We start from the raw sequence: 57671 nt of genomic DNA on the forward strand, positions 1-57671 counted from the left end.
TCCTCTTGAATTTCTGTAATTAACTTTCCAATCTCATTTGAAGATGAGCTTGATTGTTCTGCTAATTTACGTACTTCATCTGCAACGATGGCAAAGCCTCTGCCATGTTCTCCTGCTCTTGCTGCTTCAATTGCAGCGTTCAACGCCAATAAGTTCGTTTGATCTGCAATATTTTGAATCACTTCTAATATATCACCAATTTGCTTTGACTTATTATCTAACAATTGGATGATTGCATCAGATTCTGCAACTGACTGATGAATCGATTGCATTTGATTTACCGTTTGCTCAACGAGTTTATCACCATCCTCTGCTTTTTGACGTGTATATGCAGATGATGATGCGATAGAAGATGAAGTATCTGTCACACGTTGAATTCCTTCTGTCACTTCTTGAAGCAAGATTGCCCCTTGTTCAACACCTTTTGTTTGTGTAACTGCACCGCTTGACACTTGATCGATTGCCATTGTTATTTGCTCAGTCGCTTCACTCGCTTGTCTCACGCTTGCTGTTAATTCTTCTGATGCAGCAGCTACATGCCCTGCTGAAGAGTTAATTCTTGAAATCAACTCACGCAATGAACCCGCCATTTCGTTGAACCCTTTTCCAAGTTGACCAATTTCATCATTTGAACGGATTTCAATGGTTTCTGTTAAATCACCTTCACTAATTTTATGAGAAGAAACAACCAACTGTTTTAAAGGTTTCGTAATGGAAAGCGTGATAAAGTAAATAATCACTCCCCCTAAAAGAAGGGCAATCACTGCAACGATTAACGTATTGTGAAAGATGGGCTCTGCCGCTGTAGTGACTTCATTCGTGTACATCGTACCGCCAATTTTCCAGCTCGTTTTCGCATTTGTCGCAAAGACCATTTTCTTATCTGAACCACCATTTGTATACGAGAATGTTCCATGGTTTTCTTGGTACATTGGTTTTGCCCAAACATCAGGCGCTTTTGTCCCCGGTTTCTCTTGTGGATGTGCTACAACATTTTGACTTTGATCTAAAATAAATGCATATCCCTTTTTCCCGATATTAATCATTTTTGTTGTTTTTAATAAGTTTTCAAGCTTTAAATCAATACCAATAACACCACTGCCATCATCTAATTTTTTTGAAACCGTAACAACAATATCCCCGGTAGTTTTGTCTTTATATGGGCTTGATATCACAACACCCCCATTTTCCTTCATCGCATCTATGTACCAAGGACGTTCTTTCGGATTATAACCTGCCGGCATTTGTACGTTGGGCTCTTGAATAAATGTTCCATTATCGGTTCCTACATACAATTGGATTACTTCAGGATGTAAACTTACATACTGTGAAACCATTTTCCTAACGCTTTCTCCGTTTTCAGTTTCATGCATATTGCGCTGAATGGCTTTAGAAAAATGTGTAGCATCATTATACTTTGCATCAATCATTTGATTAATTAAACTATCTAACACTTTAATATTTTCACTTGCACTACTTGTAATTTGACTATCAAAATTCTTCTTTGCATTTTGGTAAGACATAGTGCCAATTACAGACACAGCAGAAATTAAAATAACAAAAAATGAAAGAAACAGTTTTTTTCCTACATTCATATTGTGGAATGGTCTAAACAACTTTGACATATAGCTCCTCCTTTATGTGCCATCCAACATAATAATTTTTAAAAATATGAATCAGTTGAATATACAGCATTTTCTGACTCATTATTTGTAGATTCTATACAATTAATCGCTATTTGTCTATATATAAATATAATTATTATAAAATTTTCACATAAATACAGATTTAATTCTATATACAATCAATTGCTATACTTAAAATTCATCGGGCAAACGCTATTTGTTATCCCCTTTATTTCTTTCAAATCCTCAAAATCTTGAAGAACGACGCTCTTACTGATTACAAATAGCAGAAAACATTCATTAGTAATAGCTGGTATTTTACGCAATCTTCACATAATTCCAAGTATTATTCTCATTTCAATTGCTAAAAATAATTTTAAATGTAATTGAATCATACAGATCAGCATACGATCTTATAAAAATAGCAGCCTTTCTTCTTTCTTTTTAATATCTATCTTTTTAAAAATAATACACTAAATCGTTGTGACCGAAGTATTTTCAAGCCATAATGTAAAAGTGCGTGAATTTTAATCCACGCACTTTTACATTATACTTTAAATCTTTCAATTAATAATTGTAGCTCTTCAGCCATTTGTGATAATGTTCCTGTAGCTGAACTAATTTCTTCTATAGATGCCAGTTGTTCTTCAGCCGATGCAGCTACATTTTGTGTACTAGATGCATTGTTATTCGCTGTTATTGCGATTTCACCAACTGAAACTGATACTTCATCCGCCCCTTTAGACATTTGCTTTGCTGTCTGAACTAGGTTTTCAATTTGTTTTGCAATCTCACTTGTAGATTGAAGTATTTCAGTAAAGCTTTGCTTTGTTTCATCGGCAATAACAAGGCCTGATTGCACTTCTGTATTTACGTGATTCATAGAACTAACTGTTTTACTCATATCCTCTTGAATTTCTGTAATTAACTTTCCAATCTCATTTGAAGATGCGCTTGATTGTTCTGCTAATTTACGAACTTCTTCCGCAACGATGGCAAAGCCTCTGCCATGTTCTCCTGCTCTTGCTGCTTCAATTGCAGCATTTAATGCTAATAAATTCGTTTGATCTGCAATATTTTGAATTACCTCTAATATATCGCCAATTTTCTTCGATTTATTATCTAGCAATTGGATGATCGCATCAGATTCTGCAACTGACTGATGAATTGACTGCATTTGACTTACCGTTTGTGCAACAAGTTGATCGCCATCTTCCGCTTTTTGACGTGTATATGCAGATGAAGTTGCAATAACAGATGAAGTATCTGTCACACGTTGAATTCCTTCTGTTACTTCATGAAGTAACATTGCGCCTTGTTCAACACCTTTTGTTTGTGTTGCTGCACCGCTTGACACTTGATCAATTGCCATTGTAATTTGTTCAGTCGCTTCACTTGCTTGTCTCACACTTGCCGTTAGTTCTACTGATGCAGCGGCTACGTGACCTGCTGAAGAGTTAATTCTTGAAATCAACTCACGCAGTGACCCAGCCATTTCATTGTAGCTTTTTCCTAGCTGACCAATTTCATCGTTTGAACGAATTTCAATGGTTTCTGTTAAATCGCCTTCACTAATTTTATGAGAAGAGACTACTAACTGTTTTAAAGGTTTTGTAATGGAAAGCGTAATAAAGTATATAATCACTCCACCTAATAAAAGGGCAATCGCTGCAACGATTAACGTATTGTAAAAGATAGGCGCCGCCGCTGTAGTGACTTCATTCACGTACATCGTACCGCCAACTTTCCAGCCCGTTTTCGCATTCGTTGCAAAGACCATTTTCTTATCTGAATCTCCATATGAATATGTGAACGTTCCATGATTTTCTTGATACATTGGTTTCGCCCAAACATCAGGTGCTTTTGTACCTGACTTCTCTTGTGGATGAGCTACAATATTTTGATTTTGATCTAAAATAAATGCATATCCTTCTTTACCAATATTAATCATTTTTGTTGTTTTTAATAAGCTATCAAGCTTTAAATCAATAGCGATAACGCCACTGCCATCATCTAATTTTTTCGAGATTGTCACAACAACTTCTTCAGTAATTTCGTCTTTATATGGGGGTGTTATCACAATGCCACCGTTTTGCTTCATTGCATCTATGTACCAAGGACGCTCTTTTGGATTAAAATCTGCCGGTATTTGTTCGTTTGGTTCTTGAATATATGCCCCATTATCAAATCCTACATACGTGTATATGATCTCAGGATGTAAACTTGCATACTCTGTAAATATTCTCCTAATACTTTCTCCATTTTCAGTCTCATACATATTACGCTGAATCACTTTAGAAAAATGGGTAACATCATTATACTTTGCATTAATCATTTGATTAATTAAACTATCTAGTACTTTAATATTTTGACTTGCACTACTTGTAATTTGACTATCAAAATTCTTTTTTGCATTTTGATAAGACATAGTACCAATTACAGACACAGCAGAGATTAAAATGACAAAAAATGAAAGTAGAAGTTTTTTTCCTACATTCATTTGCAGAAATAATTTAGACAACTTTGACATACAGCCCACCCCTTTATGTTCTATCGAAGATGATATTTTAAAAGTGTATACAGTAAAGAAGAATACGAATTCGTTAAATGTACGACATTTTTAAATCACTATATTACAAATTCTATATAATCAAATTATCTTTGTCTATATACAAAATGTTACATTTTAATGTTCTAATATAAATTACAAATACATAAAAAAACTCCAAAAGCGTATATGCCTTGGAGTTTTCTTTTACTTTTTCTTCTTTATTTGTTTTGTTATGCTCTTCCACTTATTTCGCTCTGCACGGGCCAAAAGAGCATCCTGCTTTCTCATTGCATAAGCAATTTCTTTTTGTAATTTTTTATAATTGAACAATCGAGCTTTCTCCAATGTTCCCTCATCAATCGCAGCACGAATTGCACAACCAGGCTCATTTTCATGTTGACAATCTCGAAAGCGACATTTTTGAGCAATTTCTTCAATATCAGAAAAAGTTGCGTGCATTGCACCGCTCCCTTCCCAAAGCTGAAGCTCTCTCATTCCCGGTGTATCAATTACAAGTGCACCCGATGGTAATTGGAACAATTCTCGATGTGTTGTCGTATGCTTTCCTTTACTATCACTCTCACGAATTTCACCTGTTTTAGCCACTTCGTTTTCCATTAAAGCATTCAGTAACGTGGATTTCCCTGCTCCCGAAGAGCCAATAAGCGCAACCGTTTTTCCTAGGTGTAAAAATTGTTTCAATCGGTCTATCCCTGTTTGCTGCAAACTATCAACTGCAAAAATAGGTACTCCAATCGCAACTGCCTCTGTCTCCATTATTTTTTCCTCTACATTTGTACATAAATCACTCTTTGTTAAAATAACGACAGGCATCGCTCCGCTCTCATATGCTAACAATAAATAACGCTCAATGCGCCTTACATTAAAATCAGCATTTAACGCATTAACTAAAAAGAGATAATCCACATTTGCTGCTACAATTTGTTCCACTGTTTTCTCTCCAGCTACTTTTCTAGAGAAAGAACTTTTTCTTGGAAGCACTGTATGAATCATTGCTTTCTTTTCTTCTGGCAATTTCGTTATACTTACCCAATCACCTACTGCAGGATAATTCCCCTTCTCAATTGCTTCAAAACGAAATTTCCCTGTTAACTCAGCTACATATTCACCATCTTCGCATATAATCCGATACGTATGTTTATGCTCTAATAAAACCCGTCCTACTTCATATTGCTCCGATAATTGATCTTCAAAATGTGTATCCCATCCAAATTCCATTAAATAATTACGATTCACTCTCGAATCCTCCCTAGCATTTTCTGCGGAAGGATAAAACGATTCTTTAAAAAGCCTCGCCCGTTCCTTCCTTATTTGTATTAACCGCATACATTTTATAAACACTCGCCATAATACATCACTCCGTTCTTTTTAGATTTAATTATATTATATGAAATTTCAAATAAAATATCTACCCCTTATAACAGAATTATCTGACTAAATCTTATATAACAAAAACATTTTCCAAACAAACTTTCTCAATATGCACATCTAAAATTTTAAAAGGAGTAAGTACATCAAAAACAGAATGATATTTACTAAAAGGAGTGGGTTTGATGGATATGTATTCGTGGCTAACAGCTCTTCTCATTGGTGGAATTACCGGTTTTGTTGCCCATCTTATCAATCATCAAGGCAAATTATTGCTTCCACGCCGCTTAAAAACATTTTTCCATCTTGGTTTTTTAGCTGATATCATCACTGGTAGCCTCGCTGCGCTACTGGGCCTTGTTTTATTTGATGCGACAACTATAAAAGAAATCATTAAGGTTGCAATCGTTACTGCAATTTCTGGTCAAACATTTTTACTCCATCAAGCACTTGGAGGAGAACAAGCAAAGAATGCACAAATGAATAAGGCTAACGAAAAAATACAAGAAATTGACAAATTATTAAAGCGTTAATATGTACTACAACTTGTAATTTGTTGGTATAATGGAAAATAAAAACTCTGAATGAAAGCGTCTGTCAGAAGAGAGGGTGTTTCGTATGACAAACAAAAAGATAGAAGATTTCTTAACAGACTCTGAAAAAGAGGAGCTGATGGAAAACTACAAATGTTTACGAGCAGCCCGCACAAGGCGAGAAGCAAACTATTTTGGTGAAACAGTAAACGATTTGTTAGATAAAGCAAAGCAACGTATTATTAAAGAAGCCGGTATTAAAGATGAAAATGCTGCAACAATTCAACCAAAGCGAAAAGCACTGTTTTAGTACGTACATGAAACAGTGCTTTATTTTTTAACGTTTACATAATGTATTTATGTTTATATATATACATTATGTAACTATTTTTTGTTTTGTTTCAGGTTCTATATTTTGTATAATTTCCGCGCGTTTAAACATGAATAAAGAAAAAATATACATGCTAGCTGTAAACATCCCGATTGCAGAAAAATTGTGAAATATTACATATAAAAAACCCGCTAAAGCCGCTCCAATCATTTGTCCAATATACATTGATGAATTAGTAAGCGCAGCAATAGTACCTCTTGCTGACTGTGATAGTGTTTGTAATGCACTCATCATAATGGCAAATAAAATACCTGTTATAAAAAATATAATAAAGAAGAATACCTCTATAAGTAACACATATTTTAAGTGAGGCAATATCAAATACAAAGCAACAAGTACAATTATCCCCCCATATAACGAGCAGGTCTTACCAAATTTATTGACAACTTTAACCCCAAACAAATTACCTGTTAAATTCCCAAATCCTAATATAAGCATAGCGATTCCAATTTCATTTAATTCTAATTGAAATTGATCTGATAACCATTTGCCCAAAAATGAAAAGGCTGCAAAGTTTCCCGTTTGAAATAAGAAATAAGCAAAAAATGATGGTACTGTTTTTGATACATGTAATAACTGGTTATAACGACTAAAAACGGTTTGTTTTTGAAATTCTTGTTGTAACGGCCGTAGATGAGGCAGTGTAAAATATATGAGTATCCCCAATATAGCCGAACATATTCCAATTACAAAAAACGGAGTAGAATAATGAATAGATGCCAGATAAGCTCCGATAGGTAATCCAAACATTTGTGACAAAGATAACCCAGCTGTAACAATTCCTATACATTTCATAATATGCTGAGGTGATACAAGAAGCGGAATAGACGCCCATACTTGCGGTGATACAAAAGCTGCGCTAACACCAGCTAAAAAACGAAAGGTAATCATCCACCAAAAAGCAGGAGCTATACCACATAAAAACGTACTAATTGAAAAAAATATCATTCCACCTATTATAACCCGTTTTCTATCTAGACCATCAGAAATAGGACCAGCAATTAACGCAAATATAGCATATCCTAATGCGTATGCACTTACCATCCAACCTGATATTTCAGTAGAGACATTATATAACTCTTGCAGCGTAGGTAAGAGGGGGGAAATTAAAAATGTATCTGTTCCTATCATAAACATAATCAAAAAAAATAAAAATATCGTTTTCTTCACTATAACCACCCTTTCTATTTATTCATAAAAGCAAATCATGCGACTTTTAACTTATTCATCTTCTAAAATAGATTGAATCATTTGCAAATCACTCTTAAGTAAGGTAAAATCATTTATTTTTACATTTTCCCTTATTTGTTCTACCTGTTTTCCTCCTGGAATGACAACATCAACTCCGTCTTGTGCAAGCAACCAAGCTAACGCTAAATTCGGCATAGTCATCCTTCTTTCAATTGCAAATTTCTTTAGTTTTTCTACTTTCACAAAATTCTTCTTATATACATCCTCTTCAAATAAAGAAATACTCCTTCTCCAGTCCCCCTCACTTAATTGCAAATTCCTAGGATATTTACCACCTAAAATCCCAAAAGCAAGAGGTCCGTATGGGATAAATGAAATATTTTGTTCAATACAATACGGAATTAATTCTTTTTCCGCAGTCCAATCTAACATGTTATATGATGATTGCAAAACAGCAATATCCCCATACTGATTTGCTGCTTTTAACTGCTCAATATTGACATTTGAAATACCAATCGCTCGTATCTTTCCTTCTTCTTTTAAACGCACTAATTCCCCTACAGATTCTGTAAATGGAATTTCTGGATTTGAAAAGTGCAAATAATATAAATCTATATAGTCTGTCTGTAATCGTTTTAAACTACTTTCTACAGCTGTTCTTATGTAACTAGGTTCATTGTTTATACGGGTAGTAGCTCCTAATAACTTTTGTACCCCACCTTTCGTTGCAAGTACAATATCTTTTCGTTTGCTTCGTAACACCTCTCCTAACAACTCTTCTGAACGTCCAAATCCGTATACATCAGCTGTATCAAAAAAAGTAACTCCTTGATACAAAGCTTCTTCTATCATTTTCTTCCCTTCTGCTTCATCAATATTTGAGAATAAGTTGTAGCCTCCAACCGCATTTGTTCCAAAACCAATTTGTGAAACTTCCAATTCTGCCTTCTGTAAAGTTGCCAATTTCATTTTTCTATCCCCTTTATATTTCTATAATTCGAATATATTCGAAATATAGAAATATATCATGATATGTGTTATAGTGCAAATAGAATAAATCTTCTCAAACAATAAAACGCTCTCATCAATTGGGCTTATCGTATTTAATTTTTAATATTACGGTGTGAAATTTTCTATCCGCAAATAGAAAATAAAATACATTTTTTAAAAGCAGGTGAAAAAATGCGAACTCTATATCATCCAAATCGTGAGGAAATCCAATTTTCCTCTGTGTTGTATGCACTTAGTGATCAAATCCGATTACAAATTGTAAACAACTTACTGACATGTGGTGAACAGTCTTGCGGTGCTTTAAACATCCCAATCGCAAAATCTACACTCTCTCATCACTTTAAAGTTTTGCGAGAGTCCGGTGTTATGTATACGAGAATCGAAGGAACACAACGCTTCATCTCTATCAGGACAGAAGACATAAACAAGAGATTCCCAGGATTGTTAGACGCTATTTTACAAGCGACCGAACCATATTAATCACAAAAAAGAGCATCTTCATAAAGATGCTCTTTTTTGTGATTAATATGAAAATGTAATTGTTAACAATGAATATCCATTTTGAGCCTGGTAAGGAGCTACCTGATATGACACTCGCTTTGCTCCTTTTGGCCAAGCAACTTCATTCAATACTTTTTTAACATCATTCATCGTGTTATTAACTGGTTGATGATAACGCAACTCTACTTTTTCTTGTTTCGTTGTAAATTTTTGCTGTAATTTTTGTTTTAACTGGTTATAATTTTCAGCTCCAAATTCTGCCGCTAAATAAACAAGATTTGTATCTTTTAAGATTTGTTGATAAATAGGAGCTTTCTTATTTCCTGCTTTAATTTTATTTGTTAGTTCATTATAGTAACTTGTATTTGCAACTGGATATTTACTACGATCCCACTGATGATCTTTACTCATTTGTTCATCGGACATGTTAAAATAAGAATACGTAACACGTCCTTGTTTATCCGGAATTGGATCATCAAATGTCGTATCAAGGTGATACCATTTCCCATCAATATTCACAAGGTTCCATGCGTGAGACTGCCCATTTCCAGTTCCTGTTACAATATGGGATTGAATTCCCGCTTCTTTTAATAATTGATAAGTTAATAGTGCATATCCTTGACAAACTGCAGAATGTTTTGCTAACGCGTCGTATGCAGTATAGGAACGCAGTGATGTGTCATATGAAACATTTTTCACTACATAGTCATGAATAGCTTTTACTTTTTCATTTTGATCCATTCCGACTTTAATTATTGAATTTACAATTGATTTCGTTTGCTTCATCACGTACTGTGATTGCTCTTTCGTTTCTCGGTATGAAATATTCAATGTAAATGAATAATTCCCTGGTACACCACGAATCGAAAATTTCGCACCGCTCACATTATATTTTAAATATTCATCCTTTTCTAACGTTTGGTTATAAGCTTGCACCAGTGTATTCAAAACCTCTTTTATGTTTGAATTCTTTGTCTTATAAACAATTGTAATATTTGTTTCATGATTAGTTAAGTGCCGTTGTAATTCTTGTTGAAATGCTGCAATAAGTTTCGCATCGCTTACAGAACTATTATCTGTTACTTGTTTTGTAGCAGCATATGAGACTGAAGGCATATGAAGAGTTCCACTTATAATAGACGAACAAAGTACTATAGTTGATAAACATTTTACAGATTTCTTCATTTCATCACATCCTCTTAAATTGAAATAATTATACAACTTTTTTATTATATATATAAATATATCTCATTTCTATAAAAAAAGAAAATACATTTTAATTTAAATTAACGAATTTCGAAAGAAATCCACTTAAAAATGTATGTGCTTTATAATAATTCAAACAACATTAAACTATATATTCGTGTGTATACAGTAAATCTATATTAATTCATTACTCGCTAAAAATTAGAAAAGCAATTTCCGTTCACACGTGAAACTGCTTCTTCTTTAATTTATAAACTTTGTAAAATACAACAAGTATTTTCAAAACGACGTTGCTTTATATCTTCATTTGCAATACAGAAATATAACATTCCCATATCTCCCCACATCATGTTCAAATGTTGCTCATCAGAATCTACCTGAAATAATAATCTCATCTCGCTGTGATGTACATTCATATATACTTGTGCTTCTTCAAACACTTCTGTTTGAACGGAAAATGGTGTACCAAAAATTTGATGATTGTCATAGTGATCCGGTATTAATTCTTCTAACAGTTGTAAGAAACGATCTGAATCATCTTCGTTCTCAATAAACAACTCAGGAAGTTTTTGCACCTTTTCAAATGTAATTCTACACTGAGAATATTGCCCTTTCATTTGATTTGTTTTTTGTAAATCCTCTATTGCTCCTTCATAATATAAAACACGCCAGCCTTCTTTTACGTTCGAATTTCCGTACACTTCATAAAAATCCTCCTGCTCATCATCAGCAAAATAAAAGAAATATAACATGCCCTTTTCAGGCAAATCATTTTTTATACCTACAACTTGAATTTCAGCTAAATTAAACTGAGCAACAAAGTGAAGAAGGTTTCCTTTATAAGTAGGGTATGCTAACTCCCCTGGTAAGTCAGGTGATCCCCCCATTTTTGAACACCCTATCGGTAATATCGCTTCTTGTGATGGTACTACTTTTATACATTCAAATGCCGCCATTAACAATTCATCCTTTATATGATTTAAGTGATACTTTTCAATTAATTCTTCAATATGTTTCAACGTCCAAACTCCTTCTTCTACATGATTATCTACATCATATCATGAAATTTTATAAAGCTTCTTTCATTTTTATCTTTCCATCTATCTCCACTGCCCATTATGAAAAAGGGCTTGTTCATTATAATCGAAATGCCTTCCTAACACATAATATACAGTGTTCCTACAAACATGCAAACTTATCATCCTTTGTAAGACATCCTCATAATTCCCACTTTGTTTACCCAAAATTTTTATAGTTAGGAGGAAATAAATATGGGTTATGGATATGGCGGTTGTGGATATGGTTACGGCGGTGGAGGATATGGCGGTTGTGGATTTGGCGGTTTTGCTTTATTAATCGTTTTATTTATCCTTCTTATCATCATTGGAGCGAGCTGCACCGGCGGCTTTTTCTGCTAAGTAATCTTAAACAACTATTGTAAAAAAGCACGTGTTTGTCGTGCTTTTTTATTTTCTTTAACTGAATAAATAATAAATTGAAAGGAACCGCGATTATGAAAATAGATGGTGTCTTTGAAGGTGGCGGAGTTCGAGGAATTGCACATGTTGGAGCAATTTGCGCATTAGAAGAGCATGGTTATGAATGGGAGCGAGTAGCCGGCACATCAGCCGGTGCTATTATAGCTGCACTGCTCGCATGCGGTTATACAGGAAAAGAATTGAGAACAATTATAAAGGATGCTAATTATACAAACTTTCTCACAAAAACATGGTTGGATAAAATCCCCTTTATCGGAAAAGGAGTAAATGTATGGTTCAAAATGGGAATATATAAAAATGATTTTATAGAACAATGGTTGGAAGATTTACTATCCCAAAAAGGAGTTTATTGTTTTAGCGACTTATCTAATCCCAACGGTTTAAAAATTGTTGCGTCTGATATTAGCAATGGTAAAATGGTCATTTTTCCCGACGACTTACCGCAATATGGATTTTCAGATAAAAAATTTTCTATTGCAAAAGCAGCAAGAATGAGCAGTACGATTCCTTTCTTTTTTCAACCTGTAAAATGGAAAACTCCTAAGTGGAAGCAACCTTGCTATATGCTTGATGGGGGTATTCTCAGTAATTATCCGATATGGATTTTTGACTCATCAAACATCCCACGCTGGCCTACTTTTGGATTTCATTTCGTGAAAGCCGAAATTCAAGCTGAACCTGTGCATTATGAAGAACCTGTTTCCATGTTTAAAGGATTATTTAAAACAATGATGCAAGCCCACGATTTACGCTATCTCAATACAGAAGCAAGGGCACGCACAATTAAAATCCCTACTGGAAATATTACAAGTACAAACTTCAATTTAAGTGATGAAGAAAAAGAATGGCTTTTTCATTCTGGCTATCGAGCAGCTGAGAAGTTTCTAAGCGCTTGGAATTTTAAACAGTATATACGTCAATATCGTAGCGAACCATCTCGCGCTTTACACAGCCAAACTACTAATTATGATAAGCAATAATATAAAACTTCGAGCAGTAAAATTTTAATTTAGTTCTTCTTTCCTTCAAAACGTAAATTCAAAAGACTTACTTATATATTTTCAAAGGGTTTTCTTTACACAACAAGTAATTGCATTTGTTTTTAATAAAACTGGCTGTCCATCCCTTACAATCTGATATTCTAGCGGTTTTACTTCTACGTTTAGTTCTTCCCATCCTGTATATACCTTGCCTAGTAAACAAAGCATATCTTCTGTTGAAAGATTTACTTCAAATAAAGGATTCAATCTTACATTTGTGTTCATATCAAATTCTTCTACACTAGAATTTATTACAATATAATTAACTCCGTTATCTTTCGTCCCAATTTTCATATTATGCAATACTTTTTCCAAGGTATTTTTACAAGGGACATGCTCTAAACTAGATACAGCCACAATGTAATCGTATTCATTTGCGATAATTTGATACTCTTCAATATGACTCTCTACAGTTCGAATACGATCAGCAACGTTAAAATCATAACTATATTGCTGCAATCGATGCAGTGCGGAAAAAAGCAAGTCTACACATACAACTTTCCCTGCTTTCATTCTTTGCGCAATCGGAATACTGTTTCTGCCAACCCCGCATCCAAAATCCAATACAGTAACGCTTTGTTGATTTTGAAATAAATTCATCATCTCAATAACACCCGAAACTGGCTTATGTAACCATGATCCTTCTTCAAATAATTTATGATTAGCATAGCAATGTTCGTGATACTCTTTTTCTTTCTGTCTTATATGTTGAATTCGGCTCATTTTTCTCCTCCTTTAGCATATAGCATATATTCTTCTATGAATATTTAATATCTCCGTCAAAATTCAACTTCTCTTCGTACAAAAAAAATTTGTTCATGTTTTCTAATTCATTTTCACTGAAGAAAACAAATATCCAATCCTACTAAGTAATATCATGGGAGAGGATTTTTATAATACCTTTTATCATGGCATTGGGTTTAACATCCAAGCTAACATAAATGAGAAAAAGATAAATATAAGCATAAACGCATATAAACTAAACGCCCATATCGCACGTTTCCGACTCTTTTGTTTTGTAATCATTGCTATTACGGAACACACTAATCCAACTTGTATCATCACATAGGCATATTCTCCTATAAATACATCTTCTAACATCATAGTAATATTTATATATAATAAAGTGATTAACGCTAACAACAAGGAAAATGTTCCTAACCACGTTTCTTGTTTATACATACCTGTTTTTCGTTTTCTTAAGAATGCCAATTCCATAATCTTGTTTCACCCACTTTCCATTTTCTTATATATTCATTTTCTAATATTTTTTCAATTTCTTCCTTCGGCCCAGTAATTACCGCTCCATACGATTTAATTCCATTCTTTTCAATATAAGCAATGCGCTTTGGTAGTTCTAACGTTTTCGCTCGTGCAATTTCCTCTGCTAATTTCTCATGTTTCTGTAATGATTTCAAAATATTGACAAACTGTTTTTCATGAGGTGTTTCATTCGAAAAAGGGCCCTCAAGATTTGAAATGATGTCTGCTGGAAAACCAATTGGAGCAACGTAATATCCATCATGCTTTCCTCGTTTTTTTTCTAACCCTGTATCTACCGCATACCAGACAACATCTACATTTTTAAAGGTTTCATTCACCGTCTGTATGCTAAGTAGCTCACGAAAAGACACATACACTTCTACAACAGATTCTTTCGGTAGGCCTTGTAGTACCTCTCGTTCATTTCCACTGTCATACGATGTATAATAATTATCTGGATGAAACAGCACTTCATTATCTTTATACTGCACTTCAGGAATTGGTTCATCAATTGTATAATTTCGATTTACTTTTTTTGGCGTACTAAATAGATAATGTATATTTTCTGTTCCGATACGAACATCTTTCTTCCCCACTCTTTTGGATAAATCAAACTGCAATTGCAAACTAAATGGCAACAATGTTTGTTTCATATATCTTTCCTTCATATAAACATTTGGCTCAGTAATACTTAACGTTTGTTTTGTTACTTTACGAATTTCTGAAGCATTTGTTGGACTAAAATTATAGTAAACCATCGTTGCAATATACAAAATCGGTTGTATACATAATAAGAACGTAAGAACTAAACATATATTTGTAAATCTTGCTCGGTTTCTTCCTTTTTTCAACGCTTGATCTTGTTTTTCCTCTGCAAAAGGTGTTACCGTTTGCTGAAGTGCTTCATTTAAGAATTCTTTATATCCTTCTTGGTCAGAAGGCGATTTATCTTTTGTCATTGTGACTATTCTCCCCCTTTATTAATTTCTGAAGTTTTTTTCTCCCTCGAAACACATGGCTTCTATATGTATTTAACTTTATATCAAGTACAGAAGCTCCCTCTTCATACGTTAACTGATGCACATCACATAGTAAAATGCACTGAGCTTCCATAATTGGTAATGTATGAATGAATCCAATAAGCTTTTCATAACTATTTTTCGCCACCACATATTCCTCAGTCGAATCACTAGCCTGTAATGTCTCTAATAAACTTTCCCCTACAAAAGATACCCTTTTCTCTTTCCTTATATAGTCGACAAAAGTATGATACGCCACTTTAAACAACCAAGACTTTACGTTTTGATTTTCGTAATCTTCTAAATACAAATAAGCTCGATAAAATGTTTCTTGGACAAGATCTTCTGCCACATGATGACTACGAGAAAGAGAATACAAATAGCGATATACATCATTTATATACAGCTTATATATTTTCTCAATCGCCAATTCCATCCCCCTTTCACATATAACACGTTCTTACATCACGAAAAGTTGCAGAAAACACAAAAAATTTTATGCTTAATCTTCCTAATAATAACTATCTATTATAATATCAAAAAATATGTACGTAAGGAAAAGTGCTACTTTCGTTAATAAGGGCTGTACGGACAATTGTTCCCTTCTCCTTTCATCATAGGAGTCTTACTACACACAAATAAAAAGACGGTAGCCATAATGGCTACCATCCTGTTACGGATATTGCAATCCCTCTGCTTCTTCCTCCGTAATAACTATATAACGCTCTCCCGTTCTTAACCCTAACAGTTCTGCTTTTTCAATCGCTTCTTGTTTTGTTTCTGCATAAGCAGCTAAATATTTTGTTCCATTTATCACTTGGCAAATGACATAGCGTTTCATTTTTATTCCCCTTTTATCTTATCGTATTTATTGTTCTATTTCTTGTATAATTCGTGCAAGCTTTTCAATTCCTTTTTCAATATCGTGCAGTGATGCATAAGAGTAAGAAATTCGCAAATGTTGCTCAGCGTGCCGATCATACAAATTGCCTGGATTCAGTAAAATACCTTCTTGTAAAGCTTTATAAAATAGTTCCTGCATAGAAATTTTCAAATTTATATGTAACCAGATGTAAAAACCACCTTCTGGTACATTCCACGTTGCAATATGCGCAAAATGTGTTTTCAATGCATGCAATGCAATATCCCTACGCATTTGTAACTGTCGTCGAATATAATCTAAATGTTCTTCGTACAATCCGCCCAAAAGCCACTGAGCAGCAACTCGTTGTGACAAAGAACTTGATCCATAATCTGTTTGCATTTTAATATCTGCTAATCGATTAATAACAGCCTCTGGTCCTACAATCCAGCCAATTCTCAAACCTGGACTAATTATCTTAGACATACTTCCTATGTAAAGAACACTCCCACTTCTATCATACGCTTTTAATGGCTTTGAAGATGGCGAGACAAACCACAAATCTTGATACACTCCATCTTCTACTATAGGTAGACCAATTTCATTACAAGTTTCTACAAGCGTCTTTCTTCTCTTGTGACTCATCAAGGTACCAGTCGGATTATGAAAAGAAGGAATAGTATAAAGCAGCGAGCCATGAAATTGCTTTTTATATTTTGAGATAAGTGTTGGTTGTATTCCATCTTGATCCATCGGAATACCAATTAAACGCATCCCTGCTGACTGAAAAATGTTAAGAGAATATAAGTAAGAGGGTTTTTCTACTAAAATTGTTGCTCCTTTTTGTAATATCCCCATAGAAATTAACTGTAAAGCCTGAATGCCGCCTGAAACAACTAAAATAGTTGAAGGAGATGCTTGTATTCCTAACGTTTGTAAATACTTTGCTAGCTGCTCGCGTAGTAAAATATCCCCTTTTGGTTCTTCATACCCTAAAGGTATATACTGCCTCGAAAGTATATTCATAATATGCTTGGTCTTCTCTTGCGGCAAAAGTTCTGACGAAAGTTCACCTGTTCCTAATCGAATGATATTTGGATCAAACTCTGCTCGGTTAATTTCTCGAATTGTAGGTAAATTAGGATAATGCATTCCAGTATCAACATATGAACTCCAATTCAGAGGTGCCGAAGAAGTTAATAGCCCCCATGTGTTATTTATTACTCTCGTTCCTTGTCTTCCTTTTCCTTCGATTAATCCTTGAGCAGCTAATTCATCTAATGCAGTAACAATTGTACTTCTGTTCACTTTAAAGGCATCAGCTAACGTTCGTTGAGACGGTAATTTCGTACCGATTGTCCATTCTCCATTTGCAATTTTCTCTTTTATATAGTCTTCAATTTGCTTATATAAAGGAATTGGTGACAAAGTATTGGGTTTCCAATCAAGCTGTTCCATAATATCACTCCAATTTTGTTTCTACAATTACAGTATTTATTTTGGTTGGGTCATCATCCATCCATATGGATGGATACAATTGATATTTCCCTTTATATACTAGACACCAATAAGTAATTATTACACCCTAAAAACGCTTTTACATAGGAGGTAAAAAAATGAGTGAAGCATTTCTTCATGGTATCATTCTTGCATTTGGACTTATTATACCTTTAGGTGTACAAAATGTGTTTGTTTTTAATCAAGGTGCCAGTCAATCTACATTATTTAAAGCTGCTCCAGTTGTTATAACGGCGGCAACCTGTGACACTATTTTAATTTTGGTTGCTGTACAAGGTGTATCTCTTGTACTATTAACATTTTCCTGGTTAACAACTGCACTCTACACAATTGGATTTTTCTTTCTTCTTTACATGGGATGGGCAATATGGAAAAGTGAACCTACCGCGTCCAAAAATGAAGAACAAACAATCACTATAAAAAAACAAATTGTATTTGCAGCTTCTGTCTCTTTATTAAATCCACATGCTATTTTAGATACGATTGGAGTGATTGGAACAAATTCCATTCAATATATAGGAACTGAAAAATGGGCATTTACCTTCGCAACAATTTTCGTTTCTTGGTTATGGTTTATCGGATTAGCGATTGCTGGACGGATACTAGGGAAAGTTGATGCATCCGGAAAACGAATACAACTATTAAATAAAATTTCTGGTGTGATTATTTGGGGTGTTGCGTTTTATATGTTAGCGAAACTATTCACATAATTACATTCGACTATCGAAAATATCCTTATATAGCTAAGAAACACCCTTCGCGATTTAGACGGTATCTCTTAGTTATCATTTTAAGAATTTTTCCCGGCAACTTGTTTTAACAATGTATGATGTAAAAAAATAACGGCCCTGTTATGTATGTTCTAAAATTCATACATAATCGAGTGCTGCTCATGATTATAACAAATAGAAAAAGGTTAGCAAAAAGCCAACCTTTTTCTTATTTATTGGATACTGATTTTTCAGCAATCCCAAGGTGATCATTCAATTGCTTTGATATTTCTTTTACATTTTTCTCATCTGGTTGATAATAATAAATACCTTTAATACGTTTGTCTGTACCTTGTACTTGTAGTTTTTCTAACTTCAAGTCTGTTCCTGCCATATTTTTTGTAATTGCCAACATATCATTGAAGGTTAAGTTTGTTTTCAAGTTTTGATCCACTGCATCTAATAATGGACTAAGTTTTGTAATGGAATTAACTGATACTGCTTTTTTGATAATTGTTTCGATTACAAGTTGCTGTCTTTGACCACGCATTGCATCGCTATCAATTTTCCGTGTTCTCGCTAATGCGAGCGCTTGTTCCCCATTTAAATGTTGGTACCCTTTTTCAAGATGGATGGCACCAGCCTGGTCTTTACTATCTTGTTCCGTAAAAGTAACCGGGACATCAATATCAATACCACCAAGTGAATCTACTATTTTAATAAATGATTCAAAATTAAATTTCACATAGTAATCAATAGGAACATTTAAAAAGCGTTCAACCGTATCACGTGTGCTTTCCACCCCGCCAAATACGTGCGCATGCGTAATTTTATCTAATTTCTTTTTTGAAGGTATATATACGCGCGAATCGCGAGGAATGCTAACTAACTTTACTGATTTATCATCTTTATTGATTGTCGCTAATAACAAGGCATCCGTACGAACCGCTTCACCATATTGACTTTTCCTTTGCTCACTTTCATCTACACCCATAATTAAAACAGAAATATTATCTTTTAAAGGAGCCACTTCTGTATCGCGTTTATCAGACTTATTTATTTCAGCGTATGAATTACTTACAACCGCTTTTGCTTTACTATATATAAAGGAACTGTAGCCTATTCCTCCAATAACAAGAAACAGCACAGGAATTATTAAAAACCATATAAAAACTCTTTTTTTAGAGCGCTTCCTTTTCTTTTCACTTCTACTTGTTACCTCCATGTCTGTTTTCATTTCACTTCTCCTTTCAAAGCATCTTCTATTAATTTAATTGAAAAGTAGCACCCATAGAATCGAATTACATTTCAGCAACCTTACATTTTTGTAAGCATTCATAATACAAAAAGAATAGCTTTTCGTTACAAAATACATCGTTTTATTATGATATAACTACATTGAAATTAAAACAGATATTTTATAAATCCCGAGTAATTTCCCTCTCAATTGCCATGATTTCCAACATAGAACCATAATAACTTTTTACTATACAAAAAAATCTAGCCTCCAATTATTTGAAGGCTAGATTTTTTAACTTGCTTTAAAGCCGCCGCCTAATACATCTCGTACATCATGAATAACGACAAAGGCATTGTTATCTTTTCGGCTCACAACTTGTTTTAATTGAACAAGTTCTTGTTTATTAATAACAACATATAACACTTCCTTATTATTTCCTGTGTAACCGCCTCGTCCTTCCAATACTGTTACACCACGTGTCATATTTTGCATAACGGCTTCTCGAATAATATCTGGATAATTTGAAATAATAGTCACTGCTGTTTTTGTATCTAACCCTTCCACAATAAAATCAATAACCTTTGCACCGATAAAGACCGCAACAAGTGTATACATAGCTTTCTCTTGTCCAATAATAAATACTGAGCCAGCAATAACAACGATATCGATAATGAGTACACCTTTTCCAACGCTCCAGCCTAAATATTGATTTGCTAACCTAGCTATAATAGCTGAACCGCCTGATGTACCACCCGCACGAAACATACATCCTAAACCAACCCCAACAAAAACTCCTGCAAACAGAGCTGCTAATAATGTATCATTATTTACTGGAGTTGCCACACCTTCTGTGATATACAAAAAGAATGATGTGGATATAATCCCAAGAATTGTATATATCATCGTTTTCTTATCAAAAAATTTATAACCAATTGCAAGTAAGATAGCATTCATTATTAAGTTTACAGTACCAGGAGACCAATCAAACAAATAGTAAGTAATTACCGTAAGACCGATAATTCCTCCTTCTGATAATCGATTTGGAATAGCAAAAAAGTTAATTCCAATCGCGAATAATAGCGATCCAACTACAACAAGTATAATTTCTTTCATACGTTCATTCATTACGTTTTCCTCCCGTCTATTCCTAGGTGTTTCTTTTATTCTAATCTCTATACACCTTAGGAAACTAAATTGTCTCTCGCCAGTTCTCTGCATGTTTCTCTATCATTTCTATCAGCTTCTTCATCGCTGGAGTCAACCATTTATTTTTATGATACGCCAGTTCAGTTGTAACAAAATCCTCACTGTACATCCACGGCAGCGCGATTAACTTTCCACGCTCAATTTCTTCCTTAACTGTAATAAGCGGTAAATACGATAACCCTAGCCCGCACATAACAGTTTGTTTAATTGCCTCGATACTCCAAAAATGAATACGTGAACAGCTAATCCCTTCTTCTTTTAGCCATTTTTCTAGTAAGTCTCGATAACTTCCTGGCTCAGTAAGCAATAACATTTCTCCTTCCAAATCAGCAGGAGTAACAACTTTTTGCTTCGTTAACGGATGCCCCGGCGGAGCAACAAGCACAATCGTTTCTCTAACAAGTGAACGAGTGACAATATCTACACCTAGTTTTTCTGGATTTGTAAATAAAGCAAAATCAAATTTCCCTGACTTCAATTCATTATGCAACTCCTGGCTCTCTGATGGCTGTAAAATGATATGGACTTGCGGATACTTCTTTTTAAATTCATATAAAATAACAGGTAATCGATATATCATTAAAGACTCATTTGCCCCAATACGTATCGTTCCTGATGGTTTGCCGTTCATTTGAGATGATTCCAGTGCCTCATTTGATAATGCCAATATTTTTTGCGCGTAAGAAAGCATATGCTCTCCTACTTCAGTTAAAACTATCTTTTTACCGAGGCGATCAAACAACGGACTTCCAATTGCTTCTTCCAAAGATTGAATATGATTTGTGATTGTTGATTGTGTATATCCGAGTCTTTCCCCAGCCCGTGTAAACCCTCCGCTCTCTGCTACAATAATAAAAGTTTTCAAATGACGCAGCTCCATAATAATGCCTCCTGTTGTACAATCATTATTTCATCCTCAATAGCATAAATTACGGTTTATGTATGTATAAAGATTACAAGATTTTGGTATCATCAATTCATTGTTATAACTACATTTCCATCATAATGAAAAATGGTATTAGAAAATATATGAAATAAAACCTTTTCTCAAACACCTATGAAGCTAACTATTCTCATAGAAATAGTTAGCTTCATAGGTAAACTTTATACATTTTTAATCTTTCACATCTAAATTAAAAACGAAAGAAAATAGCTAACAGTCCTATACACTCACCTAATCGCTATTATATATTTATAATAGAAATAAATAAAATGAATTATTTTAATAGAAACCATTAAAAAAAATGATGGATGGCTGTAATTAAAAGACATGAAATTCAGTTCGCATAGTTTTCACTATACTTTTACAAAATGAATACTATACAAATACTTGGAAGATCCTCTTTTTTGATGACTACGTCAGCAATTAATAAATTGAATTATTTTACAGTTTCCGATATACCTAAGATTAATACACCCATGTTGGAAAGTTATCTTTACAACTCATACAATCATCTGGTATTATTACCTGGTACTTAAAGATAGTTATACTCAATCTACTAAACATGAAAAACAACTTAACTTATATAGATATTTTGATTTCCTTTGCGTATAAGTCGATTCTTTGCAGAATAAAAAATGACCTACACTTGCTTTCTCTCTTTGTTTTAAACCTTGCATGTGACAGGAAAAGGCACTGACCGCTTCTATGCATGGCCAGATGCTCTCGCCCCCTAAAAAAAGGGGCATATGATTTCTATTATTATATAAAGTTATATTCTTCATCTATTTCAATATTCCGAGCATAATCAGTGCCTAAGCTTACTAGCGATAACAACATTCTAGTAGAACATATTTTTCTACCATAGACTTGAAAGGGGCATACTTTTGCAAACAAAAAAAGAGTTTGAGAAAAAAACTATTATATTCATTCATGGATTAGTTGGAAATCGTCGTGCATTTAAAAAAGAGTGTAAACTATTTTCCTCATCTTATAACATCATCACGTACGACTTACTTGGCCATGGTGATGACAAAGGACAAGCCATTGACTTTTCTTTAGATCGATTAGTAGAGCAATTATCTGATTTATATGAAAAAGAGGGGATCCAGCAAGCTCACATTTGCGCCCTAAGCTATGGATGCTATATTGCCACTTTATTTGCTCATAGGTACCCGGAAAAAGTATTAAGTCTTTGCCATATTGGAGGTCATTACAATAACCCCTCTAAGTTATTTAATGTCTTTCAAAAGTTTTGGGACAAACGTAATAATGAGTACTCTTCTTGGCTATATCAGTATGCAAGTACTATATTTCCAAGTGGCATTCTAAAAGCAAACCCATTTGCGATCGTTTCCAAAAATATTTACTATCGATTTGGATTACAATTACACAGATCTATTATTCGAGAGTCACTAAGGCATCGTTTGGAATTCGATTTAAAATCCCGATTACGAGAACTAACGCAACCAATTTTATGGGTAATGGGAGAACATGATCATCTCTATAAATCTTGTTTATTCGATTTAAAGTCTATCCTTCCAAATGTTTCATATAAAGAAATCCCATTAGCCGGTCATGCTGCAAATATTTTTCGCCCAAATTATTTTTACGATTTGTACTCTCAATTTTTACAAAATACATCATCATAATATAATAAAGAGAGTCACGTTCAAACGCGACTCTCTTCTCATATGTAAACTAAATGTAAGTGCAATCTCACTCTTTTCTACCTATCTAATCCATATATTTGAAATTTGCATACATATAGAAATATATTTAAAAATAAGGTTCTTCACATCTAAGTGATAGCAAGTAAAATAATATCGATTTGCTATTACTCTACTTTTTAATACTCTGCACTACAAGCGTAGTATATGCATCTTCCCCTGCTTTCGTCAAGTGAACCCCGTCCGGTTCAAAATATTCCTTCTTCCCAGCACTTTCTGAATACCAATCAACTAGCGTAATATTGGGGAATTTTGACGCTGTCTCTTTTAACTTGTTATTCACCACTGATTCCCATGGTCGCGGCACTCTTGTATTTACCAATATAACTTTACGCTCATTACCTATTGACTTCATTAATGATGTTATTTGCTCAGTCGTAAATGCTCCGTTTGTACCCAATCCAATAATAACACATTGACCTAAAGTACCCTCTTTTTTCATTCTGTCAACCGCAGTGGTCGCTTCAGACATTTGCCTTCCAATCTTTGCATCAATATTAATATTAGGAAATGCATTTTTTAAGTTTGGAGTGACATCGATCATAATTGAATCTCCAATAGCTGTCATCGTCGCAGATTCTTTAGACTCCGTAGAATGAACTTCTTCTTTATTTTCTGCTGGTTTATTAGCGGGTTCTTCAAAAACTACATCTGGATGCTTAGGCTGATCTTTTTTCTCCGTTTGTACCGACTCTACTTTATTCCTAGTATTCTCTTTTGCTTTACCTGCCGTTGATAAACCAAAACTAGCTGTCATCGTAACAAATATTGCAAACACTAAAGCTAACTTACCACCTATCGCTAAGTTTCTTATTCTAAAGTTACGCAAACGAAAATTCTTCAATGCGCCTTTACGAATTGGATTTTCGATAAATTTCCATGAAATTTGTGCCATAAACAAAATAAGAAAAAATTGAAAAATAGCTCTTGTGAGCTGAAATTCCCCAGCACTTCCTTGCGGACTTGTTAATGTGATAATCGGATAATGCCAAAGATATATCCCATAAGATCGAACACCAACCCAACGTAAAGGTCTAAATCTTAAAAATACACTAATACGGCTAGCTGGATGAGCAAGATTCGCAACTAATATTGCCGTAGCAATCGATAAAAGGAACATTCCTCCGCGATATAAGAATGGTTCATATTGATTCGTCTTCCAAAACATACCGAGAATAACAATAAGAGCTATCCCTCCAATTACATCAAGAACAAGACGAGCTTGTGGGATAATTTTCTGAGCCAATCTACTGCTCGGCCAAATGAAAGCAAGTGCTGCACCAATCAGTAAAGAAAACGCTCTAGTATCGGTACCGTAATAAACTCTACTTGGATCGGCCCCTGGTACATATATCATTGCCATCGCGACAGCTGAAGCAATCGCTCCGAGAAAAATAAATAAAGTCAGACGTGATTGGTTTTTTACATACGAAAGTCCTAAACCAATGATAAGCGGCCAGACTACATAAAACTGTTCCTCAACAGCTAACGACCAAAAATGATTTAGTGGAGAAACTGTACCAAAACTATCAAAATATGATAACTTGTGATAAATATACCACCAGTTACTAAAATAAAATAAAGCTGCTACTGAATCTCCACGCATTTTCCAAAGTAATGAGCTATGAGAAATTGTAATCCACGCTAAGGTTATAACGAGCATGACAAACATTCCTGGAAGTAATCTCCTCGCCCGGCGCAGCCAGAAGTTCTTTAAGTCAATTCTTCCTTTTTCCTTCCATTCAACAACAAGAATATCCGTAATTAAATAACCCGAAAGGACAAAAAACACAGTAACACCTAAAAATCCTCCAGGCAACCAGTTAAAATTGATATGATACAAAATAACACCTAGTATGGCTAAGCCTCTTAGACTATCTAATCCAACCATATAACGACTATTTTTCTTTACTGGTGTGGGCATTCTAGTCACCCCATCTTTCTCTAAAAACTATGTAAATATTTACATTTCGAAATTCTACCAATTCCACTTAACAAGTATAAACGAAATTCATTAGAAAAGGTTTACAAAAATAGTACATTATCGTAATAAACATACTTATCTTGTATAATAATGCACACAATGCACACAATACATAAAATCTTACCATATCATCCATTATTATAAAATTGTTTGTGCAAATATAAATAAATTTTTTCATTTCACTTTCTTTATCCAAAATAAATTAAAAAATAAAAATAGCCTAAGACAAAATACATGACTTAGACTATTTTTGTATAAACAATACATTACTGATTTAATTCTCTATACTTCTTTTTTGCTATTAAAATAATTTGCATTCCAATCGCAATTATTAATATATAAGCTGTAAAATACGGCAAATCTAAAGGAGGTATGTTATTTTCTAAAAATATACCATTTACCAGTGTTCCCATCGAACCAGCAAAATAATTAATAGAACTAAGCAAAGCAATAGAAATAGTAGCATGTTCAGGGCTTATTTCAATTAATGTTTTTTGTTGAGTCGCTAATCCGGCCCAGCCAGTCGCCCCCCAAAAAATTAAACAGATTGCTACCAAAATTGCTATGTGCTGAAAAATCCCCATACATATTAAAGATAAAAACATGATAACCATTAAAAATATTAATATGATTTTAGGCTTCTTATAGAAATCCATCACATATCCTATAATTAAGCTGCCGATGATGCCCCCTATCCCCCACATCCATATAAAGACTACGGATTTTTCAAATCCATAAGAAGCTATTATTAAATCTAAGTATGTATATAAACCTAAGCTACAAAAACTTAATATCGTCGTTATAAACATGACCAATGAAATAGCTTTGTTTTGAAACATCGCTAGCCGCTCTTTTAATGTTGGTAAATGTGTTGATTGTATGACTGGAAACCTAAACAATAACCCTAATATTCCTACTACACCGATTACAATAATAAACCATATTGTCATTCGCCATCCATAAATATCCGCAATATATATACCAATTGGAACACCTATTACCGTTCCAGCACTCATTCCAAATAATATCATTCCTAGCGCTCTACCTTTTTTGTTTTCATGAACGGCTGTAATAGCTGCCGATGATGCAAATGGTGAATACAAACCAGCACCTATACCTGCTATTCCTCTTGAAATTAATAACATAATAAAATTGTTAGTAATTGCACTTACTACATTGGCTAATACGAAAATAGACAACGCTATTAATAATATATGTTTTGCATTCGTTTTACCCATTATTGAAGCGAACAAAGGTGCTGCAAACGCATAACATAATGTAAATATACTTACTGCCTGCCCCGCTTTCCCTATAGATACATGAAATTCATCTGCAATACTTGGTAAAATCCCTGCCATTACATAAGCGTCCACTCCTAACGCAAACATTCCTATTGTTAATAAAAAGATCTTTTTCAAAGTCATCACCCTTTTGTAATTATTCCAATTTCAATCGTAAAGGGTATAATAAGATTAGTGAAATTAATATTTAGCATAGGAGGCATGAAATAAACTCATGACTATAGCAAGATACGAGGTACTCCAAAAAGTAGTTGAACTAGGAAATTTCACAAGAGCAGCTGAACAACTTAACATGACACAGTCCGCAGTAAGTCATGCTATTTCTAGTTTAGAAAAAGAATTTGGTTATCCTTTATTGCATCGAAATAAACAAGCAAAGATTCAAAAAACTGCTTTTACAAATCGAATCCTTCCTCATATACAACAAATTTTAAACAGCGAATCTATTATTAAACAAGAAATCTCTCTGCAAAACAAGCAATTAGAGGGCACTTTAAAAATAGGTGCATTTACAAGTGCAGCCTCTCAAATATTACCCAAAATGCTCTCACAGTTTAAAGAGAACTATTCAGAAATTAAAGTGATACTATTTGAAGGCACTTACGTGGAAATTGTCGAGTGGATTCATAATAGCACTGTAGATGTAGGATTTATTATAGAAGAAAATACAAAAAAACAATTTCAATCCATACCTATTACAAAAGATGAAATTGTCTTAGGATTACCGGAAAATCATCCTCTTGTTAAAGAGAAAACAATTGATATAAAGACTATCGCTAATATGGATTTTATTATGCCAAAAGGCCCCTATCAATCATTAGTTGTAGAAACTTTATCTGCTCATGAAGTATATCCAAACATTATATTAGAGGTATTGAATTGTGAAACGATTGTGAATATGATTTCACAAAACATTGGAATAAGCATGGGACCTGAACTATTTTTTCAATCTCATAAAAACATTGAAATAAAAAAACTAAAGCAAAAAAAATATCGCCAAATTAGTCTTGCATTTAAAGAAAATACACCTATAATAAGTGCCTTTTTAATGTGTAATCAGTTATAACAATATACATAAGGCCATAAACAATGTGTTTATGGCCTTATGTATATTCACTTTCTCTTCATTTGTTTTGCTAATAATTGTTTTACCTCGTTATATGATAAACCAGAGTTCTTATTCAGACTCTTCACTTCATCAATATCAGTGCCGACAATTGTATACTTTTTTTCTTTATTCATGCTACACTTCCTTTTTAACAAATGAATTATATACTTTTTTATCAAATAGGATTCGTTTCTGTCAAAATATAAAATATACAGTATGTTCTCTTATCTATTCCCTAAAATGGAGACTCTTACTCTTCATTGCACTCCCTGTTTTTTATAATTCATCAAAATCAACATCAATAAATTAGGTAGTTCTCTTACTCTCAAGAACAGAAGTAAAAAAATGAATTCATTCGCTAAAAATAAACAAAACCTTGAATTAACGACTCTTTACAAGAGTACGTTACCCGAGGTTCCTTTTCACTCACGTTTTTATCATTGGCTTCCTAACATATGAAAGGTGCTATTCTCTTTACTTATGATTGACAATATTGCTGAATTTGCTTTACACATATCCCTCTCATGCTAGTATTTATATTATAATTTTTATACCATTCAACCGTTCTGTCTAATGCCTGTTGAAGAGACCACCTCGGGCTCCAATTCAGTTGGAATTTTGCTTTACTAATATCAAGATTCAATAATGAAGCTTCGTGAAATTCCTCCTCTTGTACATCTACTATCCCCCAACTACCCGATCCCCAACTCTTTACTAAACGAATTACAACTTCTTCTACTGGGACAATGCAACTTGGTTTTGGCCCAAAGTTCCATGCCCCCGAAAAACGTGTTCCTTCTGTTAAAATTTTTTCAGTTAAAAGCAAATAACCACTTAACGGTTCCAAAACATGTTGCCAAGGGCGCACTGCATGAGGGTTCCTTATTATAATTTTTTGATTCGCTTCCAACGCACGTATACAATCAGGAATGATTCTATCTACAGACCAATCGCCTCCACCAATTACATTGCCTGCTCTAACACTGGCAATAACTTTATGATGGCGCTCATATTTTTTCTCTGGAAAGTAAGAATTTCGATAAGAAGAAATTAAAAGTTCACAACAGCCTTTACTAGAACTATATGGATCATGCCCACCCATAGAATCATTTTCTCGGTATCCCCAAACCCATTCTTTATTTTCATAGCATTTATCACTAGTAACCATAATACATACTTTAACCGATTCATGTGTTCTAACTGCTTCTAATATATTTAGCGTTCCCATAACATTTACGTCGTACGTATATTGGGGATGATGATATGAATAGTTAACAAGTGATTGTGCTGCCATATGAAATACAATTTCGGGTTTATATTTACTAAAAACATCATTCAATTTATTAAAATCTCTAATATCTCCCCGTAAATCAATTATGTCTCTTTGGAGATCTGTTAGAACAAAATTATCCTTTTTATTTTTAGGGTCCAAAGAATATCCAATAACGGTCGCACCTAGTTCCCTCAACCATATCGATAACCAAGAACCTTTGAAGCCTGTATGTCCTGTAATGAGAACCCTTTTTCCATGAAATACATTATTAAAATTATGATTTAACAAGCGGTTCACACCTTTAAACTATAAATTTGGATATAAATGCACATTACGTTTATACCATCTAATTGTTCTAATTATTCCTTCTTCAACACTTATTTTCGGTTCCCAGAAAAGAATCTTTTTAACTTTATTAATATTCGGCTTAGGAACCCACCTCTCACTTTCTCTATAAGGAAGTGCACCATAATTTGGTTGTTTATCCGTCTGTAAGTGCCTAAAGAGTAATTCTACATAATACTTTAATTGATGCACCTCACCACTCCCAATATTAAAAATATCATTCTGCACAGAATCATTCTCAATTGCTAGAATACAAGCGTCCACAATATTATCTATATAACAATAATCTCTCAATTGATCACAAAGAGTTAAATCCACATTCCTGTTTTGCAATGTTTGTAAAATGATGTGAGCAAAAAGTTTATTTGGTGCTTCCATTTCTCCAAATACGCCAAAAGGTCTAAGGGTTATTATGTTAATATTATTTTCACGAGCAATTTGATGAGCTATTATTGTAGCCGCCGCTTTACTGCTTCCGTATATATCTACAGGAGTTAATACCATGTTTTCATCAATCAATTCACTCTTATCTCCATATTCCGAACTACTTCCTAAATTTATAATTTTTTTACAATCTACTAACTTAGCAGCTTCAATAACATTTATAGTCCCTATAACATTTGTTTCAATTGCACTCATATAGTCTTTATGAGCTGGATTCACACCGTATGCAGCAAAATGAAAAATATAATCCGGATGAAATTTTTTTATTATATTTTGAACTTGTGTTTTATTTCGTATATCTGCCTTATACACTTCCACACTACTTAATGCGTTATTAAACCGCCACGAATTTGATGATTCTCTTGTCAAAATGCCTACATTTGCCTGAAGTTTTAATAACCTCTGTATTAAATGGGAACCAATAAATCCATATCCACCAGTAACAAGTATCTTACAATCTTTAAAAAGGATATTCATTATTATTTTCTTACACCCTTTTTTATAGTTTTTATATGAGCTAACGTCATATTTTAAAATTTCATTTATAGTTTAAATTTATCAAGGAAGTATACTGATAATAGTTTTTAACTGAAAATTTATGCGATGCTTCTACATATAATGGGGTGAGGTGCATTATAAGACTATTGTAGAGTATATGGCATGTGTTTCTTATGCTTTCGATGTAAGGAACGTAAATTTCTTTTAAAATTAATGGGGAAATTTTAAGATGTTCATGCTTCCATAAATCAAACTCATTCATATTAAAAATTTGCATGCTACCAAAATGAAAGGCAATTAATTCATCGTTAGTTACAAAAACCTTTTTGTTTTCAATCCTTATCATATCTTGATTATTTAAAATTACATTCCACGGAGCGGCATTAATCCCTTTTTGATTTATGATTTTAATATTAGAAAATAAATTAGGAATATGGTTTAAATATTTTTGGTCTCCCCATCTATTAAATTCAACATCATACTTATCTTCGCAATACTCGAGACACTTATCTCTCCACCATTCTAAAATTTCCTTACCATTTTTATCATTTTTAAATCCAATTAAACCGGCTTGATACATACCATGTATATTTTCAAGTTCTGTTGTACCCCTTTGCGGGCATAGAAAAACGGAATATTTCCACCATTCACGCAAAATTATGTTAGGGTTAGAAAAAAAGTACATATCTGCATCACAATATATAATGTGATCAACTTCGGGAAAATGTTGCAATATATGAAGACATAACGGGGCTTTTAACGTCCAGCAATACTCTTTCAAGCTTCTTTGATTCTTTACATTTAGGAATTCTTGACTTTCTATCTCCTTAACGTGAATGAGAATAGCATGTTTTAACTGCAACTTTACTAAAGTTTGGTAAGTTACATCATCCATACAACAAATCCATACAGTAAAGTTTTCTGCCTGATTTACTAGTGAATAATAACAGGTTAGCCCTTGAATAATATATTTTTGACTTATAATGAATGAAAAATTCAAGAAATTATCCCACTGATTCATTTGTCTTCTTAAATTTGAATTCTTATATGGGGTCATTGCTTCATTAATGTGTTTACTACTTAAAAGTTTATTTGCATCTTCACCAATTTTAAACTTTAATTCACTAAGAATGGAGTGAATTCGACTTAAATAAGGAGTGTAAATACAATCTAATATATTGTTAGGTATGTCAATTTTCCCTAAAGACCAAAGATCAAATTCACTTTCACTAAAAATTGTAATACATGCAAAATGATAAACAATTAATTGATTTGTCTCAATATATACTTCATTTAAATTTTTAGAAACACTAAAATTATTATTGTAAATACAATTCCATGGGGCTGCGTTTACTCCTAGATTTTTTGATATCTTTACCTTCGGAAAATAAACAGGAATATCATTCAAATATTTTTGATCTCCAAACCTTTCATTGTCAGGATTTGAACTACACCAATCCAAACACTTTTCTTTCCACCATCTTACACTTTTTAATCCGTAAGAATCATTTTTAAAGCCGATTAATCCTGCTTGATATTTACCATATGCTTGTTCTACCCAATCACGATCCCTCTGCGGACAAAGAAAAATAGAATCCCTTCCCCATTCATCAAATATAACAGCAGGATTAGAGAAAAAACACAAATCACCATCACAGTAAAGAACTGATGGTAATTCAAAATTCACAAGTAAATATTCTATGAAAACAGGCTTCAAAGTCCAACAATACTCATTAACTTTTCTTTCTGCCTTAATACTTTTTAAACGATTATCCTCCACTTCTTCTACTCGTATAAGCATGACTTGATTCAAATTCATTTCCTTCAATATTGAATAAGCAACTGAATCAATACAACAAATCCACAATGTACACTCTTTTGTGTTCTCCATTAAAGATTGCTGTAAAGCAATTACTTTTAAAACATATTCTGTTCCTACTATGACGCAAAGATGCTTGCCGTGTCTAACGTTCTTATTAGAATCTAATTGAATATTTTTATTGACTGTAGAATGTGCGGACCTATTTTTGACAGGGATTTTTCGAGATAGTTGAAAGTTTATTTTTTCTTTAGAGGGAATAAATGGACGAGGTACATTCCCTTTTCTATCATTAGAGTTCAATATCTTTTCACTCCTTTGAGTTATTTTATATGAGGATCCCATTTTTCATTTGCATCCTTCAAATCTTTTGGAGTATCCACACTAATCCAAAAACCATTATATTCGTAAATCGCTAGTTCGTTATTTTTTATTAAATTTCGCAATGGTTCTTCCTCAAGAATACACGTATCTTCATCACTTAAGTAATTAAATATCGCTTTATTAAATACAAAAAAACCTCCATTTATTAAACTATCAAGTAAGGGTTTTTCCTTAAATTCTGTAACAATTCCGTTTTCAACCTGCAATAAACCATACTGACTATTTTTCCTAATGCCAGTCAGTGTTGCAACTTTTCCTTTTTCTTTATGAATTTTTATAAGCTCATTAATATCTATATGTGCTAACCCGTCACCATAAGTTAATAAAAACAGTTCATCTTGCACATGATTTTCAAGCCTTTTCAACCTTGCTCCAGTCATTGTTTCCATTCCTGTATCAATGAACTTTATATTCCACGATTTTTGTTCCTCAAGCAATTGATACTGATTTTTTTGAAGATCTAAAACCAAATCAGACTCTTTCCAATTATAGTTCATGAAATATTCTTTAATTTGTTCCCCTTTATATCCTAACGGCAATATAAATTCCTGATGTCCAAATTTACTATACCAGTTCATAATATGCCAAATGAGAGGCTTTCCCTGTACCCGAACTAGTGGTTTAGGAACATCTTCTAAAATCCCCTGCATCCTTAGTCCTTTCCCCCCACACAAAATTATGACTTTCATACAATCTCTCCTGACACGATTGATTTATACAGTTATTTTAAGATATGCAGCCAATGTATAAGCTGTATACACTTATGTACCATAAGGACAAGTTTCACGTTTTCTTTTCATCTGAAACATCTCATGTTTAATTTATTTCATCCTCCTTACCTTTTTGGTATTATCATTACAAATAAAAAAACAAAGCATGAATTATTGTTTTTTCATGCTTTGTTCCTGATTTTCACATAGTTCTTTATCCTGACATAAAAAAGTTCTTTATTAAAATAGTAGGAAAACCTTATGGTCTTATATCATATTCCCGTTTATGAGTGCATTCTGTAAATATGTATCCTACTTTTCCTGTTAAAAAGCCTAATTTCTCAATTTATTGTAGAGAAATTAGGCTTTTTTCATCACTCCATTAAAGCACCCTATAGTTTAATGACTTAATTTACTGATTATATCTTCAATCATTCACTTTGAACTATATAGATATAGTTTTTGTTGCAACTGTTTGTTGAAATGCCTTATCATGCTCAACAATAACCATTGTGGGATTAAATTGTTGAATAAGCTCTTCAATCTGCATACGCGAATAAATATCAATAAAATTTAATGGTTCATCCCATATATATAAATGAGCTTTTTCACATAAACTTTTAGCGATAAGCAGCTTTTTCTTTTGTCCACCAGAATAATGAGATATATCTTTCTCAAATTGAATTCGGTCAAAATCCATCTTACGTAGGATGGATTTAAATAACGTCTCATCAATCTCGTGCTCTTCAATAAAGTCCGATAACGATCCCTTCAAATGAGAAGTATCTTGCCCGACATAGGAAATGATGAGTCCTGAACCTAAATTAACTGAGCCTGTATGCTGTATTAGGTGTCCTAAAATTAGTTTTAGGATACTACTTTTCCCGCTTCCATTCTTTCCATCAAGTACAATTCGGTCCCCTCGTTCAACTATGAAGCTAATTGGTTCATTTACTATTTGGTTAACATACTTAACAGACACATCAGCCAAAACAACCAATTCATTTGACTGAAATTTTAATTGTTCTAATTTTAACGACTCAGTTTTCTCCACATTTTTTAGTAATTTTGACTTTTCTTCAATAGCTTTTTGTTGCCTTGATTCAAGGCTCTTTGCTCTCTTCATCATCTTGGCCGCTTTATGTCCTACAAAACCCTTATCTAACTTAGATCCTGAATTCCTTGTTCCATTTTTGGAAGCTTCCACTTGATGAGACCAATCTGCTGAACGCTTTGAAGACTGTTTTAATCTCCCTATGTCTTTTTGTAGACGCTCATTTGTAGCCTCTTCGTGCTCCTGCTGTCGATCAAAATTTAACTTCCAAGAAGAATAGTTACCACTTTGAACCTCGATATTTGCTCTATTTATAGATAAGATATGATCAACGCATCCATCTAAAAAGATTCTGTCATGTGAAATTAAAATAAACCCTTTTTTCTTCCTTAGATAATCAGAGACCATCTTTCGTGCATCAGTGTCTAGATGATTTGTTGGCTCATCAATTAATAGAAATTGCCCCTCATTCAAAAATAGTGCAGCAAGCAACACCTTTGTTTGTTCTCCATTTGATAATGTTCTAAATGGTCGGTACATTACCTCGGCATCAACATTTAAATAGGATATTTCACGTAGGAATTCCCAATCTTCTGCTTGAGGACAAATTTCTTCAAGGATTTCATGAGTGAACTTGTTCTTATCCGAAACTGGATAAGGGAAATAATTAAATTCTACCGAAGAAGTGATTTTCCCACTATACTCATAATTACCTAATAATAAATTAAAGAATGTCGTTTTACCTCGTCCATTTCTACCAATAAACCCCAGTTTCCAATCCGTATCTATTTGAAAATTTACACCTTCAAAAATATTATCAAAGCTACCTGGGTATGAAAAAGTTAAGTCTTGAACTTTTATCATTGACATAATAATTCCTCCTTTATATATTAACCCTTTTCATATAAAGTCGGAATATCCATCAATTTTTTAATTCCTCTATATAAGCGTGATGGATATTAACGACTTATACAGAGCATTACATGTGTAACAATAGTGTCTGAATTACTCATTTTTCTCTCTCCTTTATTTGTTCGGTTACAGTTACAGATTAATAAAGTGAAACTTTAATCAGTGGGAGGTTTTCTTCATCCCCCGCTGATTATTAGCTGAACCAATCGGGCTTTTACGGACAGTTTATCTCCCGCCTAACTTCTTCAGAAAAGCGGAAGTGGCTCGTTCAGAATGTGAGGGGGATGGAGCTTCTGACGTAGAGGTGTTTTTTACCTCGTAGGAAGAAGCGAAGCCACCGAACATTCTAGCCACTGGAGCTGGACAATGCTTTCGCCGAATTTTGAGGTGGGAGTATTACTGCCCGCGAATAGCGGGATAAATATCAACTTACCTATAAGAGAATAAAAAAACCTCCCAATTTGTAATTGGAAGGGTTAGTCTTTCACTTATACTTAATAAGTCCTTATTAATCATTGGAATTATGACAAATAAAGTATGAACTGATTTATAAAAAATGGATAGACTAACCCTATATTTTGTAGTTTGAAGCTATTAATTTCAAATTAAAATATAGATTAGTTAATCATTATTCACTCATCAGTCCTCTCATAATTCTATTTTTAGGGTAACATTCTTTTTTATGGAATGCAATATCACAATTATCTTCATCTCAAATTACTGCTAACTACTTCTTTAGAATCAACAATTAATTTTGCTAAATATGAAAGTGTTAGAAAAACGTTCTGGCCCCTTCAGACGCTCTAATAGTATGCAAAGTGTAAGTAAAGGAGATGTGGTGTCTGTCGTTGATGTCAGCTGCACCGGGTATAATTTAATAAAAAAGATGGCGTAGTCGGCTGGGTAGTAAAGGAGATTTTTGATTAAAATAATAATGTACTTTTTAAAAGCACGTTCAAAAAAAGAAGATAACCAGCTCATATGTAGGTGGCTATCTTCTTTTTTGTATATTAGCGGGCCTTCCGTCAGTTGGGATGAAAAAATCACTGATAGAAGTTTCACTTTATATGAAAGGATATTATTATTCTCAAATGGATAGTCGCATATGTGAATTCTATTTCAATTTCTGTTCAATTTTGTCATGTATCAATTCGATTTTTTCAGGCAGTACAAATAAATATTCGATCAGGACTTCCAATAATTCTGTTAATAAAACAATCGTTTCATCGTCAATTTCTTGCTTTAGTTCAAGCATTTCATAAAAAGGACTGTCCGGATGAATAAGGTGTCCAATATTTTGAATTGGTTTCGTTAAATCAACATGTTTTGGAAATTTTTCGAATTGCTGGGAAAGAGACTGACCATTCGTTTTCTCCCCAAGGAAATGTTTGAGGATACCTTCAAGAACTCGTTTTGACATTACTGCAGTAGCAGAATGATCTTTTGACTGACTGATATTTAAGGTAGAGCGATATGATTTGAGAAGATCTATCGGAATTTTTTTGTTGTGTTCGAGTCGATGTAAAGGATCTTTTGAAGCTGAAGGATTATACATATAGATATCTACTTCATTGATTTGATCTGAACAATTATGAAACATAATGACAAACTCTGATGGTTTTTTACATTCAGAACAGAACCCTTCTGCGAATAATCCGCTTTTTTTCACTTGGTAAAAATTCGCTTTCAACACAAATTCACTTGATTTACCACAATTCGGACATTGGCTTTTAATATTTTTTGGCACTTTTAAATATCCATACTGGGTATAAGATAAAATGGCTCCTGGCAATATTCTTTTCATTTAAACCTCCTATGAAACACAATCCTAATTTGTAGCTTACCTGATAACTACTCAGTCACCCCATGAAAATATAAGATAATTGGAGAATTTTAATGAAAAAATATGTTTATCTGTTTTATCACAAGATGTAGTAGTATTGCACATGTCTTTGTTGCAGCAAGAAAACAGGCCGAAATTTAGCCTGTCAAACTCCTAAGTCAAGGGTATAGTCGAATTTTATAATTAATGATACAAATTTCTTCGTTGATATAAAAAGTATAACTTTTAAAAAGATGTTTGCAAGATGTAATAAATGGAACAGAGGTCATTGATAATTCGCGTATGTAACAAAGCATAAGTGAATATATAAATTCAGTTTAACTTTTCGATATCTAAGTCGCTGCTATGTAGAATACACCATGACTTGCACTCATTTAGCAACAATTCGATCCGCCACTAATCACAAGACCTGCACCTTGTTGATCTTCTGCATAGTCTAGTGTCAATGTATTTACAATTTCAATGACCTTTGGATCAATTGCAACTTCAATACCATTTACTGTTTCTGTTACATCATTTTCTTGCGCTTCTCCTAAATTAATACCGTAGCTTGGTCCACAACATCCAGCACCTTCAAATGTAAAGCGTAATGTTGACACACCGTTTTCCTTCATAGCATTTTCAATAAACTCTTTTGCTTTGTCTGTAATATCCATTTCCATTTCTCCCCCTCATAGTAATGTTACAACTTGAAACCTTTTTATTTTACTAATGCTTTAAGCTTCTCATATCCCACAATATCTTCCGATTGCCAAGGAATAATAACACAGTTATCTTTTGACTCTCTTTGAACCGCTTGAATCCACTGTACTTCAGACTGCGCTCTTCCTCTTAATACTGGATCACTTGTATGTGTTGCATAAAAACTTTGATTAATAACCCACCACTTTGGATTAATATCTGCACGTTTTAAGTCTTCTTGTAAGCGACTTGCTTCATGAACTGGTGTCGCTTCTGCAAGCGTTACAATTACAACGCTTGTTTCTTCTGGATTACGAAGACGTGGTAATAAGTTTTTCACAGACTGTGGCACTTCACCGGAAGAGCGTGCGATTTCCTTATGATACGTTTGTGCTGCATCCAGTAACAATAATGTATGGCCTGTTGGCGCTGTATCAATTATCACAATTTCATCATTTGCTTTCTCAACAATGTCGGCTAAAGCACGGAAGACTGCAATTTCCTCTGTACAAGGGGAACGTAAATCTTCTTCTAAATAAGCTAACCCTTCTTCATCTACCGTTTCTTTTGCTTGCTCAATAACTTCCTTACGATAATTTTCTACTTCTACCTTCGGATCAATTCGACTAATCGTAATATTTCCTTGTTCTCCATGCATGACATAATCAATATGGGCTGCTGGATCAGTTGTAGTTAAATGTACATGATGGCCTTTTTCAGCAAGACCAACTGCAATTGCCGAGGCTACAGTTGTCTTTCCTACTCCACCTTTTCCCATTGTAAAAATAACTCTTTTTCCAGTCTCAGAAAGATTCGCAATCAAATTTTGAAGAGAAGGTACAGCAACCTCTTGTTGTTCTTCATCTAGAATTGAAAGATTCTCTATTGGTCGAACCAATTTTCTCATATTCTCTATGCCAATAACATTAAACGGTACTAATGGAATTTCATAAGTTGGAAGACCTTTTAATTCTTCTGCCTTGTTTTCTAACGCACGTAATTGTCTCATAAACAATGCTTTTGAAACATCGTCATCTTGCACATAGTCTTTCAAGATGCCATTTACAAGTAGATATTGGTTGCTAACACCAATTTCTTTTAATTCTTTAGATGCTCGTTGCGCTTCTTGTAACGGAGAACTATCAGGACGTGTAACAAGCAACAACGTTGTTTGTTTCGGATTAGATAGCGCTTGAACCGTTTGACTATATAACTCTTTTTTATCACCAAGACCTACTAATGGCCCTAGGCAAGAAGCTCCATGTGTACTTTCTTCTAGGAATCCACTCCAAGCTGTTGGAAGCTGAAGAAGACGGAGTGTATGTCCTGTTGGCGCTGTATCGAAAATAATGTGATCGAATTTCGATGTTAATTCTTTGTTTGTAAGTAAAGTAGAAAACTCATCAAAAGCTGCAATTTCTACTGTACATGCTCCGGATAATTGTTCTTCCATTGTCGCAATTACTGTATCAGGTAATTTCCCGCGATATGGACCAACAACACGCTCTTTATATTCATGAGCCGCTGTTTCTGGGTCTAAGTTAGCCACTTGTAGATTCGAAACATTAGGAATGACTTTTGGTTTATTGGTTAGTTCTATTTCAAATACATCTTGCAAATTAGAAGCGGGGTCAGTACTAATTAACAAAACACGTTTCCCCATATCAGCTAACGTAATGGCTGTTGCACATGCAGTAGATGTTTTTCCTACTCCGCCTTTTCCAGTAAAGAATAAAAATGGTGTAAATGCCATTGTGCTTGGATTAAATAGGTTTGTCATTGCCTTTCACTTCTTTCTCTATTTTTTCACGTTTAACTTTAAACGTACGACTGGCTTTTGACTCAACTCTTCTTCTATTATACCTGTTAACTGTGCAAGTTCTTCATTTGTAAGATGGCTTTTTTCTTTTACTACTTTTCCATCTACTAAAGTTACAGGTAACACGTCTGGTCCTTTATCCATTAATAACTGACCAATAACACTGTTATTAACAAATGCATCTGGTTCACTGGCCAAATTATAGCGAGTAATATTCATACCTTTATTCTTTAAATTGTTTACAGCAACTGAAATACGAATTAATTCTGGATCAACACTTGGGCCGCAAACCCCAGTAGAGCAACACATTGCAGGATCAAAAATTTCAATCTTTTTCATCTCTGATTTCTCCCCTTCTTTACAAAATAAGCCGAGAATTTTTTCTCGGCTTATTTTGTTTTCAATTATTCTCCTGTCTCAGCAAATTTTTTAATACGTCCGCCAATCTCATCACGAACTTTTTGGAATACAGACCACTCTTGACCAGCTGGATCATCAAATCCCCAGTGAACTCGCGTTACATGTGGTGATGGTGTTGGACATACATCATTCGCGTGACCACAAAGTGTTACAACTAAATCTGCTTTGTCTAAAATGTCACGGTCAATGATATCAGATGTTTGGTCCGTAATATCAATGTCTACTTCTTTCATTGCTTTAATTGCATTCGGATTTACTCCGTGCGCTTCAATACCAGCAGAAAGTACATTCCATTTGTCACCTAAATATTTTTTCCCCCAAGCTTCTGCCATTTGGCTACGACAAGAGTTTCCTGTGCATAAGAAATAAATTGTTTTTTTGTTTTCCATGATAATTCCACCTTTTTATGAATGGTTATTTTGGTTGTGTTTGAAAGTATTTACGCTGGAACCAAAGCGCAACATTTACAAGTGCAATCATAACTGGTACCTCAACTAAAGGTCCGATAACTGCAGCAAACGCTGCACCAGACTGGATTCCAAATACACCTACAGCTACAGCAATCGCTAATTCAAAGTTATTACTTCCGGCTGTAAATGCTAATGTTGTTGATACCCCATAACTTGCACCGATTTTTTTGCCCATAAAGAAAGAAACAAAGAACATCACTACAAAATAAATGAGTAATGGAATCGCAATACGTACAACATCAAATGGTACGCTAACAATCACTTCTCCTTTTAATGAGAACATCACAATGATTGTAAATAATAATGCGACTAATGTAATTGGACTAATCTTTGGTATGAATACTTTTTCATACCATTCTCGTCCTTTCGTTTTTACAAAGATAAAACGTGTTAATATTCCTGCAATGAACGGAATTCCTAAATAAATAAAGACTGATTTTGCAACCTCTGCCATTGTTATATCTACAACAGCTCCTTCAATTCCTAACCATTCTGGAATGACTGTTACAAACACATACGCGTATACTGAGAAAAATAACATTTGGAATACAGAGTTAAAAGCAACTAACCCTGCCGCATATTCTGTATCACCTTTCGCAAGGTCATTCCATACAATCACCATCGCGATACAACGTGCTAGACCAATCATGATTAATCCCACCATATATTCTGGCTTATCCGGCAAGAATATAACAGCCAAAGCAAACATCAGAACAGGACCAACAATCCAGTTTTGTACCAATGATAATACTAATACTTTAACATCTTTAAAAACGCGCCCCATCTCTTCGTAGCGAACCTTTGCTAATGGAGGATACATCATTAAAATTAACCCAATCGCAAGTGGTATAGAGGTTGTTCCTACTTGTAAGCTATTCATTCCCTCAACAAATCCAGGAGATAGATAGCCAACTCCAATTCCTACTGCCATTGCAAGAAAAATCCAAAGGGTTAGATATCGATCTAGGAAAGACAGGCGTTTTTTCCCCGTGTTGCTCATCCTTCTCACTTCCCTTTCTAACTATTTATTAACAACCACACCGAAGTGTGGGATTACTCTTCTCAATTTGTTTAATTTTCTCTGTTTGATCTGGCACATGGGCTAAAATATCTTCCAACAGCGTATATAAATCACTCGCCTGATTTAAAGAGTAATAAATCCATTGACCTCTACGCTCTTCTTGCACTAAACCTAAATCCTTTAACTTTCGAAGATGTTGACTAATAGAAGGTTGACTCATATCAAATACTTCAAGGAATTCACAGACACAACAATCACGTTGTTTGAGAATCGATACAATCGTTAATCTTGTTTTGTCTCCTAATAGTTTCAATAATTGAGATGCTCTTGTTAATTCTATAACTGTTTTTTCCATTCCCACACCTACCCTTTTATAGTTAAATAAGCATATACTTATATGTTAAGCGAAAATTAAACATAATATCCGTATATGAATTAAAATGTTAATGTTCTTCCACCTACATAAGTATATAATTAATTGCTTATATAATCAATTGAAAAGCTCCTTCACAACAGAATTTTCACACCAAAATCCATAAGGTACTATATGTATTGCTTGGCCTAGAATTACTATATTCTCCACGTTTAAAAGATATACATAGAGAATAAGAATTCAATTCCTAAACTTAGTCACCTAATTTAAATTAAAATCCATTTTCAAATAATATAATACTTATATTGTCTCTACTCTATAAGTATTATATTATTTGATCTTCTTGGTACTTTAATAAGGGAGCATTTATTTATTCTACGGAGATTAATCTCTCCATAACCATGATATCAACATACTTTCCATCTAATATCCCTTGCTTTTCAAGTTACCTGCATGATTAATAACCATCAAATAGCCTTCTCTCTTTAAAATTAATATTCATAAAGAGGAAGAGTGTATTTTACTCCCCCTTAATAATTACTTATTTTAAGAACAGGAATTAGCACCACAACATGAATCATCTACTCTATTAGATTTTAAATTTACACTACAACCCCCTGTTTCCGGCAAATCAAGTTCCACCTTTTCAGCAGCCTTATAGTCTCCAGTAAGATAAGCAGTAATCAATCTAACTTGCTCATAACCTGTTGCCATTAAAAATGTAGGTGCTCTTCCATAACTTTTTGAGCCTACAATATAGAAATCCTTTTCTGGCTGTCGAAGCTCTTTTTCACCGTGTGGGCGAACTGTACCACAGCTATGAAGGTTTGGATCAATAAGTGGAGCTAATGCTTCCACACTTTCTGTAGCGGGATCAATAGAAGTACGTATTTCGTCTATCATTGATAAGTTAGGACGATTACCTGTATTTACAATCATCTCATGGACATCAGTAATTTTTATTTCTTGTTCTTCTTGATGACCCACAATATCCATTCCATCTTTTGTTCTAACTACGTATTGAATTTTATATGGTGTGATTACTTCCACGTTTCGCTAAGTGTGCTGCTGCCGCCAGTCCCACAGGGCCTCTCCAATAATCGCTATTGGTAACCGCATCAACCTCTGCATATCAATATTGTTTTGTAGCGATTTGTTTTCCGTTCCACAACACTCTTGTACCTTGAATGGAATCTGAATAGTTTTCATGAAAAATCCCCCTTATTTTCTCAAAAATCATTAAATGTAAATCGTTTATCCAATTAGATACATCAAAAAAATTGATTTAAAGCCTATAAAGCTGCTATTTCGTCCCATCAAAAATTATGACATAGGACGAAAGGTACAGCATAATTGCTCAGATAATAGTGCATCAACTTCTTTTTTATTGATGTTATAATAACTCCACGTTCCTTTTGTTTCTTTGGTAATAAGGTTCGCATCAAGTAAAAGTTTTAAATGATATGAAAGCTTCGATTGTGGTAAACCAAGAACATCTGTTAAATCACACACACAAGTTTCTCCGCGTTGACATAATTCATACAAAATATGTAACCTTTTTTGATCTGCCAATGCTTTAAACTTCTTTTCATATATTTCAAAAGTTTGAGTAGTTGATTGATTATACAATTTTATTTCTTTCATGGTGGTTTCCTTTCATCAATTTTTTTTGATTTATTAGTTGTAAAAGTATTAATATATAAATTAAATTAAAAAGACATTTACTAAAATCATCCGTAAATGTCTTTTTATTATTAACGTACACCATTACTAAACATCTATTGATTAACTTTATTCGCACCGTAGAATTATTTATAAAATCAAACTACTGGCTAAATTTATAAATTGGCCAATCTTAATAGCAAGTTGGAACCCACTTTCCGCGGCTGAATTAATGTCCGTCAGAGCCGTTGTTGCTCTTCTAAGAAGAGAGGGTTTCGCCGTCTGACCTTCCTCGATATTCTGTACCACTTCTCAAACAAAAACTATATCATCTTCTTGAACACCTTTGTTGTCATTTCACATCAGTAAAGGACTTTTTTATTTGTTGACAATCTCACTTCTCAAACACAAAATTAATCTTATTATCTTTCCACTCTAACTTCGCGTCAAACGTTTTATCGTTCTTCTTAAAGCCTTTCATTAATTCTGTTTGTTCACCTTTTAGTAGCTTCTTCATATTCTTTTGCGAAATCGTTTTTCCTAATATTTTCTTTGAGATTGTAAAATCACATTTCGTTGTATTATAGTTCGAGCATCCATAAAAAGTAGATTTATCAATGACATCTCCATCACATTTTTTACATGTTCCCACCTTTTTACCAACTGTAAATTTTGAATTGGAGCGTTCAATCGATTCTACATGTAATCCCGTAAAATCCCATTTCTCAGACATTTCAATTGCATCTTCAATAATTTTTGCTGAGAGCTTTTTTGTTTGTTCCATAAATGTAGCTGGTGACGCTGTACCTTCTCCTATTTCTGCAAGGCGCTGCTCCCATTTTGCTGTCATTTCTGGTGAAGCTAATATTTTATCACCAATTGCAGTTATGAGTACCTTCCCTTTATCAGTGGCGTACACTTGGTTTTTCTTTACCTCAATATACTTTCGATCTTTCAGCATTGTAATAATACCAGCCCGGGTTGCTTCTGTCCCTAAACCTTCTGTCTTTTTCAAGACTTTTTCAAGTTCTTCATTTTCTAAATACTTCCCAGCCGTTTTCATTAACGTAATAAGCTGACCTTCTGTATATCGTTTTGGCGGCTGTGTTTTTCCTTCTTTCACTTTCACCTTAACAACTTTACCTTGTTCTCCTTCTTGTACAATAGGAAGAATTGCTTCTTCATCTTTATCATCTTGAAAAATGACTTTACGCCATCCTTCTTGAATTTGCTGCTTTCCTTTCGAAACGAATTCAGCACGACCATCAACAAGTGTTGTAATTGTAGTGTAGTCAAAAATCGCAGCTTCATAATGCGCTGCAATTAATCTTCTTACAATCATATCGTAAATTTTTCTTTCATCGCCTGATAATTTATTTGGATTCGTTACTTGTTCTGTTGGAATAATTGCGTAGTGATCTGTAACCTTCTTTTCATTTACATAACGCTTATTATTCATAATAGAAGGAATTGGCGCTGGCAATACATCCTTATATTCTTCAAACTGACTTAATTTCTGTAAAATATCAGGAAACGTAGCAGCCTCGCCTTCTGTTACATAGTTAGAATCCGAACGCGGATACGAGACAATTCCTTTTTGATATAATGCTTGTGTTATATCAAGTGTTTTCTTTGGCGAAAATTTAAATGCTTTATTCGCTGTTGCTTGTAACGATGACAAGTTAAATAAAAACGGCGGCTGAAACTCTTTCCGTTCTGTTTTCATTTCTTTCACTTCAGCCGGTTTATTTTGACAAAATGCAGCAATTTTATTTGCCATATTTGGGTCCTTTAGGCGTGACTCATTATCTTGTTCCCACTTACCTTCATATTTTTTTCCTTCTATACTAAAGGTTGCGAACACTTCCCAAAATGGCTCCGATTTAAAGTTTTCAATTTCTTTCTCACGTTTCACAATTAATGCAAGTGTTGGAGTTTGAACACGCCCCGCAGAGAAAACATCATTCATTCCTTTTTTCTTTAGTAAGATGCTAAAAACACGAGAAGCATTCATCCCAACTACCCAGTCGGCACATGACCGTGTGTATGCTTCGTAATAAGTATTCACCGTATCAGCTTCATCAAGTAAGCTTTTAAACCCTTGATAAATTGCTTGCTTTGTTAAAGAAGAAATCCAAAGGCGTTTCATCGGTTTTTGTACGTTACAAAGATTAATGATATTCCGTACAATTAATTCGCCTTCGCGCCCAGCATCTCCCGCATGAATAATTTCCGTCACTTGCGGATTATGTAACAGCTGTTTCACAACATTAAATTGCTTATACTTTGACTTTGTTACTTCAAACTGAAAATGTTCTGGAATCATTGGCAACGTATCTAATGACCATTTTTTCCACTCTGCATGATAATGTTCCGGGTTACATAACTGCGTTAAATGACCAATTGCCCATGTACAATAAGCCCCGTTCGGAAACAATTCATTCGCCTCTACTTCTAAATAGCCATCTTTCCGCCTGTATTTAAATTGAGAAACAAGCGCCAAACCTTGATCTGGTTTCTCGGCAATAATTAATTTCATTTTAAAACTCCCTATCTACATTCCAGTATTGCTTCAATAATATCTCTTTAAATTCCATATAAATTCTTTAAAGCCTTCACAAATTTTCATAAATAATTATAACCTACAATCTTGTATACTCTACTCTAGACTTTTAATATTATACGCTCAATTTTAGTACCTTCACAATAGGAACTCATTATATAACATACTACTTAAATTCTAAAACAACATGAAAAAAGACGCCTCACATTAGGCGCCTTCGCTCTTCTTATTTTACAACGATCTGTCTATCCTTCACATTTGGGTTGTATACTCTCATGAAATCCTCAATCTCTTCAACCGTTCGGATTATGTCCTTTGATAGATTTTCATATCCATTTTCGGTAACAAGAATATCATCTTCAATACGAATTCCAATTGCTTCTTCTTCAATATATAGGCCGGGTTCCACTGTAATGATCATGCCAGCTTCGAGCACTCGATCTTTGTACGAACCTACATCGTGAGTATCTAAACCGAGGAAATGGCTGACTCCATGGTAATAATAATTGGAGAGTTCTGAGTCTTCTTGGATTAAACCAATTTTCTTACATTCTTCTGTGAACACCTTTTTCGTATGTTCATTTAACGCAGAGAATTTTAATCCAGGCCTCATAAGCTCAGTTGTTTCCCTCAACGCCTTTAACACAATATTGTAAATCTGTTTTTGGCGATTCGAAAATGTTCCGTTCGCTGGGAATGTAAAGCTAATATCAGCATTGTAGTAATCCTTTTGAGCTCCAAGATCAAGCAGCACTAAGTCACCTTTATTAATTTTAGAATCATTGTCTTCATAATGCAGTACCGTTGCATTTTTCCCACCTGCTAAAATCGTATTAAATGCAAGATTCTTAATACCAGCTGATTTTAGTGTAAAATCAAAATGGGCTTCTAATTCATATTCCATCTGGTCCTCTTTCGCATGCTTAAGTACATTGTAAATACCTTCTTTTGTAACCATAATTGCTTCTTTTATTTTTTCAATTTCTTCATCTGTTTTAAATACGCGTAATTCAGAAATATTCGGATAAACGTTACCGATTGTAAGGTGTGGATAACGTTCCCTTACCTGTTTGGCGAATGTTAATGTCCGTGTCTCTGTCCCTGCCCACTCACGACGTTCTAAATCTAAATACACGTGCTGAACTTGTTCTGTAAAAAACGTTCTCTCTATTGATGATTCAAAACTGTCTAAGTACACAACCGTTTTTATCCCTGAAATAGCTTCTGCTTCTTCTTTTGAAATTGTTTTGCCTACCCATTTTTCAAGAACCGGATCTGCCTTCTCAATAAAGAGCATTTCTTCTACTGTTTCACCTACTTTTTTTAACACAAAAATAACGTTCGCCTCATCAATACCGGTCATATAATAGAAGTTTCTGTTTGGCACAAATTTATAATGGTAATCAGCCGACTTATGAGGCGCCTGGCCAGCAAATAGAATGGTAACAGATTCATCCGGCAATGTTTCTATTAATCTTTTTCGATTTCCAATAAAAAATGATTGTTTCATAACAATCCCCCTTAAGTTTTATCAATCCCCTCAAAACTGTCTATCCAGTTTATTTCATTGTATTATTGTTATAATTTTCCGTCAAATAAACAAATACATTTCACTCTATGAAAATATCGTTAAAATGAAGAATTACCACAGTTAAGTCCATATGTAACAAAAGTATTTCGAGTTCATGGATCAAAACAGCCTCATTTAGCTCAAATTCACAAGCTATTCCATGAACTAAAAACTGAATTAGAACAGCATATAATAAAAGAAGAAACAGAAGATTTCCCGTTGATTTTAGCATTTGAGAGAAATCCAACTGATGAAAATTATACGAAATTGAGCAAAGCGGTAGAACAACTGGAAAGTGAGCATAGTCATGCTGGTGATATTATAAAAGAACTTCGTAACATTACGAATGATTTTACTCCTCCAGAAGGAGCTTGTGGTACTTATCGCCTTGTCTATCACCGACTTGCAGCACTTGAATCCGATCTTTTCCAGCACATTCATCTACAAAATAATATTTTGTTCCCACGTGCAATTGCACAGGCTTAGGTAAGTCTATATATATCAAATTAAGGCTCAAAAAAACATTTTTTGATTTTGAATAAACTCTTAAATAGATTCCGCTTATACGTAAAAAATAGAACATAAGCACTTTTTGCTCATGTTCTATTTCTTATGTACTTTTTCTGTTACGGATAAAAGTTTCACTTTATCACAAATATGATTTTTATCACTGCTTCATTTAAAAATTTGGTATAACTTTATTATATAGATATGACTGGAATTATTAAGGAGTTGTGTATATGAAAGCAAAAATGATAAAAAAACATTTACAGGAAGTCCCTCTCTTTAAAGAACTTTCAGAAGAAGAACTTCAGCCTATTGTAGATATTTCACAATTACGAATGTATAAGGAAAAATCATTTGTATTTATGCAGGGCGACACACTTGATCGCGTGTTTTTTATCCACTCTGGTAAAGTCAAAATTCAAAAAACAGATGCCACTGGAAAAGAGCAAATTGTTTCAGTACTTCAAGCTGGAGAAATGTTTCCTCATGCTGGCTTTTTCCAAAAAGGCACCTTCCCAGCACATGCTGAAATACTTGAGACTGCACAATTGATCGTTACTCCAATCGCTGATTTCGAGAAAATTTTGATTCAGCATCCTGAATTATGTATTAAAATGTTTAAGGTTCTTGGAGAAAAAATTGTGGATCTTCAGAACCGATTAGAAGAACAAATTCTTCACGATACTTACGAACAAATTATTATGTTATTACTCCGTTTATGTAAGTCCAATGGTGTAGAAATGAATGGTACATACACATTAACGACACAGTTTACGAATCGAGAACTCGCCAATATGATTGGAACATCAAGAGAAACGATTAGTCGCACAATTAATCAGTTAAAAAGAAGGGAATTAATTTCTGTTGATGAAAACGGTTGTTTCATTATTATTCCAGACAAATTAAAAGCAGAGATTTGTGACCCCTACTAAAAACAAATTTAAAAATGCTACCTCAAATAAAGAAGTAGCATTTTTTGTACAATTCGTAAACTATCTTGTAAAAAGCACTATTCCTAATGCTCCTATCAAGTACCACAATACGTTCGGTAAGCACAGGCTGATGGTTCAGGTAGCGCCGTATACTCTTCCTGCTTAGGTGAGTACGCGTAAGGATTGGAAAGGACATTAAGAAGGCGCTCCATCACGCTATAATCCTCATGCTTCACTGCAGCTTCTAATGCTTCTTCTACCCTGTGGTTCCGAGGAATAATCGCCGGATTGCTGTTTCGCATCAATATATGTGAGGACTCTTTAGATTCTTCCTGTCTACCGAGTCTTTCCTGCCACCGTTCATGCCACTGGGCAAACTCTGCAGTCTCAAACAAGGCCATGTTCTCAAGCTTATCAACAGTTAATGCCCGGAAGGTATTCGTATAATCCGCTTGATATTTCAGCATGATCGTAAGGAAATCTTCAATAAGGGATTTATCCTGTATTTCTTCGTTAAATATCCCCAATTTCGCTCTCATTCCCGCAAGCCAGTTCGCATTATACAAATCGTTAAAATTTAAAATGGCATCCTGAGCCATTTTAATAGCCATTTTATCATCGCTGTGAAGCAATGGTAGTATACTTTCAGCAAATCTCGCAAGATTCCAGCCTGCCATATGCGGCTGGTTACCATAAGCATAACGCCCTTGAATATCAATGGAACTAAATACTGTTGCCGGATCATAAATATCCATAAACGCACAAGGACCGTAATCAATTGTTTCTCCGCTTATAGTCATATTATCAGTATTCATCACCCCATGAATAAAACCAACTAGTTGCCATTTCGCAATCAGCGAAGCTTGACGCTTAATTACTTCCTCAAGCAAGAAAAGATAGGGATTTTCAGCTACATCACCGCCTGGATAATGTCGATCTAATGTATAGTCAGCTAACATTTGGAGTTCTTCAATAGTCCCCCACTGAGCAGCATACTGAAAGGTGCCAACGCGCAGGTGACTTGCAGCCACACGAACGAGAATTGCACCAGGCTGTTCCGTTTCACGGATAATTGACTCACCAGTTTTCACTACTGCCAGACTGCGGGTCGTAGCAATTCCAAGCGCATGCATTGCTTCGCTAATAATATATTCACGTAACATTGGTCCTAATGCTGCTCGTCCATCTCCTCTGCGAGAGTATGGCGTACGGCCAGAACCTTTCAGATGAATATCAAACCTCTCATCTAAAGAATTAATCTGCTCGCCAAGTAGCAAAGCTCTACCATCCCCTAACCTGTTAAAATGCCCAAATTGATGACCTGCATATGCTTGAGCAAGAGGAAACGCACCTTCAGGAATCCTATTTCCTGCAAGTACTGCTACCCCTTCATCACTTTCTAATTCCTCGGCATTTAATCCCAATGATGTTGCCAACGGATGATTGAGAATAACCAATTTCGGTGAGCAAACAGGCGCTGGACTAAGACCCGAAAAAAACGATTTCGGTAGACGGGCATAACTGTTATCAAAGTTCCATCCTGCTTCTATTCTTTCTTTCTTCGTCATCGTATCACCGTCTCTTATCTTTTTTATATCAGACAAAATTTAAATGGAGTAATAGTTATGTATTTCTACATCAATACAAAGTAATCCCCTTTAATGTCTACTTCTGCTATTTTATTATACCCTTTCTATAGAAATAAGGAGGAGGCAAATCATGTTTTATCCTGCATAACCATACTTTATATATAAATTTAAATAAGTTTATGTTTTTACAAACAGATTTGGATATTGAAGTGCATCTCTATAAAAAAACATACAACCTTACTAACAAATACAAGGTTGTATGTTTTTAATATTATTTACATGTATTCAGGTGCAATCCGGTCCGATTTGTATATTCCGTCTTATTGGTTCTCCTATTTGTACATTCTCTTCATTTTGTGCAGTCTTAGCACCTTCATATAATTTATCCGCATAATTTTTAAGGTCTTGCCAATTATCCTTCGCTGTATCCAGATCTGCTGTTATCATAAGAGCAAGCAGGTCTGGGCTAATTTGGTCAACACTTTTAAGCAATGATTTATATTTGACCCCGATTACATCCCACTGAGTCTTTATATTTTCAAGAGCAGTAACAGCTGTACCAACTGTTGCAGCCATATGTTCCGTTTTATTTTTGGCATCAGTCAAAATAACTACTTCTGCCTCTGCTCCAGAAATTCTGGACTTTAATTGTTCTATTTCTTGTTGTGCAGATGCGATATTCTTGTCAGTAGTGACAATCAGTGGTATACCAATCGGAGGCATAAATACAGATAAAGCTATATAGCCACCACGTTTATCATAGTTTTCTTTAATTGTATTATTACAATTCTCAATTCGTTGTTGTAGAAGCGGAATACCAGCGTTCGTACTTTCTAGAATATTCTCCAATTGATTGAAATCTTCTTTGAAATTTCTTGTATTTTCTGCTATTTCACCTTGAAAATTTTTCAATTTTTCTAACAGTACATCTAATTTTTGACTATTGTACAAAATACTATTGTACAAATTTTCTAGTTCATATTTTAATTTCTCTGTATCTTTTTGCTCTATAGCAGTTAGTAAAAGCTTATAACTTGCTTGAAACGTATCATTATAGCTTACAATATTCTGATGCGTGTACATAATACGAGTTTTAAAATACATGAGCCAAAAGTCGGCTTTCCCTATTGCATCCTGTTGATGCTTAATCATGTTTGCTTGTAAATCACCATTTATAGAACTTATTTTACTTAAATCTGTCAGCTGTTGATTACTGATTGTATTGGCATATGAATCCATTGTAAGGATATTTGCCACCATTTTTCCCATTACTTCTTTAAATTCACCAGGACCAAGGGAATAGTTCTTCACACTTTCTTGCTGTTGGGACACAGTTTGTTCTGCTGCCAAAGTATGAAGTGGAATTACATTACTCGCTGCCATTCCCGTAATGATTGTTGACAAAATAATTTTCTTATATAAATTCTTATTCATCTTTTTCACCTACTCTTTCACATGCATCACATATTTTATTAAATTCATAAGCTTCTATTCTTTACTTCAAATGAATTATGATTATTGCAAATAAAACAACATATTAAAATAGAGGTTCTCATACTTTCTTATTCTATAATCTTTACTAAGTTTCATAACTATATAGGAAGTCTCCTGCTCAAACTTGAACAGGAGACTCACATTATATGTTCTTCAAAAGGGAAACTCAGTATATTACATTTTTCATTACTTCGGCAATTTCTTGAAGTAATATTATTTGTTCACAAACGAAATCTCACTACTTTGAATATTTTCAGCATACTTTCTAATCTGCTCCCAATGATCCTTCGCTGTATCCAGATCTGCTGTTATATCCATAGCAAGGAATTCTGGGTCAACAGCTTTAGCACTCTTAATCAATGCGTCATATTTTGTTCCCATTCCATCCCACGCAGTCTTTATATTTTCAAGAGAAACAATAGCTTTATCAATTGTATCTGTTAAATTTTTAATATCACTTTGCACTATCGTTAACCTAGCTGACTGTAGTTGCGCCATTGAAATATTTTGTGTTAGCGTTATAATTTCTTCTTGTGCCTTGATTATCTGCTGCTGCGATGAAACAACTCCGTATATTGAGCCTCCTAATATAGGTGCACCAATGGGCGCAAAAGGTGAAAGAAATAAATATGCACCAACAGCAGTTCCAACCGACGATGCAATATAAATTTTGTTATTCTCATCAATTAATGCTTTATTTGTTTCGATTTGTTTCTGAAACAGTGGAATTCCAGCTTCTTGACCAGTTAAAATATTTACGATTTCTTCAGCATTTCCTTTTAAATTTTGTGTATCTTTTTCTAATTTGCCGCGAAAGCTTTTTAAATCCTCCACTAATTTGGTCACTTGATCTTTATTCTGTGAAACTTCACCATTCAACTTTGTAAGCAAAGCTGTTAGTTTGACTGGATCATTTTTATATTGTAATAAATAACGAGAATAATTTTGGAATTTTGTATCATAACTGATAATATTTTGATTCGTCGTAACTATCCCTGATTTCAAATTATTTAACCAGTATGTTGCATTTTCTCTAGTAAGATTTTGGTTGGCTTTAATGTCTGTTTTTAACTTATCGCCAACTGAAGGTAAACCATCCAAATTAATATCTGCTTGTTTAAGAATAGTTAAAGCATACAGGTCCATTACCAACATATTGGATTTAGTGTCCTTCATCGCATGATCAAGCCCTGTTGGTCCAAGGTAATAACTAGGGTATTTAAGGTCTTGATTTGCATAAATAGGTGCTGGTTCCTCTGCCGAGGCATATGATGGCATAATGCCACCCGCTACGATTGTTGCTATTAATGTAGATAAAGCCATTACTTTATAAGGTTTTTTCATCACATTTTTCTCTCCTCATATGATATTGTTAAGAATTATAGTTCTTCATTCTACAAATTTCATCCTGTTACTTTTATTTTTGTAACACTCTCTTGATATTCCGTTGTTTGTTTTTTCAATTCATCCGTAAACTGTTTGAGTTCTTTTAATCGTGCTTGTAATGAATTAGAATCTATTTTCGCATCAGTATTAAGACTTGTCCCCGTTTCAGTCACTATGTTATTAAAGGTGTCCCAACTACTTACTAGATTGTCAAAACTCTGAGTTTGCTTTTTAACTGTTCTTGTAAGGTTATTTAATTGCTGCTCAATAAGTGTCATTTGAGTTGCTTGCACTTCAATATTCGCTAAATTTTGTACCAATTGAATTAGTTTCTGTTGCTTCTGAGCAATAGCTTTATTCAGTTCTGTTACTTTATCATTTGTAAGTTGTCCATATTGGTTATAAACTGCTTCCAAATTAGACACGTCTACAGTTTTCTCCTTAACTCCATCTTTCAAAATATTAATAATCGACTTTGTAATATTTAAAGAGCCGTCTAGATTTTCTTTTGGTAGAGCTAGAAGTTTTTCAAAATCTTCTTGAATGTCTGCATTAAGGTGTCCAATTTCCGTTCTGAATTTTTCAATGTCTCCGTTTGAACCCTTATAAGATTCAAACGCTCTGCTAACTTTACTAGAAAAATTATTACTATCTTCAACCAATTCGTTTTTAGAATAGTTTAAGTCTTCTGAATTTATTTTCATATTATACTGAATTTTTTGCACGTCACCTTGAAGTAAATTAAAAATACGTACAAATAATGCTTTTGCTTGCGGATCTTCATTCATTTTTCCAGCTAGTTCAACCAACGTATTGTAATAATTTGTAAATATTATTCCAAAACTCTGTATGTCTTGATTTACAACGGATAATTTGTGGTTATTTACATCCAGGCAGTCTCGAACATGGTTTCTTATAGTACCTTGATCAGTTGTTATTCCATATATAGTATTTACATCAAGATCTGGTTGCTGTAATATGATTAGCCCATATCCTTGAATTAATGGCGTCTGTGATCCTAATTTCGTAATTGAATTTGATAACCTATCCATAGCGGGTCCAAGTATACTACTTGGTTGTAAATAAGTTGTATTACTTTCTGCAAAAGTATTTACAGGTAAGAAGCAACTTGTAGATACTGCTGTAACTAATAACCCTGCGACTAACGTTTTTTTCATAGTAATTCCTCCTATCAATTGGTTTTTTCTGATAAAAGAGTTAGACTAATTTTTAAATGTTTCATTTTTATTTCTATGAAAACTAGTCTTGAAACTTTTTATCATTATAGATTGTTACAAAGATGTTAATTGTGGGAATCTGATCACAGATTATAAATACTTGTACATAATGCCCTACTATAAACTTATTCCCTAAGAAGTTACATAAAAGACAAGTCGAAGTTAAACTTGATTTTGTATCTCATACACTGTAACGATCTTATGCCCTTATTAAAACATCATCTTTTTACCAAGTAAATCACAAAATTCCAAACACAAATCAGATTAAACCTAATATTCTAATAATATAATTAAAAAATAATTATATTAATAAAAAATTAGTAAACCTATTTATTATGAGAGTTATTAATTTTCATTTGATATTACTATTCAAACTATAATTATTATAACTTAATAAAGGTTTTTATTTCCATAAAAATGTTTTTTATATAATAAAATACTATTCTGTATAAACGTTCCCTATATTTGGGTATGTAAAATTGCATAAAAGCAGGGCTTAATTTACACTGTAATAAGCTATTTTTTCATAGAATAATTATTTATATTATTATTTTGAAAGCAATGGGTATATAAACTTCCAACTAAAGGAACTCGTTTATCATGAAGAATCCTCACCATTTTGATAACCCGTTAATACAAAATAAAGCGAAACTATGAAAATACAAAAAACCCCGAACCATAGACTTTTAAGTGTCCACGACTCGAGGTATAGTTCAATTAGAAAAAATTTCGTTTATAATTTTTAAATCATACAATACTTATTTTAAATCATCTATCGAAAATGCACCTGGCAGCATTTGTTCAACTGTTACCTCTTTTTCATCACCTTTTTGGTTCGTTAATAACACTGGCATTTTCGGATCGCAAAATTCTGCAATCACTTGTCTGCAAGCTCCGCATGGTGAAATAGGTCCATCGGTATTACCTGTTACAACCAAATAACTGAAATCGCGTTCTCCTTCTGACACTGCTTTAAAGATTGCTGTTCTTTCGGCACAGTTACATAAACCGTATGATGCATTTTCTATATTACAGCCTGTATAAATTTTACCATCTTTCGTAACGAGTGCCGCTCCAACAGGAAACTTTGAATACGGAATATAAGCTTTTGACAACATTTTATTTGCTTCTTCAATATATTTTTGTTTATTCATATCAATTCCTCCTCAAAGTAAATGTTATTATTAATTATTAATCAGTGATAACAGTATAGATTAATTTTGGAGCTTCAGCCTTTTCTGATATAGAGATATTTTCATAAATTTTTGCTTTTACCTCTTCAACTTCCTCGCGATTTGCATAAATCGTTACTAATGGCTCTCCTTCTTTTACCGTATCGCCAACTTTTTTACGTAACATTAAACCAACAGCTAAGTCTATTTCATCTTCTTTCGTAGCTCGGCCTGCTCCTAGAAGCATCGCAGCAATACCAATTTCATCAGCTACAATGTTAGACACAACTCCTGAAGTTTTAGCAGGTACATCAATTACATATTTCGCTTGTGGTAATTTTTCTGGCTGATCAACAATCGAACTGTCTCCGCCTTGATTGTGTAAAAATTGTTTAAACTTCTCAATTGCTTTACCGTTTTTCATAACTTCTTTCAACATTTCACGTGCTTCTTCTAACGTATTTGCTTTTTTAGCAAGTACAACCATTTGGCTTCCTAATACAAGCACCAATTCTGTTAAGTCTTCTGGACCTTCTCCTTTTAATGTATCAATTGCCTCTTTCACTTCAAGAGCGTTACCAATTGCAAACCCAAGAGGTTGTGACATATCAGAAATAACAGCCATTGTTTGACGGCCAACATTATTCCCGATTCGCACCATTGCATGAGCTAATTCAATCGCATCTTCTTCTGTTTTCATAAATGCACCAGCACCTGTTTTTACATCTAGGACAATTGCATCAGCACCAGCTGCGATTTTTTTACTCATGATGGAACTTGCGATTAATGGAATCGAGTTTACTGTTCCTGTCACGTCACGCAGGGCATATATTTTTTTATCAGCAGGTGTTAAATTTCCAGTTTGTCCAATTACTGCAACTTTATCACGGTTTACGATGTCAATAAATTGTTCTTTCGTAATTTCAACGTGGAAACCTTCTACTGCTTCTAATTTATCAATTGTTCCACCTGTATGTCCTAAACCGCGCCCAGACATTTTCGCAACAGGTACATCTAAAGCTGCCACTAACGGCCCTAAAACTAATGTTGTTGTATCACCAACACCGCCAGTTGAATGTTTATCTACTTTAACCCCTTCAATCTCTGATAAATCAATCGTTTCTCCAGATTCAACCATTGCTATTGTTAAATCTGCACGTTCACGGTCAGACATATCTTTGAAAAAGATAGCCATTGCAAGTGCACTTACTTGATAATCAGGGATTGTTCCATCTGTATATCCTTTAATAAAAAATTGAATTTCTTCTGTTGTTAATTCTTTACCGTCACGTTTTTTCGCAATGATATCTACCATTCTCATTCTGATCACCAATCCTTTTCATTTTTAGTTATTAAAAATTAACCCTGTTAAACGCTTAATATATTAAGCCAACAATAGTCGCTGATAAAAAGCTAACTAATGTTGCCCCAAACAGTAATTTCAAACCAAATCTTGCCACAACATTTCCTTGTTTTTCATGTAAACTTTTAACAGCACCAGCAATAATTCCAATAGAAGAAAAGTTTGCAAATGAAACAAGAAATACTGATAAGATAGCAGTTGTTCTTCCTGTAAAATGGAAATTCCCTTGGGCTAAATTTGTCATCGCTACAAATTCATTCGATACGAGTTTTGTTGCCATAATACTACCGGCGTTAACAGCTTCATCCCAT

51 protein-coding genes and 3 pseudogenes (1 of these 54 running past the window's edge) are annotated in these 57671 nt (G+C 33.9%); 10 read left to right on the forward strand and 44 right to left on the reverse strand.

The annotated features are described in order from the left end of the window. From PLX19_RS19785 to rsgA, 4 genes and pseudogenes are all read right to left on the reverse strand, one after another. The coding region (locus PLX19_RS19785) for a methyl-accepting chemotaxis protein (RefSeq protein WP_272190500.1) at positions 1 to 1625 on the reverse strand (1625 nt) is incomplete at its 3' end. A 547-nt stretch (positions 1626 to 2172) separates the two neighbouring features. Then, positions 2173 to 3120, reverse strand: a complete 948-nt coding sequence (locus PLX19_RS26265; RefSeq protein ID WP_442869073.1) for a methyl-accepting chemotaxis protein — start codon at positions 3118 to 3120, stop codon at positions 2173 to 2175. Next, positions 3112 to 4155, reverse strand: a pseudogene (locus PLX19_RS26270) (HAMP domain-containing protein); the annotation flags it as partial. The pseudogene PLX19_RS26270 and the gene PLX19_RS26265, both read right to left, overlap by 9 nt. Before the next feature lie 225 nt (positions 4156 to 4380). Further along, a complete protein-coding gene (gene rsgA / locus PLX19_RS19795; protein WP_429755561.1) occupies positions 4381 to 5523 on the reverse strand; it encodes a ribosome small subunit-dependent GTPase A in 1143 nt (380 codons plus the stop codon). A 227-nt stretch (positions 5524 to 5750) separates the two neighbouring features. Here rsgA and PLX19_RS19800 point away from each other — a divergent pair, with 227 nt between their 5' ends. Together PLX19_RS19800 and PLX19_RS19805 are read left to right on the forward strand one after the other, a co-directional pair. Next, entirely contained in the window at positions 5751 to 6098 is a 348-nt protein-coding gene (locus tag PLX19_RS19800; RefSeq protein ID WP_272190504.1) for a DUF4257 domain-containing protein, read from the forward strand. Between the two features lie 85 nt (positions 6099 to 6183). Further along, entirely contained in the window at positions 6184 to 6408 is a 225-nt protein-coding gene (locus PLX19_RS19805) for a hypothetical protein (RefSeq protein WP_272190505.1), read from the forward strand. 66 nt (positions 6409 to 6474) lie between these two features. Here the strand turns inward: PLX19_RS19805 and PLX19_RS19810 are convergent, their stop codons facing one another. Both PLX19_RS19810 and PLX19_RS19815 read right to left on the reverse strand, forming a co-directional pair. Beyond that, complete coding sequence (locus PLX19_RS19810) at positions 6475 to 7659, reverse strand: MFS transporter (RefSeq protein ID WP_272190506.1); 1185 nt, start codon at positions 7657 to 7659, stop codon at positions 6475 to 6477. Positions 7660 to 7710: 51 nt separating this feature from the next. Then, positions 7711 to 8649 (reverse strand): aldo/keto reductase, encoded by a 939-nt coding sequence (locus tag PLX19_RS19815; RefSeq protein WP_272190507.1) that lies wholly within the window; start codon positions 8647 to 8649, stop codon positions 7711 to 7713. Between the two features lie 213 nt (positions 8650 to 8862). On the opposite strand from PLX19_RS19815, the gene PLX19_RS19820 reads away from it, so the two are divergent. Then, positions 8863 to 9171 (forward strand): ArsR/SmtB family transcription factor, encoded by a 309-nt coding sequence (locus tag PLX19_RS19820; RefSeq protein WP_272190508.1) that lies wholly within the window; start codon positions 8863 to 8865, stop codon positions 9169 to 9171. Between the two features lie 42 nt (positions 9172 to 9213). Here the strand turns inward: PLX19_RS19820 and PLX19_RS19825 are convergent, their stop codons facing one another. Beyond that, positions 9214 to 10377, reverse strand: coding sequence for a transglutaminase domain-containing protein (locus tag PLX19_RS19825; RefSeq protein ID WP_272190509.1), 1164 nt, complete (start codon positions 10375 to 10377; stop codon positions 9214 to 9216). 269 nt (positions 10378 to 10646) lie between these two features. Beyond that, a complete protein-coding gene (locus tag PLX19_RS19830; RefSeq protein ID WP_272190510.1) occupies positions 10647 to 11417 on the reverse strand; it encodes a YwqG family protein in 771 nt (256 codons plus the stop codon). Positions 11418 to 11669: 252 nt separating this feature from the next. Between PLX19_RS19830 and yjcZ the strand changes: the two genes are divergently transcribed. Next, positions 11670 to 11816, forward strand: a complete 147-nt coding sequence (gene yjcZ, locus PLX19_RS19835; protein WP_020060434.1) for a sporulation protein YjcZ — start codon at positions 11670 to 11672, stop codon at positions 11814 to 11816. A 95-nt stretch (positions 11817 to 11911) separates the two neighbouring features. After that, complete coding sequence (locus tag PLX19_RS19840; protein ID WP_272190511.1) at positions 11912 to 12877, forward strand: patatin-like phospholipase family protein; 966 nt, start codon at positions 11912 to 11914, stop codon at positions 12875 to 12877. A gap of 81 nt (positions 12878 to 12958) precedes the next feature. Here PLX19_RS19840 and PLX19_RS19845 read toward each other — a convergent pair whose 3' ends face one another. The 6 genes from PLX19_RS19845 to PLX19_RS19870 form a co-directional block, all read right to left on the reverse strand. Beyond that, positions 12959 to 13660: a class I SAM-dependent methyltransferase gene (locus PLX19_RS19845; RefSeq protein WP_272190512.1), complete on the reverse strand. Its 702-nt coding sequence runs from the start codon at positions 13658 to 13660 to the stop codon at positions 12959 to 12961. Between the two features lie 183 nt (positions 13661 to 13843). Beyond that, positions 13844 to 14155 carry a hypothetical protein gene (locus PLX19_RS19850; RefSeq protein WP_272190513.1) on the reverse strand — a complete coding sequence of 104 codons (312 nt, stop codon included), beginning with the start codon at positions 14153 to 14155 and terminating at the stop codon, positions 13844 to 13846. Further along, complete coding sequence (locus PLX19_RS19855) at positions 14137 to 15159, reverse strand: anti-sigma factor (RefSeq protein ID WP_272190514.1); 1023 nt, start codon at positions 15157 to 15159, stop codon at positions 14137 to 14139. The genes PLX19_RS19850 and PLX19_RS19855 overlap by 19 nt, the downstream gene beginning before the upstream one ends. Beyond that, positions 15146 to 15649 carry a sigma-70 family RNA polymerase sigma factor gene (locus tag PLX19_RS19860; RefSeq protein WP_272190515.1) on the reverse strand — a complete coding sequence of 168 codons (504 nt, stop codon included), beginning with the start codon at positions 15647 to 15649 and terminating at the stop codon, positions 15146 to 15148. The genes PLX19_RS19855 and PLX19_RS19860 overlap by 14 nt, the downstream gene beginning before the upstream one ends. A 243-nt stretch (positions 15650 to 15892) precedes the next feature. Then, the gene (locus tag PLX19_RS19865; RefSeq protein WP_090911955.1) at positions 15893 to 16060 is read right to left on the reverse strand and encodes a DUF3933 family protein; all 168 of its coding nucleotides are present in this window, start codon (positions 16058 to 16060) and stop codon (positions 15893 to 15895) included. A gap of 27 nt (positions 16061 to 16087) precedes the next feature. Then, positions 16088 to 17539 (reverse strand): aminotransferase-like domain-containing protein, encoded by a 1452-nt coding sequence (locus PLX19_RS19870; RefSeq protein WP_272190516.1) that lies wholly within the window; start codon positions 17537 to 17539, stop codon positions 16088 to 16090. Between the two features lie 158 nt (positions 17540 to 17697). Here PLX19_RS19870 and PLX19_RS19875 point away from each other — a divergent pair, with 158 nt between their 5' ends. After that, the gene (locus PLX19_RS19875) at positions 17698 to 18309 is read left to right on the forward strand and encodes a LysE/ArgO family amino acid transporter (RefSeq protein ID WP_272190517.1); all 612 of its coding nucleotides are present in this window, start codon (positions 17698 to 17700) and stop codon (positions 18307 to 18309) included. Positions 18310 to 18538: 229 nt separating this feature from the next. Here PLX19_RS19875 and PLX19_RS19880 read toward each other — a convergent pair whose 3' ends face one another. From PLX19_RS19880 to PLX19_RS19890, 3 genes are all read right to left on the reverse strand, one after another. Further along, positions 18539 to 19546, reverse strand: a complete 1008-nt coding sequence (locus PLX19_RS19880; protein ID WP_272190518.1) for an LCP family protein — start codon at positions 19544 to 19546, stop codon at positions 18539 to 18541. Between the two features lie 294 nt (positions 19547 to 19840). Continuing rightward, entirely contained in the window at positions 19841 to 20674 is an 834-nt protein-coding gene (locus PLX19_RS19885; RefSeq protein ID WP_272190519.1) for a YitT family protein, read from the reverse strand. A gap of 64 nt (positions 20675 to 20738) precedes the next feature. Beyond that, positions 20739 to 21635: a LysR family transcriptional regulator gene (locus tag PLX19_RS19890; protein WP_272190520.1), complete on the reverse strand. Its 897-nt coding sequence runs from the start codon at positions 21633 to 21635 to the stop codon at positions 20739 to 20741. 947 nt (positions 21636 to 22582) lie between these two features. On the opposite strand from PLX19_RS19890, the gene PLX19_RS19895 reads away from it, so the two are divergent. Further along, positions 22583 to 23347, forward strand: coding sequence for an alpha/beta fold hydrolase (locus tag PLX19_RS19895; protein ID WP_272190521.1), 765 nt, complete (start codon positions 22583 to 22585; stop codon positions 23345 to 23347). A gap of 190 nt (positions 23348 to 23537) precedes the next feature. On the opposite strand, the gene PLX19_RS19900 is transcribed toward PLX19_RS19895, so the two are convergent. Together PLX19_RS19900 and PLX19_RS19905 are read right to left on the reverse strand one after the other, a co-directional pair. Continuing rightward, positions 23538 to 25349, reverse strand: a complete 1812-nt coding sequence (locus PLX19_RS19900; protein WP_272190522.1) for an acyltransferase family protein — start codon at positions 25347 to 25349, stop codon at positions 23538 to 23540. 326 nt (positions 25350 to 25675) lie between these two features. Continuing rightward, complete coding sequence (locus tag PLX19_RS19905) at positions 25676 to 26827, reverse strand: MFS transporter (protein ID WP_272190523.1); 1152 nt, start codon at positions 26825 to 26827, stop codon at positions 25676 to 25678. A 97-nt stretch (positions 26828 to 26924) separates the two neighbouring features. Between PLX19_RS19905 and PLX19_RS19910 the strand changes: the two genes are divergently transcribed. Then, positions 26925 to 27776, forward strand: a complete 852-nt coding sequence (locus PLX19_RS19910) for a LysR family transcriptional regulator (protein WP_272190526.1) — start codon at positions 26925 to 26927, stop codon at positions 27774 to 27776. A gap of 47 nt (positions 27777 to 27823) precedes the next feature. Here PLX19_RS19910 and PLX19_RS19915 read toward each other — a convergent pair whose 3' ends face one another. The 18 genes and pseudogenes from PLX19_RS19915 to PLX19_RS20000 form a co-directional block, all read right to left on the reverse strand. Beyond that, positions 27824 to 27952 carry a hypothetical protein gene (locus PLX19_RS19915; RefSeq protein ID WP_272190527.1) on the reverse strand — a complete coding sequence of 43 codons (129 nt, stop codon included), beginning with the start codon at positions 27950 to 27952 and terminating at the stop codon, positions 27824 to 27826. 344 nt (positions 27953 to 28296) lie between these two features. Next, the gene (gene rfbG / locus PLX19_RS19920) at positions 28297 to 29379 is read right to left on the reverse strand and encodes a CDP-glucose 4,6-dehydratase (RefSeq protein WP_272190528.1); all 1083 of its coding nucleotides are present in this window, start codon (positions 29377 to 29379) and stop codon (positions 28297 to 28299) included. Between the two features lie 18 nt (positions 29380 to 29397). Continuing rightward, positions 29398 to 30357: an NAD-dependent epimerase/dehydratase family protein gene (locus tag PLX19_RS19925; protein WP_272190529.1), complete on the reverse strand. Its 960-nt coding sequence runs from the start codon at positions 30355 to 30357 to the stop codon at positions 29398 to 29400. Positions 30358 to 30418: 61 nt separating this feature from the next. Continuing rightward, entirely contained in the window at positions 30419 to 32500 is a 2082-nt protein-coding gene (locus tag PLX19_RS19930; RefSeq protein WP_272190530.1) for a glycosyltransferase, read from the reverse strand. 20 nt (positions 32501 to 32520) lie between these two features. Continuing rightward, entirely contained in the window at positions 32521 to 33270 is a 750-nt protein-coding gene (locus PLX19_RS19935; RefSeq protein WP_272190532.1) for a sugar phosphate nucleotidyltransferase, read from the reverse strand. Positions 33271 to 33736: 466 nt separating this feature from the next. Then, positions 33737 to 35215 (reverse strand): Lsa family ABC-F type ribosomal protection protein, encoded by a 1479-nt coding sequence (locus PLX19_RS19940; protein ID WP_272190534.1) that lies wholly within the window; start codon positions 35213 to 35215, stop codon positions 33737 to 33739. A gap of 1156 nt (positions 35216 to 36371) precedes the next feature. Further along, positions 36372 to 37061 carry a hypothetical protein gene (locus PLX19_RS19945; protein WP_272190535.1) on the reverse strand — a complete coding sequence of 230 codons (690 nt, stop codon included), beginning with the start codon at positions 37059 to 37061 and terminating at the stop codon, positions 36372 to 36374. Between the two features lie 413 nt (positions 37062 to 37474). Further along, the gene (locus tag PLX19_RS19950) at positions 37475 to 37756 is read right to left on the reverse strand and encodes a HesB/IscA family protein (RefSeq protein WP_272190536.1); all 282 of its coding nucleotides are present in this window, start codon (positions 37754 to 37756) and stop codon (positions 37475 to 37477) included. Positions 37757 to 37800: 44 nt separating this feature from the next. Further along, the gene (gene arsA, locus PLX19_RS19955) at positions 37801 to 39561 is read right to left on the reverse strand and encodes an arsenical pump-driving ATPase (protein WP_272190537.1); all 1761 of its coding nucleotides are present in this window, start codon (positions 39559 to 39561) and stop codon (positions 37801 to 37803) included. An 18-nt stretch (positions 39562 to 39579) separates the two neighbouring features. Next, positions 39580 to 39939 (reverse strand): arsenite efflux transporter metallochaperone ArsD, encoded by a 360-nt coding sequence (gene arsD / locus PLX19_RS19960; protein ID WP_272190538.1) that lies wholly within the window; start codon positions 39937 to 39939, stop codon positions 39580 to 39582. 65 nt (positions 39940 to 40004) lie between these two features. Continuing rightward, positions 40005 to 40409 carry an arsenate reductase (thioredoxin) gene (gene arsC / locus PLX19_RS19965; protein ID WP_272190539.1) on the reverse strand — a complete coding sequence of 135 codons (405 nt, stop codon included), beginning with the start codon at positions 40407 to 40409 and terminating at the stop codon, positions 40005 to 40007. Positions 40410 to 40434: 25 nt separating this feature from the next. Next, entirely contained in the window at positions 40435 to 41490 is a 1056-nt protein-coding gene (gene arsB / locus PLX19_RS19970) for an ACR3 family arsenite efflux transporter (RefSeq protein ID WP_272190540.1), read from the reverse strand. A gap of 28 nt (positions 41491 to 41518) precedes the next feature. Beyond that, entirely contained in the window at positions 41519 to 41866 is a 348-nt protein-coding gene (locus PLX19_RS19975) for an ArsR/SmtB family transcription factor (protein ID WP_272190541.1), read from the reverse strand. Between the two features lie 564 nt (positions 41867 to 42430). Beyond that, positions 42431 to 42937, reverse strand: a pseudogene (locus PLX19_RS19980) (glutamate synthase); the annotation flags it as partial. Positions 42938 to 42940: 3 nt separating this feature from the next. Beyond that, positions 42941 to 43093 carry a hypothetical protein gene (locus PLX19_RS19985; RefSeq protein WP_272190542.1) on the reverse strand — a complete coding sequence of 51 codons (153 nt, stop codon included), beginning with the start codon at positions 43091 to 43093 and terminating at the stop codon, positions 42941 to 42943. Positions 43094 to 43207: 114 nt separating this feature from the next. Then, positions 43208 to 43528: an ArsR/SmtB family transcription factor gene (locus tag PLX19_RS19990; protein WP_272190543.1), complete on the reverse strand. Its 321-nt coding sequence runs from the start codon at positions 43526 to 43528 to the stop codon at positions 43208 to 43210. A 412-nt stretch (positions 43529 to 43940) separates the two neighbouring features. Then, on the reverse strand, positions 43941 to 46085 hold the full coding sequence (locus PLX19_RS19995; protein WP_272190544.1) for a DNA topoisomerase III: 2145 nt from the start codon (positions 46083 to 46085) through the stop codon (positions 43941 to 43943). A 250-nt stretch (positions 46086 to 46335) separates the two neighbouring features. Next, positions 46336 to 47619 (reverse strand): aminopeptidase P family protein, encoded by a 1284-nt coding sequence (locus tag PLX19_RS20000; RefSeq protein ID WP_272190545.1) that lies wholly within the window; start codon positions 47617 to 47619, stop codon positions 46336 to 46338. Between the two features lie 123 nt (positions 47620 to 47742). On the opposite strand from PLX19_RS20000, the pseudogene PLX19_RS20005 reads away from it, so the two are divergent. Continuing rightward, positions 47743 to 48165 (forward strand): annotated as a pseudogene (locus PLX19_RS20005) (hemerythrin domain-containing protein); the annotation flags it as partial. 254 nt (positions 48166 to 48419) lie between these two features. Continuing rightward, positions 48420 to 49118 carry a Crp/Fnr family transcriptional regulator gene (locus PLX19_RS20010; RefSeq protein WP_272190547.1) on the forward strand — a complete coding sequence of 233 codons (699 nt, stop codon included), beginning with the start codon at positions 48420 to 48422 and terminating at the stop codon, positions 49116 to 49118. 95 nt (positions 49119 to 49213) lie between these two features. Here the strand turns inward: PLX19_RS20010 and PLX19_RS20015 are convergent, their stop codons facing one another. From PLX19_RS20015 to PLX19_RS20045, 7 genes are all read right to left on the reverse strand, one after another. After that, positions 49214 to 50686, reverse strand: a complete 1473-nt coding sequence (locus PLX19_RS20015) for a protein adenylyltransferase SelO (protein WP_272190548.1) — start codon at positions 50684 to 50686, stop codon at positions 49214 to 49216. A 306-nt stretch (positions 50687 to 50992) separates the two neighbouring features. Continuing rightward, the gene (nheC, locus tag PLX19_RS20020) at positions 50993 to 52141 is read right to left on the reverse strand and encodes a non-hemolytic enterotoxin subunit C (RefSeq protein WP_272190549.1); all 1149 of its coding nucleotides are present in this window, start codon (positions 52139 to 52141) and stop codon (positions 50993 to 50995) included. A 273-nt stretch (positions 52142 to 52414) separates the two neighbouring features. Next, positions 52415 to 53545: a non-hemolytic enterotoxin subunit B gene (gene nheB, locus PLX19_RS20025; RefSeq protein ID WP_272190628.1), complete on the reverse strand. Its 1131-nt coding sequence runs from the start codon at positions 53543 to 53545 to the stop codon at positions 52415 to 52417. A gap of 59 nt (positions 53546 to 53604) precedes the next feature. Further along, entirely contained in the window at positions 53605 to 54765 is a 1161-nt protein-coding gene (gene nheA / locus PLX19_RS20030; RefSeq protein ID WP_272190551.1) for a non-hemolytic enterotoxin subunit A, read from the reverse strand. Positions 54766 to 55583: 818 nt separating this feature from the next. Further along, a complete protein-coding gene (locus PLX19_RS20035) occupies positions 55584 to 55979 on the reverse strand; it encodes a cytidine deaminase (RefSeq protein WP_272190552.1) in 396 nt (131 codons plus the stop codon). A 37-nt stretch (positions 55980 to 56016) separates the two neighbouring features. Continuing rightward, entirely contained in the window at positions 56017 to 57318 is a 1302-nt protein-coding gene (locus PLX19_RS20040) for a pyrimidine-nucleoside phosphorylase (protein ID WP_272190553.1), read from the reverse strand. Positions 57319 to 57373: 55 nt separating this feature from the next. Beyond that, positions 57374 to 57671 carry the final stretch of a NupC/NupG family nucleoside CNT transporter gene (locus PLX19_RS20045; protein ID WP_272190554.1) on the reverse strand. The gene runs 884 nt beyond the window's last position, so the window shows 298 of its 1182 coding nt (coding positions 885–1182); its start codon lies off the right edge, out of view — the gene reads right to left on this strand; the stop codon is at positions 57374 to 57376.

This window comes from Bacillus sp. BP-3, from assembly GCF_028401955.1.
GTDB lineage: Bacteria > Bacillota > Bacilli > Bacillales > Bacillaceae_G > Bacillus_A.

Coding starts and splice junctions, on each gene's coding strand:
- PLX19_RS19820 (WP_272190508.1), top strand. CDS start 8,863: ATGCGAACTCTATATCATCCAAATCGTGAGGAAATCCAATTTTCCTCT.
- PLX19_RS19815 (WP_272190507.1), bottom strand. CDS start 8,649: ATGAAATTGGCAACTTTACAGAAGGCAGAATTGGAAGTTTCACAAATT.
- PLX19_RS20010 (WP_272190547.1), top strand. CDS start 48,420: ATGAAAGCAAAAATGATAAAAAAACATTTACAGGAAGTCCCTCTCTTT.
- PLX19_RS19880 (WP_272190518.1), bottom strand. CDS start 19,546: ATGAAAACAGACATGGAGGTAACAAGTAGAAGTGAAAAGAAAAGGAAG.
- rsgA (WP_429755561.1), bottom strand. CDS start 5,523: ATGCGGTTAATACAAATAAGGAAGGAACGGGCGAGGCTTTTTAAAGAA.
- PLX19_RS19910 (WP_272190526.1), top strand. CDS start 26,925: ATGACTATAGCAAGATACGAGGTACTCCAAAAAGTAGTTGAACTAGGA.
- PLX19_RS19845 (WP_272190512.1), bottom strand. CDS start 13,660: ATGAGCCGAATTCAACATATAAGACAGAAAGAAAAAGAGTATCACGAA.
- arsD (WP_272190538.1), bottom strand. CDS start 39,939: ATGAAAAAGATTGAAATTTTTGATCCTGCAATGTGTTGCTCTACTGGG.
- PLX19_RS19940 (WP_272190534.1), bottom strand. CDS start 35,215: ATGTCAATGATAAAAGTTCAAGACTTAACTTTTTCATACCCAGGTAGC.
- PLX19_RS19990 (WP_272190543.1), bottom strand. CDS start 43,528: ATGAAAGAAATAAAATTGTATAATCAATCAACTACTCAAACTTTTGAA.
- PLX19_RS19985 (WP_272190542.1), bottom strand. CDS start 43,093: ATGAAAACTATTCAGATTCCATTCAAGGTACAAGAGTGTTGTGGAACG.
- PLX19_RS19890 (WP_272190520.1), bottom strand. CDS start 21,635: ATGGAGCTGCGTCATTTGAAAACTTTTATTATTGTAGCAGAGAGCGGA.
- nheA (WP_272190551.1), bottom strand. CDS start 54,765: ATGAAAAAAACGTTAGTCGCAGGGTTATTAGTTACAGCAGTATCTACA.
- PLX19_RS19915 (WP_272190527.1), bottom strand. CDS start 27,952: ATGAATAAAGAAAAAAAGTATACAATTGTCGGCACTGATATTGATGAA.
- PLX19_RS19935 (WP_272190532.1), bottom strand. CDS start 33,270: ATGAAAGTCATAATTTTGTGTGGGGGGAAAGGACTAAGGATGCAGGGG.
- PLX19_RS19865 (WP_090911955.1), bottom strand. CDS start 16,060: ATGAAACGCTATGTCATTTGCCAAGTGATAAATGGAACAAAATATTTA.
- PLX19_RS20000 (WP_272190545.1), bottom strand. CDS start 47,619: ATGAAACAATCATTTTTTATTGGAAATCGAAAAAGATTAATAGAAACA.
- PLX19_RS19975 (WP_272190541.1), bottom strand. CDS start 41,866: ATGGAAAAAACAGTTATAGAATTAACAAGAGCATCTCAATTATTGAAA.
- PLX19_RS19840 (WP_272190511.1), top strand. CDS start 11,912: ATGAAAATAGATGGTGTCTTTGAAGGTGGCGGAGTTCGAGGAATTGCA.
- yjcZ (WP_020060434.1), top strand. CDS start 11,670: ATGGGTTATGGATATGGCGGTTGTGGATATGGTTACGGCGGTGGAGGA.
- PLX19_RS20035 (WP_272190552.1), bottom strand. CDS start 55,979: ATGAATAAACAAAAATATATTGAAGAAGCAAATAAAATGTTGTCAAAA.
- PLX19_RS19925 (WP_272190529.1), bottom strand. CDS start 30,357: ATGAATATCCTTTTTAAAGATTGTAAGATACTTGTTACTGGTGGATAT.
- PLX19_RS19800 (WP_272190504.1), top strand. CDS start 5,751: ATGGATATGTATTCGTGGCTAACAGCTCTTCTCATTGGTGGAATTACC.
- PLX19_RS19855 (WP_272190514.1), bottom strand. CDS start 15,159: ATGACAAAAGATAAATCGCCTTCTGACCAAGAAGGATATAAAGAATTC.
- PLX19_RS26265 (WP_442869073.1), bottom strand. CDS start 3,120: ATGGCTGGGTCACTGCGTGAGTTGATTTCAAGAATTAACTCTTCAGCA.
- PLX19_RS19885 (WP_272190519.1), bottom strand. CDS start 20,674: ATGAATGAACGTATGAAAGAAATTATACTTGTTGTAGTTGGATCGCTA.
- PLX19_RS19995 (WP_272190544.1), bottom strand. CDS start 46,085: ATGAAATTAATTATTGCCGAGAAACCAGATCAAGGTTTGGCGCTTGTT.
- PLX19_RS19945 (WP_272190535.1), bottom strand. CDS start 37,061: ATGAAAAGAATATTGCCAGGAGCCATTTTATCTTATACCCAGTATGGA.
- PLX19_RS20040 (WP_272190553.1), bottom strand. CDS start 57,318: ATGAGAATGGTAGATATCATTGCGAAAAAACGTGACGGTAAAGAATTA.
- arsA (WP_272190537.1), bottom strand. CDS start 39,561: ATGACAAACCTATTTAATCCAAGCACAATGGCATTTACACCATTTTTA.
- PLX19_RS20015 (WP_272190548.1), bottom strand. CDS start 50,686: ATGACGAAGAAAGAAAGAATAGAAGCAGGATGGAACTTTGATAACAGT.
- PLX19_RS19950 (WP_272190536.1), bottom strand. CDS start 37,756: ATGGATATTACAGACAAAGCAAAAGAGTTTATTGAAAATGCTATGAAG.
- PLX19_RS19805 (WP_272190505.1), top strand. CDS start 6,184: ATGACAAACAAAAAGATAGAAGATTTCTTAACAGACTCTGAAAAAGAG.
- PLX19_RS19875 (WP_272190517.1), top strand. CDS start 17,698: ATGAGTGAAGCATTTCTTCATGGTATCATTCTTGCATTTGGACTTATT.
- PLX19_RS19900 (WP_272190522.1), bottom strand. CDS start 25,349: ATGCCCACACCAGTAAAGAAAAATAGTCGTTATATGGTTGGATTAGAT.
- nheC (WP_272190549.1), bottom strand. CDS start 52,141: ATGAATAAGAATTTATATAAGAAAATTATTTTGTCAACAATCATTACG.
- PLX19_RS19825 (WP_272190509.1), bottom strand. CDS start 10,377: ATGAAGAAATCTGTAAAATGTTTATCAACTATAGTACTTTGTTCGTCT.
- PLX19_RS19850 (WP_272190513.1), bottom strand. CDS start 14,155: ATGGAATTGGCATTCTTAAGAAAACGAAAAACAGGTATGTATAAACAA.
- arsC (WP_272190539.1), bottom strand. CDS start 40,409: ATGGAAAACAAAAAAACAATTTATTTCTTATGCACAGGAAACTCTTGT.
- PLX19_RS19870 (WP_272190516.1), bottom strand. CDS start 17,539: ATGGAACAGCTTGATTGGAAACCCAATACTTTGTCACCAATTCCTTTA.
- arsB (WP_272190540.1), bottom strand. CDS start 41,490: ATGAGCAACACGGGGAAAAAACGCCTGTCTTTCCTAGATCGATATCTA.
- nheB (WP_272190628.1), bottom strand. CDS start 53,545: ATGAAAAAACCTTATAAAGTAATGGCTTTATCTACATTAATAGCAACA.